Below are 55,514 nucleotides of genomic sequence, written 5' to 3'. Positions count from 1 at the left end.
ACGATGTCGGCCGATCAGGCTGGCTGATCGTGGTGTTCTATGTGCTGTTCGCCGCCCTGATCATGGTGAGCGAGGAATGGATGCGTCTGCTGTCCCGACACCAGGAAACCCATTGGCAGGGCGAGATTTTGTTGGTCCTGACCGTCTTTACCGGGGTGACCTGGGTGAGGGTGATCAGCCTTCTGGCGTCGCGAGGCGGCCCGCGGCCAAACAGATATGGTCCGGCTTCCGAGTGACATCAAAAATCGTATGGCTCGCCCCGTCTGCAAGTGTCGTTTTCGATGAACTGACCAGTCACCTTGGGTGTGACAAATACCGCATTCTGAATTCAGAACGCAAAACATCGATCGACCATTATGTCAAGTGTGGTCGTTTCGATCGTACTGAGAATTCCTGGTTCAGTGCCATGGCACGACGTCGACCGGCGTCTGCGGCAATCGCCAGCACGCCCTTCGCCGGCGCATATCCAACCGACGTCGGACGGCAGTCTCTATGAGCGCCTAGATCTCTAGCCGGAGCAGGTACTTGCCCGAGGTCGCGTGTTCCATATGCGTAACGAACGACAGTTTCATGGCGATCGGCGAGCACTTGACGGACATTGTCGGCCCGTGGCCGGAGGGCGATCCGGAGCCGTGTCGATACCCACGGACTCGCAAGCCGACACCGATTGCCTATATCGTACAGAACGGGTAATTTTGGACAAAAGTGGAATTGCGAGGTTCACATGAGCAAGTCAGCCGTCATCGAGGCCAGTGCCGCTCGGAGCAGCTTCGCAAAGCTCGGGGAACAGGCCAGGCGGGCACCTGTCGAAGTGACCCGACACGGTAAGCTCGAATTCGTGGTCATCTCGCCGGACCTCTACGAGGCGGTCAAGGCGGCGGGCACGGTTCCGGTCGGCGAGTTGGCTCGCATGCAGGAATCCTTCAACCAGATGTTCCAGGATATGCAGTCGGATCGATCCGAAGCGGCGTATGAGAGGCTGGAGGCACTGACTGCGGAGGACCTGCCAAAGGCAGCGGTGGACGCCTATCGGCGGACGCGCAGAAGGGCGCCCGGTCACCGGTCGGGTTCGGGTGTTGGCCGCTAAGGTCGGCCGGATCATCGTCGCGGCAGGGACCAACGGCGCCGGCAAGAGCTCAATCGTTGGTCCGCTGATCCGGAGCCTTGGCGGCGCATACTATAATCCCGACGAACAGGCGCGGAGTTTCATGGCGATCGGGCTTGGTACCGAGCAGGCAAACGCGCGAGCATGGGGGCTCGGTTACGAGGGGCTTCAGCGAGCGATCGACCAGAATCTCAACTTCGCCTTCGAGACAACGCTTGGCGGTGCAAGCATCACGATGGAGCTGCTGCGTGCTCTCGCGCTCGAGCGTCGGGTCCTGATCTTCTATGTCGGCCTTGCCTCGGTGGATCTCCACATCCAGCGCGTGGCTGAGCGGGTGGCCCGGGGTGGGCACGACATCCCGGAGCGGAAGATCCGCGAGCGATACGACAACAGCAGGACCAATCTCCTCAAATTCATCGGGACGCGGGCTGAAATGCGGGTCTGGGACAACTCTCACCAGTCAGCGGACGGATCGCCGGCGCCACGGGAGGTTTTCCGCGTGCAAAACCGGGAGATGCTGATTCCGAAGGGCGGCGAGTTGTCGGCGACCGTCGCGTGGGCTCAGCCGCTCGTGGCCAAGGCGCTAAGTATCAGCCCGGGCTGATCCGGGGGCGACTGATCTGTGGGCGGAATTCCCCACGAACCTGGCTGACCCCAGTCTTGAGAGCCCTCAGGGCGCTCGATCCGCCTCTTCCATCGCGGCGGCTCGATGCCGGGAGATGAAGCCGACCCGGAACCCGAACGGGTGGGCGAGCTTGTTCATCGTCTCGAGCGACGGATTCGCCTTGCCGTTTTCGATCTCCCAGATCTGGCGGGTCGTGAGCCGCATGGCTTTGGCGAATTGCACCTGCGTGAAGCCGATCGCCTTGCGCATCCGTCGGACGGCCAGCGATAGGGGCAGGCCGCCGGCCTCGACGTCGTCGGCCAACTGGGTCCGCAGTCTCATCATTTCCTCGCGCGACAGGGGGCTGAGCTTTGGCATAGTCGTGGACCTCCAGATCAGATCGGCCGGCCGGGTGGGCGCGATCATATTTGACACCCAATATGATGGATACTTTGGAGCAAAAATCCAGAATAAATGCCCACTGGAATGGAGGGTTTTCTGATGGAGAGGCCCGAAACGGCAGCGTGCGCCAGGTGACCTCGCCGGCATCCCGAACTCCTGGGCAGGTTAAGGCTCATCGGTCCGCGCGGTAGAATGGAAGCAACAAGCCAACAGGAGATCCCGATGGCCGCCGAATCAGCCGCACTGACCCCCGCCGAAGCTTCCGCGTCGCTCGCCGCATTATCGCAGCAGCTTGCCGGCAAGTTCGTGGTGTCCCAGCCGTCCGAGAGGACTGCCCGCAAGGCCGTCGACACGTTGCAATCCGCCGCGCCTGGCTCGTTCTGGATCGCATTCAGCCGGCAGGAGCTGAAGCTGCTCTGGCTCGCGATCACGAACGGCGCACCGGAATACGGGAACGCACTCGGGATGACGCCGCGGGAGGTGGAGATGTTCGGACGAGCGGCGAACCGGATCGGGCGGGCGGCCGGTGAAGAGGTTCTATTCTAGGAGTTCAGCCCAACGACAGGCGCGCGGCAATGCCCAGCCGATCACGAAGGCTCGCCACAGCCCCCTGCCCCGCCCCGGCCGGAGCCGCCAGCCGACGCCGGCCGGCCTGCTTCACCTCGACGACCGGAGCCGGGGTTGCACGCCATCTCGAGCGGGCCTCCCGCTCCGTGCGGCGCCGCGCCTGCTGCCTGGCCTTCGCCAGACTGGGGCCCATTGCCTTCCGGGTCGCAGCCGCATGGTCGCGGTGGCGCGCTGACACCGGCTCGACCGGATTGCCATCCAGGTCGTGGCGCATACTGTCCGGCGCGGCCATCCGCTCCAGGTAGCCGGGCCGGCGGACGTGATGGGCAAGTGCCGCCCGGACCAGGAGCTCATCCGCATCGACCCCGGCCTCGATGAGCCGGGCGGCCAGGCCCGCCGCGGCGGCGCCGACGAGGGGTTGCAGGGATGCGAGGACGGGCGCCAGGTGCGACAGGTCGCCGGCGACCAGGCGGCGGTAAAGCCGCTTGCCTTCGTGGTATGACGGCCGGTCGACGGGGATGGCGGCTGTGGCGGTCACGGTCCTGATCCTTGATCTGGCTAGGCGAAAATCCGCCCGTGGAATGCTTATAGCATATAAATTCAAAAATAATTATCAATTATTTTCACGATCTCAGCGAGCTTACAAAATCCGAATTGTGAAAGTAATTCTTTGGTTGGATCACCGCCGCTCGATATACTGGAGCATCTGCGCGCATCCCGATGAGGCTGGCGCACCAAACCGGAAGGATGATCCAGTGCCTGAAGACAGAACCGAGGAGCAAGCGGCCGCTGCCATGGCGAGCCCGCTCGATGTCACCCTCTCCAGGAACATCAAGGTTGGCCATGCCCAGCCCGTGCAGAATGGCCGACGCGATACCGCGGAAGCTGATCGTGCTGCCGCGAAGTGGATGGATCCGGCTCGCGCGGCGGATGTTGCCTTGCCGGACCTGGCACGTGAACCGAGTGTTTCGACATCTGTCCTTCCGGAGACCCTGGAACTGAAGGCGCCCCATGTGTCGTCCCTGGTTCCGCCGGAAGCCCAGGTTGTTCCTGACGTCGAGGTGTCGGAATGTCCTGACTTCGAGACCGCGTCCCGCCGGGCCGTTTGGTCAATGAGCGACCATATCGGGCGGCTGAGCGGTGTCGAGAGCTTTCACAAGCGGCGTGGCCCACAGACGGTCAGTGCTTCCACGGTGCAGATGTACCGTGAGCGCGCTCACAGCCTTCTGAACAGATACAGCTGCCGACCCGGGGCTCTCCCAATGCCTGACGACGCGCTTGATGCACCCGATGACGAGCATATCGACCCGCTCGACTTTGTGCGGTGGCTCATCGGCCTGAGACCGACCCTCAGTTCCTCGACATGGCGTTCATACAAGGCTGCGAGCGCATTCTATCTGTATGACTCTATGCACCCTTCGGCGCGGGCAGCAGCTGCAATCCTTGACGGCGTGAGCGCCGATGACGGAGAGGTGGCAGCGTCCGAGGGCGTCAAGGGGACGAAGTTCTTCCGGCTCGAGGACTACAACAAGCTCCTGCAGTTCTGCCTCGATCGGGGGCGTGGAGAATCTGCTCGCACCATGTTCCACTTCGCGCGCGCCGCGATCCGAACCGGCATGCGGCCCTCGGAGTGGGCAACCTGCGATATGAGGACTTCGAAGAACCCAGACGCGCCGTTCGGCCGCAATGTCTGGCTCTTCGTCTGCAACGCGAAGGCGTCGAACGGGCGGGCCAACGGGCTGGTGCGGGTTCTCGACCTGTCTCCGCTATCCCGGATCGATATCGAGCCCATCCGGTACACGATGGCACTCTTCCAGCGTCAGGCGGCCAAGGAGGGGACGGAACCGACCATCAGGCGGCTGCGCCAGTCGATCAACCATATCGGGGCAGCCACAGGGATGTCGGCGAAATACTCCCCCTACTCCTTCCGCCACCAGGCGATCGCCAACTGGAAGACGATCTACAGCCCCGTCGAGGTTGCGGCGCTGGCCGGGCATTCAGTGCCTGAGACGGCGACCGAGCATTATGGCCGGAAGCGGGATGGGTGGACCGGCAAGGGGACCGGCGGAATCATGATCCGACCGTCGAGGGTCGATGTGGAACGGATCATGAGCCGTATCCGGTCGGACAATCCGGCACCCTTCATGCGACCGGACGGGAGCTTGGCAGTGGTGCCGGAGGATATGCCCACCCCTCAGTAGGCCGCATTCGTGCTGCCGAGCCGGCCCTGGATTTCCGTCCGGGGCCGGCTTTTATTTTGGGAAATGCGCGGCCGTTGGGGTGGTGTTTAGCAGCTGTCTTTTAAGGTGCATTTTAGGTGTGTATGCCGTTCGCCCGCCTCGACAGGAAACCCGATTTCCGTTTCACCCCTCCCCTTCCCCGCCCTGATTTTCCGATTAATTCGAATTTCCACTCCCCTGCTACGCTATTTTCCGCTGTTTTCCCGCTTCCGTCTGATATTCCGAATTTTGCTGGTTTCCGGTGACGCCCCGGCGCTGGTTTTCAGCTTATGGCGAGGGGTGGCTGTTTGAGGAGGAATTTCCACCCGATTTTGTTCTACCCCCCGTTACCTAATCGCACTTCGTTCCAAAATGCATGACATTAGATTGCAAAAGTCAGCATATTTAAGTGCAAGATATAGACCATTTGCCGACAAGATTTAGGATAATTCCGTGCAAAATGTATGACATTTCTGTTCAAAATCATGGGTATTTTGGTGCAAAATTCAGAATATTTTATCCCAAAATGTAGGACAAGAGGCTCGGGTTAGAGCAGGGTAATTTCGACTTATTCGCTGCGGAGAAATGTCGAGACCTGCCAAGGTGTGCAAAATTGCACATTTATCAGATCTCGACATTTCTCCGCCTTTCAAGCTTCCGCGCAATGGTGACGACGTCGCCGCCATTATGGTGCATGTCCGCCGCACCGGTTCGTGGTCGAGATCACGCTCATGATGCCCAACCGGGTGCGATAGCGGCTGGTATTTTTTATGTGGAAAATAACCGGCATAATATTGTATTCTAGCGGCAGTTCACCGACAGAAGGATCAGAGCGTGGTACGCATTCGCTCCAAGGCCGTTCTCGCCGTGCTCGCGCTGGTTGCCGGCATGCCGGCACTCGCCCACGCAGACGTCATGACCACCGAGGCCCAGGCCGTCCAGGCCGAGGCTGAAAGCAATCTCGCCCGGGCGTTCACCGAGGCGAGTCAGGCACTCTCCCAGCTCGACAATGGTCCGGTCGACCCGCAGCAGGTGGCCACCCCCAAGGGTGTCGCCATCGCCGCCCCCGCGGCGCCGGTCCAGGCGGCCCTGCCGAAGATCGATCTGGCCCGCCTCCCCGCCCAGCTTCGCCGCCCGGTGACGATCCGCTGGAACGGGCCGGTCGAGGGCGCCATCCGGAAGCTCGCGGCCCAGATCAACTACACGGTCCTCCCGCCGACCCACACGCCCGCGACCCCGCCGACGATCGTCCTGGTCAAGAACAAGGTGCCGGCGGCGATCGTGCTGCAGGACATCGGCGCGCGGATCCGCACCTACGGCAAGCTAGTGGTTTCGCCGGCGGCCCGCACCATCCAGTTCGACGTCAACCAGGCGGCCGGGACCTGACCATGGCGCGCATCCGTTTCCGATCGGCCGCCCTCCCCGCCGCGGTCATCCTCCTTGGGCTGACCGGCTGCGCGAACCTGCAGGGTGCGCCCGGCAAGGCCGCGTCGGCGAAGCCCGTCCCGCCGGACATGGTTGGCATCCATATCAATGACGGTGATTCGATGTTCCCGGTCCAGACCGGCGACGCCGCCCGGCAGGCAATTCCGAGCCTCAAGGCGATGAGCCGCATGCACCGCGATGGCTCGGGGACAAGCAAGGAAGCCGCGAAAGAGATGGTCGAGCTTCCGGTCATCCGCGACACCGCGCTGCGTTACGGCGCCGAGGGCGGCGTGGCCTGGGCGACCCGGATCATCGACGGCGAGCTTCGCGCGAACGCCGCGCGTCTCAGCCAGATTTACGACTTCTCGCGGCTGGTCACCTATCAGCCGGGCGGCGTGCAGATCCTGCCGCCGGTGATTTCCGAGAGCCGGAACCTGTACCAGTCCTCCGATTTCGGCCGGACGATCCGGGTGGCCGACACCTATTACGACATCGTCCGCCAGGCACGCTTTGTTCCGTCGGCCCCGCTCTGGTACGGCTATCTCTACCGCACCTGGCAGGCGCCGCACCGCCCCTTCGAGGCCGGACTGCCCCACAACTCGGAAGAGGAGGCGGTCTGGAAGCACTACGTGAAGGCTGGCTGGCGGGCGGGCGTGCAGGAGGGCGAGACGATATTCCGCCTCGACCTCGACCGGCTGAACCGCGACTTCACCGGCATGATCCGCTACCGCAAGCTCAACGACGAAGGAAAGGTCTCGGCTCCGGTCGTCCAGGCCAAGACGCTCGGCGTCACCGGCACCGGTCAGAACATGCGCGAAGGCGACCGGGTGGTGAAGATCATCGCCGAGCCCAGCCTGAGCGTGCCGCATCCGCGGACATCCCCGATCAAGGCGACGCCGAACTAGGGGCGGGATCGGCCCAGGGGAGCGGTCAGGTACTAAGGCCCCGCTCAGCTCAGACGTCGGTCGGCGACGAGGTCCACGACGGCAGACTTGGGATTGTCGTGCATTTCAGATGCGGGAAAATTCTTGCCCCCGGGCGTCGAGTGTGGAATTGTCACGCATCTGAGATGCGGGATAATCCAATGGCAATCCACTTGGTCGGAGAGACGATAGACGCCAAACGGGCGCATCATCGCGCCCAAAGCGGTGACTTGATCCCCCTCGTTCGTGGTGTCTACGTGGATCACGACGGCGATGCCGAGACGGCTATCCTAGCCCACGCCGTGCGGATCGCGCATTACCTCTATCCAAACGCCTACCTATCATCCGCCAGCGCTGTCCTGCTCGCGCCCACGCCGGATGGGCGCCTCTTCATCAGTGGTCGACGCAACCAGCGAACCAGGTTGCGGGCCCTGGAAATCATTCAAAATGAGGCTCCGGCCCACCCCTCGACGGCGATCGCCGTCATTGGCGATGATCTCGGAGAGCTGCGCATCGCCGCTTCGTCGCCACGACAGCGCTTCCTCGAAGCCTTTCGGTTGAGGAGCGAGCACGCCAGCGCCATCACCGCCGAGATGCGCGCCCAGATGGCCGCCCGGTTGGTGGCGGAACACGGCACGCCCCAGGCGGCGGCTGACGCCGTTTGGGCGCTTGCCCGCGAGAACGAATGGTATCGGGAGGGTGAGGGCGCAGAACGCTTCCTCCTCGCCAAACCCGGAGGCGCGGCGCCCGTGAACAAGGCCGCGCTCAATCTTTTGGTTGCCTGGCACGGGGATCTTGTCGGTCGTTTGACCCATGACGGCTTCGAGTGGCGCTGGAAACCTGAGCGGCGCACTGGTCCGGCGCTCATCCGCGGGACGACGCCCGGCAAATTGCCGGCCTTCATCGAATCGCTGCTGCCCGAGGGCTGGCTCGCCCAGGTCCTGCATGAACGCGACGAGCGCGATGCCCTGCGCCGAGGTCGACGCTACATGTCGAACATCGCCATCGTCGAAGACCGGGATCAGTTGGCGACGCTGCCGGCTGATGTGCTGTCGACCCCACTCTCCAGCTTTGCCGCTGACGGTCGCTTCACGGGGGTCTATGCCGGCCCCGGACGCGGCGAAATCGAAGACACCTTCGAGCAGAATCTGGCGCGCATCTTTGCGCGCTCTGAAACGCCGCGCTTGTCGGGCGTCCAGATCAAGGCGCCGATGAGCCTGACCAAGGACGGGTCCCTTGTCCCGGCGATCGATCAGCCCTTCACCCACATCCTGAAGCCAACAGGCGCGGCGGGCTTCGACATGCTACCGATCGTCGAGTGGCTGTGCCTCGAACTTGGGCGCGCCGCAGGGTTCGAGACGCCAGACGCCGCGTTGATTGCGATGCCGGACGGCATGCCGCCGTCCTTGGTCGTCGAACGGTTCGACATCAGACGTGGACCACACGATCTGCGTCGGCTCGCGATGGAGGATTTTTGCTCCGTCCTCGATCTCCCGACATCGGCGAAATACGACGGAACGATCGAGAGAATGGCGCGCGCCTTGCGTCCGCTTTCCACCGACCCGGCCGCAGACCTCAACATCCTGTTCCGACGCGCGGTGTTTGCCTGGTTGATCGCCGACGGCGATATGCACCTGAAGAATCTCGCCGTCCTAAAGACGGCTGATGTGGGCGCGAAGACGTTCACGACCGTCCGTTTTGCGCCACTCTACGATGCCGTGACCACACGGGTTTTCCCAAGCCTTGCCGGCGATCGAATGGCCCTGAAACTGAATGGGAAGGATGATCGGCTGACGCGCCAGGATTTTCTACGCCTCGCGCGCACAATCGGTCTGACCGTCGAGGATGCGGAAGCCGCGCTCGAAGCCCTCACAACACGGATCACAGAGCGCCTGGTGACCCTTCAGCTCCCCGCATTCGCCGTCGAATTCGCCGACGCTAAAGCAGTTCGCGATAAGGTTGAGGCCATCGCCACAGCGCGGTGTCTGGCGCTTAGGAGGCGTGGACAACCCTGAACCAGGGGCGGATTGAGGCGAGGAGGTTGAAGCCGAGGAAGCTGCTGGCGGTTTGATCGTATCTTGTGGCGATACGGACTCCCGACAGGCCGCACAAAAAAACGCCCGGGAGCTACGGCACCCGGGCGTTCTGCCGTCCGGCTATCGAATGCGCCTCACTTCATCTGCGCGCCGGCACCTGCAGATACGCTCAGCCCGATGCGACTGGCGAGGCTTGGGTTGCTCCGGGCCTCGCTCACGATCCGATCGTATTCGGACACCGACAGTCCGTGGCTCTTGATCAGCCGCGCGCGTTCGGCCCGGGCCCTGGTTTCGATGGCCCGACGACGGCTGGCCGTCTTCGCTGTCCGGATCTCACGGTGCTCACGTGCCTCGAGAACAGAGATCTGCCTGGTTGCCAATCTCGCCTTGGATATAGTGGCCGCCGAGAAATCGGCGGACGTTGCTTCGGCAGATCTTGCCATGCCATTCGCCTGTGCGCCCACCTTGCTCGTCACGCCCGCGGCGGTTGAGCCGACCGCACTGCCGACATTCCCGGCCGTCGACCTTGCGGCACCCAGCGTGCTGCCGACCAGCCCGCCAGCACCGGCGTTTGCTCCGACACCCACAGAGGCGCCGACACCGGCCTGGCCTCCGGCAGATGTCTGGGCGAGAGCACTACCAGCGGCCAGCATCATGATGAGCGCCGACGACGTGATGATGGTGCGAGAGTTCATGGATCGTAAGTCTCCTTGCTATGGCGCCGCGCGATGCGCGACTGGAGACCGGTGTGCAGAGTGTTTGTGGTTGCCGTTGGGCAAAATTTCCAACGGTTTTGTGAATTATGTGTTGGACGTCCTGCGAGACCCAGCCTCGTCGATCACCCCTTCTGCCGGCACACCGCCAGGATCTCGAGCATCACAGAGCGAGGCAACACCTCCTCGACATAGCTCATCGTCCCAAGCCGGGCGCAGTCCCGGCCGTCCGAACCCTGGCCATGGAAGACGCATCCGTCCCCCTGGTAGAGCAGGCAGACGATCGACGCGCCACGCGTCCAGAAGATCGCGACCGCTCCAGTGCTGTAGTGCACGACCTCGATCGGTGCCGGCGGCTGGACCGCACCAAGCAGGATGTCCTCCCAAGGCCGCGTCGGAAAATGCCGGCCGAGATGATCTCGCGCCTCGATCATCGCGGGCACACTCTTCGAGAGTCCGAATGTCGCGGAGAAATCGATTTTCTGGTCAGAATTACTGCTCATGGCGCGCCCAGTTGAACGCGGCCATCATCTCAGCCGCTCATCAGACATAGGAGAAACGGTGGCCCGATTCCAATGAATCCTGCTCGCGGCTTGTTGGAGGAGTCGTTGGATAATTCGAAATAAATTTGGATTTATCGACTGAAGTCCTGCTGCATCCGTCCTTAGTCCCTTTCATATCTGGCACCGATACTGCTGGGTATGAGCACGACCCAGCGCAGACGCCCGCCGACGCAATTCATCGGCGCGACAGACGATGATGTCCCCGAGGTTGCGGAGATCGTCGCGGAAAGCCGCAAGGCCGAGATCGGCACTGGCCAGCCCATCCGCGTGGCCGGGTCTCAGCATGCCGCGCCTGCCGCGCCCGCCGGGCAACCCGCCCAGGACGATGAGTCCGTTTTGACCGTCCTGCCGGCTCAACCTGCCAATCCGGCAGAGCAACCTGTCGAGCTCAGCCCGTCGCAGAAGAAGGGCCTGGCGGTGCTCGATGCGTGGATCGCCGCGGAGGTCCTGACGCCGGAGACCGTGAAGGACCTGAAGGATATCGTCTCGGGCCGCGAGCGCGACATGGCGGCGCTCGATCTCGTCTACGGAGATGCGCTGCCGTGGGAAGAAGGCTATCCGGAGACAGAGTTCCCGAACTTGCGTGCTGGCTACCTCGCCTATGATGTCATCTTCGGGTCGATCCCGGAAGCCAAGGCAGCCGTCAGGCTCGAGGAGGTCTATGGCCAGAGCTTTGGAGATGGTGGCGCCGGGTCGGGCGTTTCGATTCTCGCCACGCTCCGCGTGGCGCCGAACGGCACGCTCGATCTCAAGGACGGAGTTTCGCCCTTCTCTGTATCGGCGTACGGATGGGGACTCGTGCGCGCGCTGAACCGGGATCTGGGCGCAATGCCAGGCTGGAAGCATGCCGCCGCTGACATCAGCAAGAGTTTCCGCGATTTGTTCGACGACCGGTTTAAGGACAAGCCGATCGACAAGGCTGCCATCCTCGAGATCTACTACTGGATGCTCGACAGCCTGGGGTTCGATGAGAAGCTGGTCTCACGGCCATCACGAGAGTCCGACGTGGTCAGCAAGCCCGCGAAGGTGATCGGTTACTACCAGAGGGTAAGCCCCGACGGCACGCCGGTGCCGAAACAGCGAATGCCCGACGCCCTGATCATGAACAGCTTTTTTCTCAGCGACCTGCTCGACGCCCGCCGCGATCTGGCGAAGGGTATCGAGCAGCCTCTCCTCGATCGGTATCTCGGCGTGAAGGAACAGGTCCGTAGGATCAACATTCTCGAGGACCCAAAGGCCATCAACACGCTGCTGCGCCCCGGGCTTTTCCCGGAGGGGAAGTGGCCGCACGCGGGCCGCAATCAGCTGGTCGCCATGCAGCAGTCGATCATCAATTATGCGCTGCACCCCGCGCAGGTCCGCCGGAACAAGGTGATCGGTGTCAACGGCCCACCGGGCACCGGAAAGACCACGTTGCTGAAGGACGCGGCCGCGGCGCTGATTGTCCGTCGCGCTATCGCGATGAGCGATTTCATCCACCCCTCCCACGCCTTTCGCGTATTCGGATCTGGAGGAGCGCGTTCCTCCGGGCGCGCCGACCCATCCTTGTTCGAGCTCGATCCCAAGCTGATCGGCTTCGAGATGCTGGTTGCCTCCTCGAACAACGGCGCAGTCGAGAACGTCTCGACCGAATGGCCGGACAATGGCGCGATCGCTGATGATGCGACAACCAGATACTACCCGGGAACAGCATCCAGGCTGCATGAGCGCGAGAGCTGGGGGCTGGTCTCGGCCGCGCTCGGCAATTCGGCAAACCGGGCGAAATTTCGTGACCAATTCTGGTTTGATGAAGACTGGGGTCTCAGGAACCAGCTCGCTCTGGCAGCCGGCCGCTCGCCGGTCATCGTGGACAAGAAGACTGGAGCGAAACGGATCCCCGCCTCCTTTGAGGCACACCGGCCCGCGCGTGGCCGGCATGCGGCGCTGGAGCGCTGGAACCGGGAGCGAGATCGCTTCCTGCAGCTGCTCGACACGGTCAGGAAAAGCCTGTCTGACGTAAACAAGGCGGCGACCGGTGAACTCGACCAGAGTGACCCTTTTCACTTCCATACCTCTTCGCCGTGGCTTTCCGGTGCGGACCACAGACAGCGCGAGGATCTGTTCGAGGCGGCAATCGATCTTCACCGCGCCTTTATGGAGGGTGCGGCCACGGAAGTCGGCTCCAACCTCTCGGCGGCGATGGAACTCCTCGCCGGTCGGTTTAACGGGCGGAAGCCGAAAGTCGTCCAGTCTGTCCTCAGTACGCTCTTCATCGCGGTTCCGGTCTTGTCGACCACCTTCGCCAGCGTCCGCAGGATGCTGCGCGACGTTGAAGAGCCGATGATCGGCTGGTTGTTCATCGACGAGGCCGGACAGGCGACGCCGCAATCGGCGGTCGGCGCGATCAAGCGCAGCCGGAACGCGCTCGTTGTGGGCGACCCGATCCAGGTCGAGCCCGTCGTCACGCTGAACGAACCCATGGTCGTCGAGATCGCAAAGGCGATGGGCATCGACCATGAGGTCGATATGGCGCCCTGGGGGTCCGTGCAGACCTTCGCGGACGGGGCATCCGAAGTGTTCGCCGAATACCCCTGCGAGGGCGGCGCGCGCCGGGTCGGCATGCCGCTGCTGGCCCATCGACGGTGCGCCGAGCCGATGTTCTCGATCTCGAACCAGATCGGCTACGGCGGCCTGATGGTGAACGCCAAGCGGCCTTCGCCCTCCGCGATCCGGGATGCCTGCGGGCCGTCGCGCTGGATCGATGTCCACGACCCCGTGGACGAGAAATGGTCCGAGCAGGAAGGGATGGTCGTCTTCAACCTCCTCCGCGATATCGTCGCCCGCGGTGGCAAGCTCGACCTCTACATCATCAGCCCCTTTCGGATCATCGAGAGCCGGCTGCGCGACATGGTCATTCAGAACCATGCCGGGATCGGCATCTCCTTCGCCGAGGCCCGCGAGCTGACCCGACGGATCGGCACCGTGCACAAGGTCCAGGGCCGCGAGGCGGAAGGTGTCATCTTCGTGCTGGGCCACCAGGGCGAGGCATTCAAGCGGGCACGCGGCTGGGCGGGCGGGCGCCCGAACATCGCGAACGTCGCCGTCACGCGGGCCAAGGAAGTCCTCTACATCGTCGGCAACCGCGCCGACTGGAGCGAGGCCGGGTACTTCCACACCGTCGAACAGGTGATGGACGAGTTCACCCGTCAGCACGGCGTCGCCGCCGGCGACGCCCTCGCGGTGCCGCCTGCGCCCATCCGAGAGGAGCAAACGGAAGCGCCGGCGCCGGTTCTCGAGGATCACGAGTCCATCTTCGATCTCGATCTCGGCCTCGGCCTGGGCTGAGCAGAATTCGATTCAGGCAGGGAGTTTGCGATGCGCGCGGCACGGACAGGCAAGGAAAGCACGGGCTTCTTCCGGATCGGGGAGGCCAGCGAGGTGGGCGGTCTGGTGCTCGGCGGCGACTATTGCGCAGAGCACGAGTCCGGGATCGAGGAGCTCCGCCGGGAGTTCGGGATCTCCAGCAAGGCTCCGCCCGGCATAGAGCGGTACCGGATATCCGGACTGTCGAGCCGGTCGGCACTGGTGTTTTGCGACCGCCCGGACCTCGACCAGTCGATCCTCTGTTGCTCGCACCCGTCCAATGTCGCCCAGCTGGTCGGCAAGCCCGGCATCACCGGTGGCCTCGCAACGCGGCACGAGGGATTCGACCTCGTGGCCGCCAACCGTTTGGTCGCCTTTCTGCCGACCTGGCGGGACAAGGACGACAGGGTGCGGGTCCTGCCTGTCCATTCGAAGGCCGCCGACCGGGAAGCCTGGAAGGCGTACAACGCGGGGATCATCGGGGCCTGGAGCGAGCGGTCGTTCATGGTCCGGGCACTCGGTGAAGATGCCCGCCGGGATCTCGAGGCGGTCTACAACGCGTTACTGGGCTGCGACATCGCGCTCAGCGCAACGCGCGCCCTCACGCCTTTCGGCCGCGGTGGCCTGGCCATCGTGATTGCCTCACGGATCCAGCCGGCCGACCTTGACCGTCTGCGCGAGCAGGACGAGGATCAGGACCTCCTCGATGCGACGTTCAAGGCCACCGGCCTCCCTGCCCGCTTTGCCGAGCGCCGCGGCACCGATCCGCTGTTCGGCCCGAACGCCAAGCCTGCCTATTTCGGGATCCGGCCGACCTGGACCCGGGAATTCATCGAGCGCCGGAAGGCCGACCCAGCGGCCCGTCCGACCGAGGACGACCTGACCGTCTGGCTCAACCCGATGGAGCAGCGCCACCACAACTTCGGTTGGTTCTCGGTCGACGCCCTCCGGCGCTGGTTCGACGGCGAAGGCCCGGTCGTGAAGGCTTGGGTGGAACAGCAGCGTGTGGGATTTCCCGACCAGCCTGCCCCAGATGGCCTGGCCCCCGGCTGCGGCTGATACCCTCTGGAGGCGGTCACCTCATCCTTATATTCGCGGCGAATCTGACGCCGTGATGTATGTGCCGCGGATTTTTCAGCCGGTCGAGAAATCCCACACCCAAAGAGAGTGGCTACCTCGGCCGGCTGCGCGCACTGAATGAGGGGTGTGGGATTTCTCGACCGGCATTCATCGCCGAGTTTCAGGCTGCTGATCGCTGTGGGATTTCTCGACCGTGGATCGGCCCCAGTCATCCAGGCTGTCGACCGCCTTTGGCCGGCACTCCGGTGCTTTGGAATCCTCCTGATTTTTTTGGGGTTTTCCGGGCAGTTAGGAAATCCCACACCTGCAACTGGGGTCTCTGGCCCGCCACCCTCCCGGGCCATTGCCGGTATGTGGGATTTCTCGACCTTCGGATCGCACGCTGATGTCGCAGGCAAGATTCTCTGCTGGTCAGGAAATCCCACGCTTGGCCCGCTCGGCAGCGTATGGGAAGCTATTGAAATTACGAATTATTTTCGGCTGGCTGGATTTATGACTCCGATGGTCAAGAAATCCCACGCCCCGCTGGTGCTTCAGTTCCGGCCAGTCGGAAATTCCCACGCCATGCCAGGGCGGGTTATTTCGGTCGGAAAATCCCATAAATTCAGGAGGCGACGGAGCGCGACTCGGAATGCGCGGTCAGGAAATCCCACATTTCCCACACCAGCCAGACAAACTCTGCAACACCATGAAAGTATTTGATATTTTTGTCTGACCTCAGGCCGTTGGAGATGACTCCACCGACTAAATTCGAATTTTGGAGAGAGATCTTGTTGAGATAGCCGGGTTTTGCCGCCGCGATCTCCAGTTCAGGCTCGCCTCGGTCGGGAAATCCCATTTTGGTCAGAAAATCCCCGATTGGTCAGGAAATCCCACACCCACGGCGAAATAAGTGCCCTGCGTATCGGAGCCGCACTTCAAGCCGAGATAAATTCGAATTTTCGGCCCTGGCTGATGGTTTTGTTCCCCTCGCCCGCCCATCTGATCAGACCGTCCGGTCGGGAAATCCCATTTTGGTCAGGAAATCCCCGATTGGTCAGGAAATCCCACGGAGCTGCGCCCCTATGTCATCAGCTTGAGCACTGGCGGCCTGGAGGGCCGGAGGGTAATGCCCCGATCCTCCACATCCAGCCGGCAGTCGGGATAGGCCGCCATGGCCGCTCGCAGAGCGTCCGTGAACAGGGGCTTGAAGTACTTCAGCGGCCGACCTGTCGTGTTGAATTGCGCGTCCAGTGAGATCCAGGATATGTCCGTCGGCCCCTTGATCTCGTGGCAGCGCCAGGCAAGCCAGATGTAGACGTCAAGCGCCAGGGAGCGGTGGGCAAGAGCCCGGATTGCAGCCTCCTGCAGGGGAACAGGATGGTCCTTCAGCGCACGCCAGAACGTCTCGTCCAGCACGACGCGGTCGTCCCACAGCTTCCCCTGGTCGTCGTCATCAACCACGCTCTTGAAGCGAAGGCCGGATGAGACGATCCCGCCCCTGGTCCATCCCTCGGCGCCGTCGCCTTCCCAGAAGAACTTGAGGCTGCAGGCCGATATCCGCGCCGCCTGTTCCCTCAGGGCTCGTGTCGTCTCTCCCCCGATGGCGATCCCCATGCGCTCCATCCAGGTTCTCATGGACCGGCCGAGCTCGATCTCGCGGCTGTTCGTCCGGATCGCCTGAGTCTGGAGGTAGAGGAGGATCATCCTGGCTCGAGCCCCGAACGGGACGCCATACAGGACCGTGCGGCCCTTGGAGCGCATTACCCCGGGTTCGACGAGCAGGGTAACCTTGTGCCCCTTCCGCTGCCACACGGCGCTGTCGGAAAGCCGCTTGTGGGGCAGACTGGTCAGGCAGAACCCGGAATACGAGATGCCGATCTGCTGACGCTCGTCTGTCAGCACCTCGTTGGCGATATCCACAAGCGCGCGGTAGCGGGGACCGACGATTTCCCGGGCCCTCTCACTGCCATAATCGAGCACCAGCTGTGCGACGTTCTGGTCCAGGCGATTGATCATAGCCACCCTCCAAAGCGACTTTTCGCCTTCTCATCGAGTCGATGTCAACTGTGGGATTTTCTGACCTGCAAATTGTGGGATTTTCTGACCAAAGTATTGTGGGATTTCTTGACCGTTTTCGAGTGGGATTTCTCGACCGAGCTATTAGTATTTAGTTTGATTCTATTAGTAGTATGGTCAGGAATTCCCACGGGGCGACTCGTTTTTTGGTCGGAAAATCCCATGCTTCGGTTGAAAAATCCCCGTGGAAAACCGTGCTCATCTGTGGATTGCATCAGTTGTGCAGCGCGAAGTCAGGAAATCCCATGTGGATATTGTGGACAATTCGAGTCGGAGCGATCTCCCGACCACGCGACTCGGTAGCGGATGATGCGTGCATCACGAAGCACGCATCATCCGCTACCATCTGAGCCCTCGCCCTCGCATGTAGGCGTCCATGGCCTCGCCGAGGATCTCCTGGATGGGCCGCCTTTCCTGGACGGAAAGCAGCTTGAGCCGCTCCCACCTTTCCTCCGAAAGCCGCAACGTGACCCCCGGCAGGCTCCGTGAAGCGGAATAGGTTCGAACACGTCCAGTGGATGTGCGTACCCTCTGCCGGCCATCACCCCCCTCCCCTGTTTCGTCTACCTCGGGCCGTTCGCTCTGCGCCGGGGTCGGTTGGCGCTCCTCGGGCCAACCCGCTTCGGCCGGCCTCGAGTGTGAGGCGGGCGCCTGTGCCGGATCGGGGCGTCCCGCGGGCGCCTGGTCATGACGTCCGCCAGCCTCGGTGAGATGATCTGGCGTACGCTTCACGAAGCTCGAAAAGCTGCGCTTTGGGGGTGCCGACATTACGACCTCCTCTTCTGTGCTGTGGCGGGCTTGAGCTGGATCGCATCCAGGACCGCGATCTCCTTCCAGAGTTGTCGGATCTCCCGCGCGGCCTTGCTGGTGGGTTCGAACTCGCCGACGGCCTGCCCCTGGGTCAGGGCCCGGCGGTAGACCTTCCGCTCGACGATGCGGGTGTTCAGTAGAGGCAGTTCGAGATCTCTCAGGGCTCTGACCGTCTCGACGATTTCCTCGTCCGGTCTGGGAGAGGTTCTCGTCAGCACCGCGACCGATGGCACCCGGTTCGCGCGCAGCAGGTCAAGTGTGGCCTGGGTGGCAGCAACATCGAGGATTGATGGCTGCACCGGCACGAGGGCGAGGTCGATGTTCCGCGCGACCACCTCGAGCGCGGGCGCCGTGTGTGGCGGGGTGTCGACGAATATCAGCTGGAAGCCATCAGCCTCGGCCGCGTCCATCGCCTCCTTCAGCTCAGCAGCCAGGACCGGGGCGACCGGCGGGGTCCTATCCCCCCTCGCCTGCCCCCAGACCGCTGATGCGCTTGCCTGCGGATCGGTGTCGATGATGGCGGTCCGCGTCCCCGCCTGATCTGCTGCTACTGCGAGGTGGACGCACAGGGTCGTTTTCGCGGCCCCGCCCTTCTGCTGCACCAGGGCAATCCGCTTCATGGCCGCTCGCACTGCATCGTGATTGGTGATGCACGCATCAATGTCCCCTTCCCTCTGCTCGCGCCCGACCCGCAAAGACGCGAGCCGTGACGCGTGACTCGTGATACACGATGCGTGCACCACGCATCGGATGGCTGTCAAGAAATTCAAATCTGTTTTTGAATTAATTGGTGATGCGGGATGCGTGATGCACGATGCGCAGGCCATGCGTTATAGGCTTGGATCAGTGTGTTGGACCTGCTTGTTCATGTGATCTGATGGCATGATGCATCACGATGCGTGGTGCGTGCATCAAATTGCCGCTTGATCCGGCTCGTGGGTGGTAATCCGGTGATGCGAGATGCGTGGTGCATGAAGCGTGATTTATGCAGCGTGATGCGTGAGTCTGTCTTTTTGGGTCTATCCCATTGAATTGAAACATATTCCGAGGGGAGGCGGATCTGGCCGGATCCTGATGGGCGGGCGTGATGCGTGCCTGACGCATCACGAGTCGTGCATCGTGATGCGTGCACCGTGCGCCGTGAGGAACGATGCGTGATGCGTAGTGCGATCTTCATGGCTGTTCGCCGTGGCAGGCGAGATGGCAGGACCTGGTTAGGCGTGCTGCGTGATGGGTGATGCACGCAGCGCGATGCACGCATCCATGGGGTGGCTGGGCCTAGCAGGGGAGGGGGGCATTATCATGGTCGAAGCTGCTTAGCGGCTCCGCCCCGATTGTCTCTGCTGCCCGTCGTGCCTGCTCCAGCACCATCGCGACCGCCTGCTGTTCGCCATGCTCGATCGAGACGCGGGTGAAGGGGATGCTGAACCGGTTCAGGATCCCGATGATGCGTTCGTCGATCTGTTCGGCCTGGTCGCGCTCGTGGACGCGGCCATAGGCGCTGTATCGCTCCGAGCGGTCGACGAAGAGGTTCAGTGAGGGGTACGCGAAATGCGCCTCCAGTGCCGCGGCCTCGATGCCGGGGCTGGTCTGGTAGGCGCAAGACAGCAGGCAGGGGCTGTCGGTCACCACGATCTGGGCGCCGCCGGAGAAGGCGCGCTGGATGCGCCAGTACTGGTTGCCGAGGACGTAGATCTGGCATTTCAGCGCGTCGCGCCGGTTTTCGAAGGCGAGGTCCTTGGCGAACTCGACGGCGAGCTCCGCCTCGTAGTGCTCGCGCTTCAGACGCCCGAACAGGATCGCCGCCAGGCTCGACTTGCCGGCGCAGGGACCGCCGAACAGGTTGACGACGAGCTGCTGGTTACGGACGAGCGGGGAGGGGGATATTGAGTTCATGACGGCGCCACCGGTTGTTCCATCGCCAGCATAGCGACTGGACGTGAAAGGAACGGGCGGCCGGCCAAGAGGGTGGGTGAGGGGGCGTACCGAGATCATCGGTGTCGGGATCGGACGCCGGAGGCGTTGATGGTCCCTTCACCCGGCGGATCAGCTCATCTGTTGCGCATGGTCCGCGACGGAGATGGCGTCATGAGCATGGTGCGTCGCTTCCCGGCTCTTTGTCGTTGAGGTGCCCAGCACCGCACGGACCTGCCGGGCGTCGACTTCGGCGAACAGGGTCTTCCAGACGTCGGCGAGAGCGACGGGCCTGCCCTTCGCGGTCTGAAAGTTCCGGCGCTCCCAGCCGCTACGCCAGCGAAGAATGCCGTCGGTCAGATAGTCGCTGTTCGTCCGCAGCTCGACCCGCGCGCCTTCGGGCGTCTGGCGGAGGGCGGAAATCGCTTCGGTCAGGATCGCCCTCTGCGGGTCACCGGCGGGGAGAAGGTGGGTCGACGCAGTGTCCTCCGGCGCGGCAGATGCGGCGCGGACAGACACGTGGATCGAGAAGGAGGCGTGCCCCTGCGCAACCTCGAGTTCAGCGATGAATCGCGGCGGCTTGTTCTGGGCCAAGGCGGACTCTCCTGTCGGACGATCGTCGGGGATCGGTCCGGTCAGAATAGCCGCCGGGTCTGTAAGGAACGTGTTGGATCTCTGACTTCGTGGCGGGGATGTTGAACAAATGCGCAAATGCGCTAAATTATTGCGCAAAGGAGTATCGTCATGGTTACCACGACTGTGAGCAAAGCCGCGACCAGAACACCTTCAGGTCCGAAGGCAAACAAGCCTTCGCACAAGGCCCCCAAGACATCTCGCGCGCTTAAGGTTCCCATGACATCACCCGGATCCCCGGCGGCAAAAGGTGGGACCGATGTGTCCTACCTGGAATACTTTTATCAGGCGCCTATGCGCCAAATCGAGATGATCAGGAGGGGGATTCCCGCGCTCACCGTAAAGCGGATCGCAGGTGATCTCAGGATCGAGCAGGACACTTTGCTCCGTGCGCTCAACCTGAGTGTAGCCACCCTGAATCGAAAGGTCGCCCAGGCGAAGAATCTGCCGGCCGATGAGAGCGAGCGCATTGCCGGTATTGCGCGACTGGTGGGGCAGGTCGAGGCGATGGTGAAGGAATCCGGTGATCCAGAGGGATTTAACGCCGCAGAATGGCTCTCGCGCTGGTTGCGCGAGCCATTGCCAGCGCTCGGCGGTCAGATGCCTATCAAATTGCTTGACACGATGGCGGGGCAAGCCCTCGTCTCACAGGCATTGTCCCGCATTCAGAGCGGGGCCTATGCGTGACCGCGAGTTTCTGGAGGATCGGGACAGACACTCGGGATTATACGGCGGACGACAGGAGCGGAAAGGGGGCGGAGATCACGGGCGGACGCTGGAATGACGTTGGCACCCCAATGGTTTACGCAGCATCCTCGCGCGCGCTGGCTTGCCTCGAAACTGTGGTGCATCTGAACGGGAGCGGTTTGCCGCTGAACCGATATCTGGTCGAGATCATCATCCCGGATGATCTGGTCAGATCGGCAGAGACATATGATGAGGCATCGCTGCCTGTGGGGTGGGATGCGGAGCCTCCCGGGAAGGTGAGTATCGACTTGGGAACCACTTGGGTCCGGGACAAAAGATCGGCGGCATTATTCGTCCCATCCGTTATCGTTCCCGAGGAGCTGAACGTCCTCATCAACCCGACCCATCCAGGTGCCCGCAAAATAGAGTTTCACAAGCGCCGGAAATGGCTGTACGACCCGCGCATACTTGCGCCGCGGCATTGAGCTAGGAGACGGATTTAGAGCACCCCATCCAGCGGGTGCCCGTCAAACAGGTCGCCGAACTCCAGGTACTCCCCGAGCACGTCATAGCTCTTGTGGCGGCCGAGCCGCTTCAGGCGCGCCGGATGGACGCCGCGCTCCATCCCGGTGGTCAGCGCCCCGCGCTTGAGGCTGTGCCCGCCCAGGTCGCGCCGGCCGAACCCGGCCGCCATGGCCCGGCGCTGGATGATCAGGGCCACGCTTTGCGGGGTGAGGGCCCGCTCGCCGATGACCGGCCCAGGCGGCGCGGTCCGCTCGCGCCCCTTGCGGCCGGATGGCGGAGACCAGATCCGACGGAACAACGGGCCCCGCTGCAGCCCCGCGGCGACCCGCCAGCGCTCAAGGGCATGCACCGGACAGAGTTCGGTATCGCCGTAGGGCAGGGCGACGGTGACCGCCTCGGCCTGGCTCCCTTTTGTCTGCGGCAGGGTCAGGCGGAGTCCCCGCTCTGACGGTGTCAGGTGCTCGATCCTGATGCCGGCGAGTTCCGAGCGCCGCAGCGCGCCGGCGAAGCCGACCAGGATCAGCGCGCGGTCGCGCAGGTCAGTCAGCTCGGTATCGCCGATCGGTGCCAGCAGCCGGCGGATCACCGTCGCCGTCGCCGCCACCTTCTTGCGGCGGATCTCGCCACGGGAGGCGGCGTCACGCTGGATGCCCGCCATGGTCTCGGCGACGCAGGCATCATCGGTGGGCACCGGGCAGCCGGCGAGGCGATGCAGGTAGCGGATGGCGGCGCGCCGGAGCTTGAGCGTTTCGGTCGAGACGCCGCGGCCGCGCTCATCGGCGAGGAAGGCGGCGACATCCGCGCCGGAGGCGGGGAGGGGCGTCAGCCCGTGGCGGTCGCACCAGAGGCACCAGACGCGCACCGCCGCGCGGTAGGCCCGCCTGGTGTTGTCCGCCTTGGCCCGACGGGCATAGGCGCTGGCGGCGCTGCGGGCGCCGGCGAGCGTGCCATCGGCCACCGGGACCGGTTCGTCCTCGATCTCGCTGAACCAGCGCCGGACCGCGTGCCCGTCGCCGGCGAGCGGGGGCGGGGAGGGCACCAGGCTGCCGGCCGATGGCGCGTCGGGGCGGTCTTGCGGTGCGAATTCGGTGTCATCGGGCACGAGTGGCCTCTCCTGAGCGCGAATCGGTCGGTTTTGCGCTCGGAACCCTATGAAATTTCCGTAGTATCGACAACCGGAGTTATCAGGAAATCGATTAAAAAAGCTTGATAGGCCCCTAAAAAAGACGGTTATTTTGTGCTATACTGAATATGGAGAAAAAATACGGACTAAAATATTGATTTTCCGTTCGGGGATTTTCGCAGCTTTCCGCTCAGCCCGGGCCCGGCTCTTGATCCGCATCAGGGTCCGGCGCCGGCGCGGCGCGCCCGAGGCGGTTCGGGGTTTCGAGCGCCGGCCGCGCCTCGGGCCGACCGGTCGAGAAGATCTGCACCCGGTGGCCGGCGAGCAGCGCCTGGCAGGTCGGGTCGGTGACGGAGAGGCCGCTCATGAACGGCACGCGGTCGACCGTATCCGCGAATTCCTCACGAAAGCACGCCATCAGCCCGGTCTGGACAGCGAGTCCAGGATAGGGGCGTGGATCCTCGATCTTGCGGTAGCCGAGGCGGCGGTAGAACGGCATGTGATGATGCTTGACCGCGTTGAACACGACATTCGTGTCATGCGCGTGGACGAGATAGCGAACCGTCCGGAAGAGGGCCTGCAGCACCGCGATATCCCGCTCCGCATGGCTCGCCAGGGCCAGCTTGGTGGCCTCGATTGCGGTGGCCGGGCGCGCCGCGGTCCCGCGGACGGCGAGAAGCTCGCGGATCTCCGGCCCGAACATGTCGAGCGCCGGGATGTAGTGGAAGTCGGGGTTGTCGGAGCCCGGGTCGAGGAGGAGGGTGCGCACCGTGCCGGACGGAATACCGTCGCGAAATACCACGGCGGTCTGGGCGTTCGCGCGCGTGTCCTCCTTATCGCTGAACAACCCATCGGCGCGCTCGCCGATATAGCCGCTCGCGCGATACGCCTCGTAGCGGATCTCGTAGGCCAGATCGGCGAGGTCACGGCTGGTCGCGAGCTGGACCTCGATCGCGTCGCGGCTGGGGGAGAAACTGGGCATTTGGGCCTCGGGGGGATGGGAGCGGTCCCCCGGAGGCTACGGACGAGATGTGTAAGTGACGTCCTTGCAGGTGGTGGTGCGTCTCATGGATCACCCTGAGATGTCCGCCCAGCAGCGGCTGATGATCGCACTTGAGCGGGCGGCCGGCGCCTTTGCCCGGCTCGACCAGGCCCTCTCGATGCACCCGCTCCGCGGCGCCTTCCTCTACCGGTTTCGCCTCGATGCGGTGCGCCGCCAGGCGATGGTGGACGGGCAGTTGATCGAGCCGTGGCATCTCGCGGCCCTGCTCGAGGGCGTCCGGCTCCGCATGGACCCGTGGCTGAGCCTCGCCGAGCGGGGCGACATCTTCGATGCGGCCCGACACGCGCTCTCGATGCACCAGTGGATCGTCGAGCCCGATTTTGATCAGGAAGGCGAGATCCAGGTGGCGATGAAGGCAATCGAGCGCGATGTCGAGCGCGCCTCCCCGCTGCTCGGCGCGGCGCACGCGGCCCATGCCTGGCTGGCCGGGGGCGGGAGACGAGCTCCATTGCGGGGCGCACTCATCCGCTTCTGGCAGCAGAGCGGACTGCTGCACCTTCCGGTGCCGATCACCGGGCCGCAGGCGCTCGCCGGCGACCTTCCCTTCGACCGGGAGAGCTGGATCCCGCTTCTGCTCCACGCACTGGCGAACGAGGCCGCGGCCGCCCAGGACCTCCTCCGCGATCTCGATCGGGCATGGCAGGTCGCGCGCGCTTCGATCGGCAAGCGGCGCAAGAACAGCCGGGCCGCCAAGGCGATCGATATCCTGGCGGCAACCCCGATTATCTCCGCGAAATCGCTCGCCGATCGGCTCGGCATGAACGTGGCGAACGCCCACGCCCTGCTCGGCGAACTGCTCGAGGCCGGGCTGGTCGTCGAGTTGACCCACCGCAGCAAGCGCCGGCTCTTCGGCCTGTCGGGCATGGGCCGGATGCGCGACTACGTGGCGCCGCCACGCCGGCCGCAGCCGGGGCGGGGGAGGGGGCGTCCCCGGATCGAGCGCGAAATGCCGCAGCCCGCGCCGCCCGCCGAGCTTCCGCCGGCGCCATCCGGTGGCGTCCTGCCCCGGCTCGCGTTCGACTTCAGCGATCTGGAAGAGGCCATGGCGGCAGCCGATGCCGCGATCCGCGAGACCAGGATCAGCCTCGATCGGATCCGTCAGGCAGGCAGGCCGGAGGCCGATCATCAACGACTAGGGGTCGGAGAAACCCGATGACGGCCAGCGCCGCCACCTCTGCGAGAGCGTAGACGACCGCCATCAACGCCAATCCACTCTGATCACCAGCCAGATGCCCGTCGACCGCCGGTACGGCATCAACGCTACCAGGTCTGGGACGCCGTGCGCGCCGGGCATCTCACGCTCATTCCGCACGAGTTCACGCCGCCGCCCCTGACGGTCAGTGTGACCTACAAGGGGCGGCGCATTGCGTCTGCCAACGTCGCTGTTTTCGTCAAAGTCATACAGGAACATTTTAAGGCCAACCCACTTGTTCAGTTCGACGCCAAACAAATACGTACGGAGGAAATTCCGATAATAAATAGGGATTTTGCTTAATCAGCATGAATGGGGCGTGTGTGGACGGCTCTTGCCTTGGCCCGGTTACACCATCGGCGCGATCGTTTGCTCAAAACGTGCGAAATGACCCCGTGTCTCGCAGCAAGGCCGCACGATAGTTCGGTGGGACCAAGGCTCGCAGGAGCCGCGTCCCCTGCACCTGCTGGCGAAATCCCCCCTAGTAAGCCACAACGAGACACGATGACGGAGGCTAATCGGGGGCCGATTCCGGAATGGACGGTTGCGGATCGGCATCACCCGCGCCTGCGTGGTCGCCGACCGCGGCATGATCAGCTCCGATACCATCGCGGCACTGGAAGCGCTGGGGATGGAATACATCCCCAGCGTGCGCGAGCGCACGAGCCGAGTGATCCGCGACGTTGTCCTGAACGACATGGCCTCGATCGTCCCGCTGGCGCTCGATCGCCAGCATGGCGATACCCAGCTCTGGGTAAAAGAGGTCTGGATTGGCAAGGGCAAGGCGGCCCAGCGCTACATCGTCCCGGTCAATGAGGCCGAGGCGGAAAAGGACAGGGATGACCGGCAGGCCATCGTCGACGGGCTGCAGGCCCAGCTGAAGAAGGGCGCCGGAGTGAGATGGGAGTTTTCGCCAGGAAACGGCCCGCCTGCGTCCTTGGCATTTCCAGCGCAATGCGCTCGCCCACACAGGCAAGAGCAACCGTAGGGTGGTCTCCGCCTTCATCGCCACGGCCTTTGCCAAACCCGACCAGGCCGAGGCACAGTAGGTGGCGTTTTCAGCGAGTCGCCGGATCGCGTAAGGAACCAACGGGTCTCCAGCGCCTGCCTGATAAAGACCAGGCACGACCCTGCTGAACGCGTGACGAAGATGCGGCGCGGTCGGCCAGCTACGCGAAGTCCTCGATCCGCCTCAGATCCTCCAGCAGGCCGGGGCCGGTGGGCTGCCATCCCAGCACCTCGCGCGTCCAGTCGCTGGACGCGAGGATATTGAAACGGGAGAAATGCGTCAGCGGGCCGAAGTAGCCCTCGACCTCGGCGTCATCGAGGGCGCGCACCGGCAGGCCCATGCCCTTCGCCAGCGCCTCGGATACCTCGATCGCGGGCACGCCCGCCTCGGCCGCGGCGTGATAGACGGCCCCCGGCGCGGCCCGTTCCAGAGCAAGGCGGTAGACCCGCGCCGCGTCGCTGACATGAGTGGCGGGCCAGAGATTCGATCCGTCCCCAGCGTAGCCGACGAACCCCTTCTGCCGCGCGACCTGCGCGAAAAAGGTGATCAGCCCGAAATGCGCCGTGTCATGAACCTGCGGCAAACGGATGATGCCCATGTTGGCGCCGGCAGCCAATGCCTCGTGCGCCGCTTCCTCGCTGGCCGCGCGGGGCATCACATCGCTGCCCGGATGGCTGTCCGTCTCGACCGAGGCTCGCCCCGGCGCGGCGGGAATGCCGCTGGTGACGACCATAGGCTTGCCCGTGCCTACCAGCGTCTGACCCATGGCGTGGATCACCTTGCGGTCGTCCTCGCAGTTTTCCTTGAAGCGGGTGAAATCGTGGTTGAAGGCCAGGTGTGCGACGGCATCGATCTTGCCGCAGGTCCGGGCCAGGAGGTCGAGGTCGTTCACGTTGCCCATCAGCACCTCGGCGCCGGTTTCGGCCAGGGCCTTTGCCTTCTCGGCCGAGCGGGCAAGGCCGGTCACGCTGTGGCCCGCGGCCAGCAGATCGGCGGCGACGGCCGCCCCGATGAACCCAGTGGCGCCCGTTACGAAGACATGCATGGATCTTCTCCCCCTTGCGATATGGACCCTACCTGCGCGCGGATGCTATCGTGTTAAAGTAGTGATTTTATCCTACTATATAACTTAACAGGCCGAACGCATGATCGCTTTCGAACCGTCATCAAAGCTTGCAATGCCTACTTGAACTCAATGGGCCGTCCACGCATGATTCGAGGTTTGGCGAACGCAAGGTGTTTGCCATGAAGAAGCCGATTACGCTGCGTTTGGACTTTTAGGCGGCAGCCCTTTTGCAATCACCTCCCCATATCCGCTGCCCCGGTCACGGGCAACAATCGATATCGAAGGGCGTTTGGCAAGCCAGGCTCGAGACGTCTCCAGCGCTCGGTCCGGCAATAGGGTAACAGGCTTCCGGCGCTCCAGATCGCAAATGATCGTCCCATAGCTCTGGCCCCGCCGGTAAGCGAAATCGTCAATGCCTATGACATGAAGCTTATCAGTCTGATCAACGGCACGCCGACGCACCGCAAGATTCGATACGGTCGCCTTGAGGGCGCTCATCGAAGAGCCCTCAAACCTGATCTCAGTCGTGCCGCGAGGAAGTCGATGAACGCCCGCGTTCGGGTCGGTAGCAAAGACGCTTGCGGCCAGACAACGTGGACAGGCGTCGGTGGTGGCTCGTATTCGGTCAGGATTAGCTCCACGCGTCCGGTTTCCAGCATGCCAGCGATTTGCCAGAGCGGCGCAATGCCGATACCGACGGCTTCTGCGACCGCCTCATTGCAGGCGCCAGCGTTGTCGGAGCTGAAGCACGCGGCTACCGGGATGGTCTCTGGCTTGCCAGCGCTCTCGAAGGTCCAGCGCTGAGGAGACTTTGTGAGCGTCCTGATGACGCAGCAATGTGCTCTGAGATCTCCAGGGACCTTGGGGCGGCCGTGTTTCAGCAGGTATTCGGGGGCCGCAAAGGCAACACGACGTAACGCGCCAACACGCGTCGCCATCGCGCGGCTGTCGGAAAGCTCTCCAATCCGGATGGCGAGATCGAGTTCGGCCTTGAGTAGGTCTTGGAAGCTATCCTCAAGCACCAGTTGAATTGCGACTGCCGGATGGCGACGCATGAAGGCGGCAATGGTAGGGACAACATAGGTTGGCCCAAAGAGGGTGGACGATCCGATGCGAAGGGTACCGGCGATCTCGCGCGTGAGTTCCGCAGCCTCAGTGTGGGCGGCCGCGATATCGGACAACGCTTCCTTGATACGCCCATAGAAAACCAGACCTGCATCTGTCGGTTGCATGCTCCTGGTTGTGCGCCGCACGAGATTTGCGCCCGTATCCCTTTCGATGTTCGCAAGTGCCCGGCTCACAGACTGAAGCGACCGGTTCATCCGACGCGATGCTGCTGTCAGGCTGCCGGCCTCCACGATGGCGACGAAGGTTTCGTAGTCGGACAAGGAGGGCACTCGATTATTCCAATAATTGGGATAGTCATTCATGTTTTTATCATATTATCCCACTCAATGGGATCCACTAGCCTTCACTCTCATCGACAGAGATGGGAGAATTGACATGCTCGACGTAATCAGCGTGCCTGTGACCGGGCAGGAAAATCCGATCGATCCTTCGACGCCGCTTGGTGCCCTGGCCGAGTTCTACCGGGCCTTCAACGCGCGCGATGTCGACATGATGGTCCGCAACTGGCTGCAGACAGAAGAAGCGTCGATGGATAATCCGCTGGGAGGCATTCGGCGCGGGTGGCAGGAGATCGGCCCGGTCTACGAACGCATCTTCACCGGGCGGGCGGCCGTGACAGTGGAGTTCTTCGACTATTCCCTGCACGAGCTAAGCGATGCCTTCCTCGCCGTCGGCCGCGAGCGAGGCCGCCTCGTCGCTGGAGATACCACGCTCGATCTGAAGATTCGCACGAGCCGGTGGTATGTGCGCGTTGATGGCCGGTGGCGGCAGCTCCATCACCACGGCTCGATGGAAGATGCCGAATTGTTTGCGCGCTATCAGGCTGCGGTCCGATGACTGGTGACGCTTGCGCGGTCCTTGAGCAGCCACGAAATCCGTCTTTGTCGTTGCAGGCAGCATTTGGAGCGACTGTTCGTCTGATCGTTCAGCCTCTCTTTGCCGGCCAAATGATTGTGGCCACGGTTGCCCGGGATTTCTCGCTGGGAGGAGCAGAGACCGGCCTCACGGCGGCCGCGAGTCTGCATGGCTATGCTGTCGGACTGGTGTGCTTGGTTCCCCTTGCCGATATTATCGAGACCCGGCGGTTTATGATTAGGCTCCTTGCTGCAGAGGCGGTTGCGCTTCTGATTTGTGCCACCGCACAGAGCTTTGTGGTGCTTCTTGCAGCGGCCTTCGCCGCAGGTACCGCCTCGTGTGCGATCCAGGTTTTGATACCGCTGATCGCGACCGTGACGCCCGACGCGCGGCGGGGATGGGTCGTTGGAAATGTCGTGAGCGGATTGATGTTGGGGATCTTGTTGTCGCGTCTTTTGCCCGCATTCATCTCCGGCTCCTGGGGCTGGCGCCCGTTCTACGCCTTTGCCGCCTGCGCGACCGCGGTGGCTATTGGCATAATCAATACCACGGCGCCCGAACATCGACCGCGCTCCCGGGAGAGTTGGCTCCGGTTTATGATCCGGGACCGCCTGCCCTTGATTCGCTTCCTGCGCTTTGATCTCGGCGGGCCGACGCCGGACGAGAACACGATCTGGTTGTTCGGAACAAACTGACCGAGACCGGTACGTTGAAGCAGGTGATGAAGGCGTTCGACTGGCAGTTGCAGAAGAACGGCTACATCCCGATGTCGGGCCAGATCGTCGATGCGTCCCTGGTGTCGGCGCCGAAGCAGCGGAACACGGAGGTGGAGAAGGAAGCGATCAAGGCCGGTAAGACAGGGCGTGAGATCTGGCCGAATGAGCCGAACAAGGCGGCCCAGAAAGACATGGATGCACGGTGGACACTGAAGATGGGCGGCAAGATCCGATATCGGTCGGACGGCACGTCACTGCCTCAGATCGCACTGCCGGTGTTCGGCTACAAATCCCACATCGCCGTCGACCGACGCTTCGGCTTCATCCGGGAGAGTGCTTTGACCTCGGCCGTGCAGGCGGATGGGCGGATGCTGCCGCGGTTGGTGACGACGGGCAACACCTCCTCGGGGGTCTGGGCGGACAGCGCCTATCGCTCGCAGAAGAATGAGACAGGGCTGGCTTTAAGGATGCTGGTCAGCCGCATCCACAGGCGCAAGCCGGCGGGCAAGCCGATGCCGCACAATATCGTGCGGGCCAATGCCGCGAAATCGGCGATCCGTGCCCATGTCGAACACGTCTTCGCCCACCAGAAGAACAGGTTCGGCCTGTTCATCCGCACCATCGGCATCGCGCGGGCAATGGCGAAACTCATCCTGGCCAATATCGCCTATAATTTCGACCGGCTTGTCTTCCATCAACGTGCCTGAGCCATGGGATAAATCCGTCGAGGCAACGGAATTGCGGCGCCATCGCGGCCTCCGAGACCCACTTCGAGGTGAAATCACGCCCCACAATGCGCCGTCAAACCCGCATGAGTTCCCGAAGCCGCACGGGTATTTGCTGGTGTCCAGCTCAAACAGGTGCAGGAGAGCGAGGCTAAGCGCAGGTCGGTCAAAACCGCCGCGTGACATTAGGACTGGTGTCGTTTCACTACAGATAACAGGTTGAGGCAGATCAATGCGCTCGTCCTCAATCCAGCGCGACTATCTGTCCGATTTCCATATCTGGTCGAAACCGAGAACAAATCGATGTCATCAGACAAGGTGAAGCCGACGATACGAGTGTGGGATCCCTTCATTCGGTTCGGGCATTGGGCGATTGTCCTAGCCTTCGCCATTTCCTACGTTACGGCTGAGGACGAAGGTGATAATGTTAGCGCCCTCCATGTCTGGGGAGGTTATGTTATCGGCGCCATCCTCGCGATCCGGATCATCTGGGGTTTCGCCGGTCCACGATACGCCCGATTTGCCGACTTCATCTACAACCCGATCACCGTGGTACGGTATCTCGTATGTTTGATACGTGGCAATGCGAAGCGCTATATCGGGCACAGTCCGGCCGGCGGTGTGATGGTGATCGCATTGATGCTGAGCCTTTTGGGAACCATCGGTACCGGACTCGTCGTATACGGTGCAGAAGGCAAAGGGCCGCTAGCCCAGTCGCCAATCGTCCTGATACAGCGGGCTTATGCCAATGGCGACACGGAGTATGCCCGTCCCGGACAGAGAGGCACAGTAGTGGGCGAAAATGGGAATGAAGAACTCTTTGAGAATCTGCACAATTTTCTTGCCAATCTGACTCTCACCCTGATCGGCCTGCATGTGCTCGGCGTTGGCGCTGCAAGTGTCGTTCACCGGGAAAATCTCGTTCAGTCGATGTTGACCGGACGCAAGAGACTTGAGTGAGCCACTTGACGCGTCGCTTTGTCACTGAACCAGGTGCGATATCCACTCTTCACCATCGGCATTCTCGGCAGGACGAGTTTATCTATGTTCTTGAGGGCGAGCCGACCATGTTTACAGATACTGGTGAGATGAAGCTCCTGCCAGGGATGGTTGCGGGCTTTCCCGCCTCGAGCTCTGCGCACCATCTGGAAAACCAGACGTCACAGGTTTGCGCGATCCTGGAGGTAGGCGACCGGTCATCTGACGATGCTGTAAGCTATCCGTCGGATGACATAGAGGCTGCCATGGGAGACGATGGAAAAGGGCAGTTTACTCACAAGGACGGTGTACCGTACTGATCCCTTGAACTTGCGACTCCCGGATCGTGTCCCGTGTTGTGGTGTCGGAGCAGGTCTCCTGAGTAGGGTTGTCTGCTCTGTCAGGCTGCGATTGTGGGCACCCTCCCTTCGATCCGGTGTCCTCCACCGCCGAACGCCCTGTCTCAATCAGCGGCGAAGCCAGCGCGTTCGACTTCCTGTGCTTTGTGGCGGAGATGGGTTTTCAGAATCATCGCCAGCATTGGGCCATCACGTCGGGTGAGGGCATTCAGCATGGCCTCATGCTCGAGGAACGCTTCGCGCCAGTGCGCCTCCGTCATCGGGGCAATGTAGCGCGCGCGGCGGATCCGGGCGCTGACACTTTCATAGACATTAATCATCGCCGCATTTCCCGAGGCTGCCATGATCGCCTCATGGATGGCTCGATTGCACGCATAATAAGCTTGCATATCTCCTCTCGCGAAATAACTCGCCATGGTTGCGTGCTGTTCCGCGATCGTCGCGATCTCTCGATCGGTGATGCGCTGGCAGGCGAGTTCTCCGCCGGCCGATTCCAGTGCCGCGGACAGTTGGAACAGATCCCGCACGTCCTGGACCGTCAACTTCGCAGCGCGTGCACCGCGATTAGGTAGCAAGACAACATAGCCCTCCGCCGCCAGAACTTTCAGCGCCTCGCGCAGCGGCGTGCGGGACACGTTCAGTGCCGCACAAAGGTCTCGTTCGGGAATACGAGCGCCGGGCGCGATCTCACCCTCGATCAGGCGTTCACGGATAAAGGTGACGACATCTTCATGAACCATCGTCCTCATTTAGCCGATCTTGTGTGAGCAGGCGATGCAGAGCAAATGAATGCAAAATGGCCTCTTATCGACATTAATAGCTTGCAAGTACCCGTGGAATGCATTTTATTGCATGCAAAACGGAGGATGGCCACCGATGACGAACGGCAAAGCCGCGAATGCCACCGGACCACTTGCGGGCCTCAGGGTGCTTGATCTGTCGCATGTAATGGCTGGTCCGGTCTGCGGCATGATGTTGGCGGACATGGGCGCCGAGGTAATCAAGGTCGAAAAAGTCCCGGGTGGCGACGATACCAGGCGGGCAGTTCCGCCCTCAGTCGCCGGCGAGTCTGCGGCGTTCATGATGATGAATCGCAACAAGAGGGGTATAGCGCTCAATCTTAAATCGCCGCTGGGGCGAGACGCTCTGCTCCGCCTGATCGATTCGAGCGATATTCTGATCGAGAACTATCGCAAAGGCGCGCTCGATCGCATGGGATTCGGTTATGAAGCGATGCATGCGCGCAATCGCGGGTTGATCTATTGCAGCATCTCTGGCTTTGGCCGCACCGGGCCATATGCTGAACGTGGTGGGTTCGACCTGATCGCCCAGGGAATGAGTGGCGTGATGAGCGTTACCGGCGAAGGGCCGGGGCGAGCGCCAGTGAAGGTTGGGCCGCCGATTGCCGACATCGGCGCCGGGATGCTCGCGGCGATGGGAATTCTTGCGGCACTCAATTACCGGAACCAGACCGGCGAGGGGCAGATGGTGGACACCTCGCTGCTCGAGGCAGGGATCACCTATCTCTACTGGCATGCAGCGATCAGCTTCGCCACCGGTTCCTCGCCCGGTCCACTTGGTTCCGGTCATCCGCTTATGGCGCCCTACCAGGCTTTTCGTACCAGCGACGATCCGATCACCGTCGGTGCAGCCAATGAAGGCAACTGGAGGAGGCTGTTGGCGGTGTTGCAGGCCGACGATCTCGCAGCCGATCCGCGCTTCACGACGAATGCCGGACGAATGGAGAATCTGTCGGAGTTAGAGGCGAGACTGGAGGCAATCTTCCGGCAGAAGACATCCGCCGAATGGCTGGTGGCGCTCGACAAGGCGGGGGTTCCAGCCGGCCCGGTACTGACCGTCCAGCAGATGGCCGAGGACCCGCAGGTGAAGGCACGCAGCATGATCGTCGAAACGGAGCACGCGGTGGCCGGCCGCACGCGCGCCCTCGGGCTGCCGGTTAAGTTCTCGACGACGCCGGCCAATGTGCGCCGTCCGGCACCGGCTTACGGTCAGCATACGCGCGAGGTCCTGCGCGAGGCAGGATTCTCCGAAGTCGAAATCGACGGAATGATCGATTCGGGCGCCGCGCAGGCGGCAATGCCCGAGCGCAAGGAGGCCGCCGAATGAGTGCCTTCACTCAGGAATCCGAGGATCTTGTCTACGAGGTACGCGGTCAGATCGGCTACATTACTTTTAACCGACCGGCCTCGCGCAACGCTCTTACGTTCGCAATGTATGAGCGATTGGCGGCAATCTGCGGCGACACCGGTGATTTACGGGCGCTGGTACTGACCGGTGGCGGCGAAAAGGCTTTTGCCGCCGGCACCGACATCAACCAGTTCCGAGCCTTCCGAACCCCCGAGGACGCACTTGCTTACGAACGGCGCATTGATGCCGTTCTCCAGGCACTCGAGACCTGTCCCACTCCTACGATCGCCGCGATTAGCGGTGCATGCACCGGCGGAGGCGCTGCGATAGCTGCCGTCTGCGATCTCCGGATTGCTAGCGAGAGCGCGAAGTTCGGCTTTCCGATCGCCCGTACTCTCGGTAACTGCCTGTCAGCCGAAAATTACGCACGGCTGGCTGCCCTCATCGGCGCGGCACGTGTGAAAGACCTGATCTTCACGGCGCGGCTGATCGGTGCCGGTGAGGCGGAGCGCATCGGCCTCGTCTCGGAGGTTCTGCCGGATCATGAGACCTTGCTCGCAAGGGCGTCGGCCTTGGCTGAAACGATGACGCGGCACGCGCCGCTCACGCTGCGGGTAACGAAGGATGCGCTTAATCGGATTAGTCGGCTGTCGCGCATCGAGGCGAATGACCTCATCCTCACCTGTTACATGAGCGAGGATTTTCGAGAAGGCATGGACGCCTTCCTGACCAAGCGACAACCCGACTGGAAGGGACGGTAAAATTCTCTGATCCTCCATGGAAGTGCATCTTCCTGAATAATCATGGCCAGAAGTGAATCATACAGAGGATCTGGCGGCCTGATATTCACGCTTCAACAATAATAAATTCAAGGGAATGGAAACATGAAGTTAGCAAGCCTTCTGCTGAACAAGATGATGCCCGTCTGGCTGGTCGTCTGCGGGGTTCTTGGCTACCTGGCACCGCACGTCTTCGTCGCCTTCGCGCCCTACGTCATCTATTATCTGGCGGCGGTCATCCTGATGATGAGCTTGACGCTGACGATCGAGGCGACCAAACAGGTCTTTACGCGTCCGAAACCTCTGATTTCTGGCTTCGTGATCAAGTGGATTACCGTTCCGCTAGCCGCCATCATCGCGGCGCATCTGATCTACGCAAATCAGCCGCAACTCGCCGCAGGCACGATTCTCGACGGCGCAACACCGGCAGGTGTCACCTCCAACCTCTTCACCTTCCTCTCCAATGGTGCCGTCGCATTAGCGATCAGTTTGACCTTCATCCACACGCTGCTGTCACCGCTCTTGACGCCAGCCTTCACGACCGCCTTCGCCCACAAATATGTTGCGGTCAGCTTTTTCGCTTTGTTCCACCAGATGCTGGTGATGGTCCTATTGCCGCTGATCATCGGCATTGGCGCTCGCTACACGCTCGGCGCGCAGCGTATCAGGCTTGTGCAGCCGGTCCTGCCGATGATTTCGGCCTTGTTGCTCTACGCGCTAGCGCTTGGGCTGGTTGCCAAGGCACAGCCCGCGATCGCCCGGAATCTGGACTGGGTGCCGATCATCGCGATCGTCACATCCATTCTCACCATCATCAACCTTGCGGTCGGCTACCTTCTCGCTCGGCTGCTACGCCTTGATGAATCCAATTCTCGCGCCATCATGTTCGATGTCGGCATTTACAACTCCGGTCTCGGCGCGGTTCTGGCCAGCCTCAATTTTGGCGCCTTTGCGGCACTGCCGGCGCTGATGAACGCGATGCTCAACATGGTCATCGGCTCGATGCTGGCCAGCTATCTGGGCAGCAAGCCCATAGACCAGGAACAGTCAGATTCGGCGGTGAGCAGGCCCGTAACGTCACAACTCGGAGCTGAATGAAGAGAATGACTTGGGTTAATTCCATGCATACCGGCCGGCACTTCCTTCAGATCCCTGGCCCGACCAATGTTCCGGACCGGGTGCTTCGGGCGATCGACATGCCGACCATCGATCACCGAGGCCCCGAATTCGGCCGTCTTGGCCTCGAGGTCATCGAGGGGTGCAAGGCTGTGTTCCGGACCGGCAATCCTGTGATCATCTATCCCTCGTCGGGGACCGGCGCCTGGGAGGCGGCGATCCTGAACACGCTCTCTCCGGGCGACCGAGTGCTGGTGGCCGAGACGGGACACTTCGCGACGCTCTGGGGCAGGATGGCTGCAAAACTGAAGCTCGAGGTCGAAACTATACCGGGTGACTGGCGGCACGGCGCCGACCCTGGAGAGATCGGCGCCAGACTGGCGGAAGACCGTGGGCATGTGATCAAGGCAGTAATGGTGGTGCACAACGAGACCTCTACCGGCGTCACCAGCCGCATTCCGGACATCCGCCGGGCGATTGACGCGGCTCGCCATCCGGCGTTGTTCCTAGTCGACACCATCTCCTCCCTTGGTTCGATCGACTACCGGCACGACGAATGGGGTGTCGATGTTACAGTGGGAGGCTCGCAGAAGGGGCTGATGCTACCGCCGGGTCTCGGTTTCAACGCCGTCTCAGACAAGGCGCTCGCCGCAGCGCGGGGCAACTCGAGCCGGCGTTCCTACTGGGACTGGCACGAGATCATCGCTGCCAACGCTGACGGCTACTGGCCCTACACCCCAGCCACCAACCTGCTATACGGCCTGCGCGAGTCGCTGGCCATGCTGCAGGAGGAGGGAATGGACTCTGTCTTCGCGCGTCATGATAGGCATGCGGCGGCGACGCGGGCAGCGATAAGGGCCTGGGAACTGGAGATCCTTTGCGTCGATCCGTATGCGTATTCCAGCGCACTGACAGCGGTTGTCATGCCCGAAGGCCATGACGCGGACCGCTATCGTGAGGTCGTTCTCAACAAGTTCGACATGTCCCTAGGCACCGGCCTCGCCAAGCTGAAAGGCTGCGTGTTCCGGATTGGGCACCTAGGTCATTTCAACGATCTGATGTTGATGGGGACGTTGGCCGGGGTGGAGATGGGATTCGCTCTCGCAGGTGTGCCGTACCGGAAGGGCGGCGTGGGCGCGGCGATGGCGGTACTGGAACACACGGTACCGCCTGGCAAGCATCACATGAAGGACGAGGACGCCGCCTGATCGGGAACGTCCGCCATACGATGCCTTCCGGACCCGCGGCCGCAATCGCGACCAAACCCGCACCGTCTCCGTCTTCCACCCGGCTAGCGGGCTCGCCGGTGCCGAATGGCAACATCACATATTGTCGGACGGGTGGTGGTAACAGAGCCGTTTCGAGTCCGCGCCGCATGAACGGGCATGAAACTCCCACAGAGTCAGGTTCCTATTTGCTATTTGGCTTCCGGATGCCGGGCCGGCGTGCCGCACGGCCACTGGAAGGCGACGACCTTCACCGGCGCGCTACGCCTTTCCGGCATGACCGCGCCCTTCGTCTACGACGGCCCCATGAACGGCGCCGTGTTCCGCGCCTATGTCGAGCAGATGCTGGTCCCAACCCTGACGCCGGGCGATCTCGTGATCATGGACAATTTGCCGGCGCACAAGGCCGCCGGCGTGCGCAACTCGATCGAACAGGCCGGCGCGACGCTCTTGTTCCTCCCGCCATACTCGCCGGATTTCAACCCGTGTATGGATGGCTCCTGCAGGTCAAGGTGTCGGATCGGATTTGGTGAACGGGTCGGTTGCGGTCATGTATGCGGCGTCTGAATGTGCAACGAGATCGCTGCGCGCCCTGATGAATATCCGCTTGGAGAACAGGTCCCACTCAATCGAGCGCGCTCGACGCGCTTCGGATTGATCGGGGTGTCCTGGTTCTTCATCTCCGCTTGTTCGCCATCACCTCACTTTGCCCTGGCCATTCCGAGAGCCGGTCAGGCAGTCGCCTGTGGCCGATAGCGTGATCCGTCCCTGAGGACAGCGAAGATCGTTCTTGCCATGCGATGCGCCTGACCGAAACGAAGATTGCAAAGGTCCTAGCCGCCCATCGTATCCGCCGCGTCACCGCACACGATGCCCTGGCCATTTTGCGTCGGCCGGCGCTGACTGTCGCCCCGGGGACAGCCGACGCGGCCCGCGTCCACATCACGGCCGTGGCTGAGCGCCTCAACCTCGTTAATCGGCAGATCAAGACTGTCCTGCAGCGGATCGATGGCCTGGTCGAACAACTTGCCGGACCGGAGACCGAGCCGGGGCAAGATACCGAACAGCGCGACGCGGCAATCCTGCGCTCCTTGCCGGGGGTGGGACGGATTGTCCTCGCCACGCTGCTCGCGGAGGCTCATCAAGCCCTCCAGGCGCGAGATTACCAGGCTTTGCGCACCCTGACCGGTGTGGCCCCGGTCACAAAGCGGAGCGGCAGATCCTGTCGTGTGGAGATGCGTCAGGCATGTTCTGGTCGCCTGCGAACCGTCGTCTATCACTGGGCCCGCGTCGCCACCCAGCAGACGCCCGCAGTCGCAGCCGCTACGCCGCCCTCCGAGGACGTGGCCACTCTCACGGCCGCGCCCTCAGAACCGTTGCCGATCGCCTGCTGGGCATTGCATGCGTCATGCTCACCAACCGATCCATGTTCGATCCCGAGAAGATGCCCACCGATCGCCCAAAATCAGCTTGATCATTGGTGGGAAGTCCCCCCCCATAGCCGTCTGTAGCGAAGGAGATGGTTGCCCAGCCCTTGTCTGGTGCCCAGTTCTCCTTCGCTGGATCCGCAGCTGTTCGCGTTTTACAGCCTTGGCGACGGCCACACTCTCATCGCACGGGACGCAAATCACGGAACGGTGTGGATAGATATAGAGGGCGAAGCAACAACATGAGCGACGTAGACATTCACGAGTGCCAATCGGCACACACGTTCGAAGCTGACCGGCCCCCAGTGAGTGGTCCGTGTTGGAGGTTAGTGCATTGTTGTCTCCGCCGCCATGGCCGGCTGTCGGTGGAGCGAAGCGGAACCGGAGGGCGGCCGTGGCGGCGTCGCGGTTTCCGGGGCCGGCGGGCGATATCCGAGCGAGTTGTGTGGCCTGACGGTGTTGTAGTGCCGCCGCCAGGTCTCGATCAGGATCTTTGCTTCCGCCAGGGTGTAGAAGATCTCCCCGTTGAGCAGTTCATCGCGCAGCGAACCGTTGAAGGACTCGCAGTAGCCGTTTTCCCATGGCGAACCTGGCGTGATGTAGAGCGTCTTCACACCGACCTTCCCGAGCCATTGCCGCACCGCCCGGGCGATGAACTCAGGACCATTATCCGACCGTATATGCGCCGGCGGCCCTCTGGTGACGAACAGCTCGGCCAAAGCGCCCAGCACATCCTCGCTCCTGAGCCGTCGCGCGACCGGCAGGGCCAGGCACTCCCGGCTGGCCTCGTCGATGACCGACAGGATGCGGAACTTGCGGCCGTCGTGGGTCCGTCCTTCCACAAAATCGTAGGACCACACATGGCCGGGATACTCAGGCCGCAGCCGGATACATGACCCGTCATTGAGCCAGAGGCGTGAGCGCTTCGGCTGCCTTTGCGGCACCTTGAGACCCTCGCGCCGCCAGATCCGCTCGACCCGCTTGCGGTTCACATGCCATCCCGCATCTCGCAGCAAGGCCGTCACCCGCCGATAGCCGTAACGACCATATTGCCGGGCCAGGGCGATGATGTCCCCGGTCAGGGCCGCCTCGTCATCCGCCCCGCGTGGCACCTTGCGCTGCGTCGATCGATGCTGTCCGAGCACGCGGCACACCCGCCGCTCGGAGACAGACATCGTTCCTCTGATGTGATCGATACAGCGCCGGCGCCGCGCGGGGCTCAGAAGTTTCCCCGTGTCGCCTCCGTCAGGATCGCCTTGTCCAGCGACAGATCGGCCACCAGACGCTTCAGCCGGGCGTTCTCCCGCTCCAGTTCCTTCATGCGACGCGCCTGGTCCAACTTCAGGCCGCCATACTCCTTGCGCCACCGATAATAGCTCTGCTCGGTGACGCCGATCCGACGGCACGCATCCGCAACCGTCCCGCCCTGCGCCAGAACAATCTCAGCCTCGCGCAACTTGCCGATGATCTCTTCCGGCTTGTGATTCCTCGCCATTCCAGTCCTCCTTCAGACCAAACTCTAAAACAGATACCGGACCACTCAGAAGGGGGCAGATCAAAGCCACGGTCGAACGTCTGAGGGCCGCGATCGCACAAGCGGGCCTTGTCATATTCAGCCAGATCGACCATCAGGCAGGTGCGCGTGATGCCGGATTGAACATGCCACCGACAACGGTACTCGCCTACGGGCACCCGAAAGGCGGCACGCCGAGTATGCTCGCGGCCCCTTTGGTTGCACTGGATTTGCCTTTGCGTGTGCTTGTCCGGGTGCGGGACGATGGTCAAACGGTAATTGCCTTTCATCCGATCGGTGCAATGCTTCGCCGATCCGGCGTGCCGAATGCGCTCGCCGACAAGCTCGACGCGGCGCAGCAAATCCTGCTGAAGGCGGTGTCGCCGTAAACGGGTTCAGGCTCACGTGGGTATTGGCCGATCACGCTTTTGCCGCTGATCACGTGCCGGTTTTCGGCGCTTCTGTCATAGGCAAACAACCGAAGGGGGGCCGACGGCACTGCCCTTCAGCCCCCGGCACCGACATGATTTTGAAGCCCCCGCAGCCGTAGGACGTCAGCGTACTGCCGAGAATGCCGTAGGCACGAGGATCTGATTGGTGATGCTGGCCACGATCTGACCGTTCTTCTCGGTTTCGGCGCGCTTCGCCAGCCATTCTGGGTCAGCTTGGAAAGCGGTCCATTTGCTCTCGCGCTCCGCAAGGGTTTCCCATGCCAGCAGATAGGTGAGATCCATGTTGGACTCTCCGACAAGCGTCGTCCAGAAGCCTGCCTGTCGTATACCGTGCTTATCCCACAATCCGAGCGTCACGGTCTCGAACCGCTTCAGAAGGTCCGGCAGTCGACCCGGCATACAGTGATAGATGCGGAGTTCGTGGATCATGGTCTTTATTCCTGTAAATATATCGACGCGGAGGATGCTAGCTGCGGCATCCCACCCCAGCAAGCCGGAAGGATTGGATCATCCGGGGTCGTTGTCTGTCGCCACCTGCTTTGTTGGCGACGCCCCGTCTGGCGTGCAGATAATCGCCAGCGCCTATCGCGCGGATCTCTGCCTGCACGCCGGCGCGGTCATCGACGCCGGCGGCGCACCGATCCTCCCCGGTCGATCCGCCTCGAACTTCATAAAGCGGCGAGAGCCGCTTCGAGCATCGGCGCCGCAGTCGTCGCGGCATGAATGCCTATGACGCTGACAATCTCCAGCACCTCCATGATCTCGGCCGCCGTCGCGCCATAACCGATCGCGTTCTTCATGTGCAGTTTCAGCCCCGGTACGTAGAGATGCGTGGCCGAGGCATCGAAGGCGCAGTAGATCAGTTCCTTCACCTTCGGCTCCAGCACTCCGCTCCGCCAAGGCACGGATGAGAAGTCGATATAAGCCTCGAAGAAATCGGGATCGAGTTCGAGAATGCCGGCCCAGAATTCGTGCCAGTAGCCGCGCGCCTCGGTGAATTCCGCTTTCAGCCGCTCCTGCCTCGCATCGAACGGCTTCGGCCCTAGGCGCAACCCGGCCTCCTGCAGCACTTCGAGCAGGATGGGCACGCCGATATTCGCGGCATGAATGCCGAGCGTGCTGGTGAGTTCCAGAACCTCCATCACCTCCGAGCGGCTGGCGCCGTGGGCGAGCGCCGCCTTGATGTGCCGCACGATGCCCGGTGCGTAGAGATGGGTCGCCGCCGCATCTGCGGCGATGGCAACGAATTCCTTGACTTTCGGTTCCAGTGGGCCGGCCTTCCACGGCACCATCGAGAAATTCAGATAGGATTCGAGAAAGTCAGGATCGAGCCGCAGCATGCTGTCCCAGCCTGGCCCCCAGGTACCGCGTTCGGCGGTGAAGCGGGCCTTCAGGGTCGATTGACGTTCGGAAAGCGTCATGGCGCGTAGTCGCGTTCGGCGACCGGCCCCTGCCAGTCAGTGCGGCCGAGCGAGGTCGCGGTATGGATCATGTAGCTGTCGGGGGCGGCCCCATGCCAATGGCGCTCGCCGGCCGGAATCCACACGGTATCGCCAGCGCGGATCGGCTGCGGACGGCCGCCTTCGGTGCAGACTAGCCCGCGCCCAGCGAGGACGTTGAGGATCTGCCCCCGCTCGTGCATATGCCAGAACGTGCGGGCGCCGGGGCTGAAGAATACGGTATTAATGGAAAGCTCGCCCGGCATCGACAGCACCGGGTCTGCCCAGACCGTGCCGGTGAAACTGTCGCTCCGTGCCTGCGAAGGGGCTCCCGCCGCGCGGCCCTCGATGATCTTCATGCGATTGTCCTTTCCTGGTCGTGCAACCTGACGCCGCCGGAAACATCGCCGATCGCGTCGACCACGCGGTTGCTGATCTGGTCGCCATAACCGAGCGCGGTGGCGAGGCCGAAGCTCGCCAGCGGCCCAGCCGAATTGAGTGAGGCGACGCCGAGTTCCCGCGCCCGCTCGACATAGAGTACGATGTCCTTGGTCATCAGCTTTCCTGTCAGTCCGCCTTCCAGGTAGTCGCCCTCGACGATGCGAGGAAAGCGGTTGAGGGAGGCAAAATTGACGCCGCTACTGGCGTTGATGACGTCGAGCAGCACGCGCAGGTCGAGCCCGGCCTTTTTGCCGGCGACCATAGCCTCGGCCGTGGCAGCAAGACTAACTGCGTTGAGCATGTTGTTGATGAGCTTGGCGGTGTGTCCGGCGCCGCTCGATCCCATCGCGACCACCTTGGCGGCGAAGCTCGCGAAGATCGGCCGAAGCCCTTCGATCACCGTGGCGTCCCCGCCCACCATCAGCGTCAACGTGCCCTTGTCCGCAGCCGCCGCACCGCCCGATATCCCGGCATCCACAAACTGCACGCCGCGCTCAGCGAGCAGCGCGTGCAGCCGGATGGTCGAGGCCGGGGCGGAGGTGCTGAGGTCGACAACCATCTGCCCCGCGCGGCAATGGGCGAGAATGCCGTTGTCACCTTCGACCACTGCCTCCACCACGCGGCTGTCGGGCAACGAGAGCAAAATCACCGCCGCCTGTTCCATCACCGCGCCGATCGAGCCGGCCGGTTCGGCACCGAGTTCGGCGGCGAGATTCGCTGCCCTATCGTGACCGAGCACCCGGTAACCACGCCCGATCAGACGGCGCGTCATCCGTCCACCCATGTTGCCAAGGCCGATGAAGCCGATCGGCTTGCCGTCATCCATGATTGGTATCCTCCGTTCCGTCCTGTCGCCACCTGGTGAGTTCCGTCCGCCGGTCCACTGCCTCTGTATTCCAGGCGCCGGCACCACCGGCTGGCCGCACGGTGCTGACAATGGCCGAGCCACCATCGACCGAAATCACCTCGCCATGCACGTAGCTCGCCTCGTCGCTCAGCAAGAACGCGACGACGGCGGCGATCTCCTCTGGTGTGCCGGTGCGGCGCAGCGGCACGGTGGTGCCGCGCTGCGCCATATCGTTGCCGCCGCCTTGCGCGCTCTTCTGCGCGGCGAACAATTCGGTCGGCACCAGGCCGGGTGCGACAGCGTTCACGCGGATGCCGAGCGGGCCCCCATACATCGCCGCACAGCGCATGACACCGAGCGCCCCGTGTTTCGAAGCCTGGTAGGCGACGAGGTCGTGGCTGCCGCGCAGGCTGGCGATCGAGGCGGTGACGACGATGGCGCCGGCACTATCCTGCCGCGCATATTGCCGGAACGCCGCCCGCAGGCCGAGGAACGGGCCGCGCAGGTTGACGCCGACCACATCGTCGAAATCTGCCACGTCGAGGTCGGGAAAGGCGGTGAACTTGCCGATCACCCCGGCATTGAGGTGATGCAGGTCGACCCGGCCGAACCTTGCCGCCGCCGCTTCCATGTAGTGCGCCACCCCATCCTCGGTCGCGACATCCGCCGCGACCGCCATGGCAGGGGAGGGCAGGGTAGCGGCGACGCGTTCTGCCGCCGCCCCGTCGATATCTACGACAACGACATTGGCGCCCCTGGCGGCGAGCAGCCGGGCTGTCGCAGCACCGATTCCGGCTCCCGCGCCGGTGACGATGGCAACTTTGTCGCAGAAGAATGTGTTCGCCGCGCTCATCCGATCCGTACCGCAAAACCGGGATCGGCCGGGTCGACCAGCGTAAAGCGGCGCATCACCTCGGGGTCGTGCCCCGGCACCAGAACAGCCCCTGGCGTTTCCCGCATCACGCGAATGGCGTCGAGGCTGCGATACATGTCGAGCAAGCCGGACATCACCGTGAAGGGTCGGTCCTTCTCCAGTTCCTCGTAATAATGCACCGCGTCCGACGAAAGAATGACCGGCCCATCCGGCCGTGCGATCACCAGCGACATCTGCCCTGGCGAATGGCCCGGCAGCTCGATCAACTCGACCCCCGGCCGGAATTCGTGGCGCGGCCCGACCAGCTTAATCCGCCCGGCTTCGTGCAGGCGCACGATGCCTCGGTTGTCATCACTGTCCATCGCAACGGCGAGCGGCACACGATCGGCAAAGGGGCCGCTGATGAACGCATATTCGGTGCGGGACATGGTGATGAGCGCATTCGGAAACAGATCGAGATTGCCCGTATGGTCGTAATGCGCGTGCGTCAGGATAACGTCGCGCACCGACGCCGGATCAATCCCCAGCCGCGCCAGCGCGGCCGCTGGGGCGATAGTGGTGTCGCGTTTGCGTGCGGCGCCCGAGGCTGCGGAAAACCCAGTGTCGATCACGATGGTTTCGGTCCCGTCGCGGAGAATCCAGAAGTAATAATCCATCACCGCTTCGCCGTCGGCCTCGCCATAGCGTGCGTAGTCGTAATATATTTCACTTTTCTCGGTTTTGCGGGTGCCGTAGCGGACGGCGAGAATTTCCGGTTGGTTCATCGGGAACTCCTCAAAAATCCACATCCCGGGTTTCCGGCCCGAGCAGCGCGCCGACCATGCCGATCAAGCCGCCGATAACTAGCAGAACCACCGGCGTGTAGCGGAACGGCATCAGATAGCCGAGCCAGCTCATGTAGAAGGCGTAGAAGGACGGGATGATGACGGAAAGGCTGAAGCCGACACCGAATCCTGTTGCCCGCACGTCTGTAGCAAACCGCTCGTTAATATATGTGACGATAACTCCCCAGGGCGAGGTTACCAAGATCGAGAGCACGCAGACCAGCACGATGATCATCGGCAGCGAAAGGCCCGGCACGCCGACCAGAACATACATGATCGCCGCGCCAACGGTTGCGATCAGCGGCCCAGCGACTACGAAAAAGCGCCGCCGTCCAACCTTCTGCCCCAGCATGCCCGAACCGATGTAGCTGAAGAATAGCAGTGCGTAGGAAATCAGTAGTGTCGAGGTGAGCTGGAATTTCGACAGATGCAGGAAGTGGAATAGCAACGTTGCCGGAATGAAGATGGTAATGAGGTTTTGGGTGAGCCAGAAGCCGGTCATCAACAGCAGCACCTGCAGCAGGTTGCGCCCGCTCCGCCCAGCGATCAGGTCAGTGAGCGGCAGTTTCTGCGTGCCCTCGGCCGTTTCGGTAATCCAGATTTCCGATTCGGAGACCTTGAACACATAGTAAAGCACCAGCATCCCGGCGAGCGCCGCGCCGATCACAAACGGTATGCGCCAACCCCACTGGGCATAGGGCGAATCGAGACCATGCAACGGCACCAGAGCAAACACCGCCATCGCGACTAGGTTGATCGTGACATAGGCAGCCGGAAAAGCGGCGAGTATCAGCCCGCCGGCGAAGCCGCGCTCGCTCTTGCGCGAATACTCCATTGCGAGCGGCATCGCCCCGGTATAGCCACCGCCGAGGCAGATGCCGTCGAGAAAGCGTAGCAGCACCAGCAGCCAGTACGAGGCGACGCCGATGCTCTGGTAGCCTGGCAGCGCCGCGATCAGCAGCGTAATCAGCCCGAAGCCCGACACCGAATAGATCGACGCCATCCGCCGGCCGATCCGGTCGGCAACCAGCCCGAACAAGAACGCGCCGATCGGCCGGCCAAGCAGGGTGGTGATGAACACCAGCGACGCCAGCAGTGCCTCCTCGCCGGGCGGCAAGTGCGCGGGCTGAAAAAAGAACAGCACCGGCGTCAGCACCACGATCGGCACGTATATATCGAACATGTCGATGTATTCGGAAAAGAAAGCCCCGCGGATCGCGGCGCGGCGGCGCTCTTCGATCGGCACCGCGAGTGCGTCAGGCCGGGCGGTATCTGCGTATGAAGCCATGGCGTTTCCCTTGCTTATCGTTGTTTCGGCGGCGACCTTTGCCACGTCCGAAGTCTCAGCCTTCGGGCGGTTTGTCGCCCATTTCCGCGTCAGCGAGCATCCCGCCGGCGAGAAGCTCGGAGAATCGTGCCATCGCCGTATGATCTTGCCCCTTGCCCAGCGCCGCCCCGGCACTCGCCCACATCTCGCGGCATAGTGCAGCGAAGGGCGTCGCGATGCCGCCATCGCGACCGACTTCGAGCGCAATGGAAAGATCCTTCGCCATCAGGTCGAGGCTGAAGTCGCTGTTGAATTTGCGGGAGAGCACGAACTGGCGGAACTTCTTCTGCGTGCTGTTGTTCATCCCGGTCGAAGCGTTCAGCACATCCACCATCTGCGCCGGATCGAGCCCGAAGCGCTGCCCGATCAGCAGCGCCTCGACGCCGATCAAGAAGCCGCCGGCGGAAACTAGATTGTTCAGCGCCTTCATCGCCTGCCCAGCACCGATATCGCCGACATGGGTTATGGTTGTCCCCATTAGCCGCAGAAGCGTCTCGGCACGGGCACAATCGTCCGCGCTGCCGCCGGTCATGATCGAGAGATCGCCGGTCTTCGCCCGAGCAACGCCACCCGATACAGGCGCATCTATCATCGCGACCTTCGCCGCCTCCAGCCCCGCCGCGATCCGCCGCGTGACACCGGGGATTCCGGAACTCATCTCGATTAGCAGAGCGCCGGCACCGAGGGAGGGCCTCATCGCCGCGACCACGCTTTCCACCAGCGCGCTGTTCGGCAACATGGTCACGATGAATTCGGCCCCGCGCGCAGCCGCGTCGGCATCCGCCGCCGCGGTGCCGCCGACCTCGCGGGCAAAAGCCTCGGCGCGGCCTTCGACAGCATCGCACCCGGTCACCTCGCAGCCGCCGCCCACCAAGCGCGCGGCCATCGGCCAACCCATGTTGCCGAGGCCGATGAAGGCGACACGCTGTGCCATGGTCAAGCGGACTTCTTCTGGGGAAGCACGCCTTCCGCGACCAGCACCTCATGCGCCGCCTTGAACGCATCAAGCCCGGCCGGAATGCCGCAATAAGCCGTCGCGTGCAGCAGCGCGGCCTTGATCTCGTCGACGGTCAGGCCGTTGTTAAGCGCGCCCTTCACATGAAGCTTGATCTCTGGCGCTTTGCCCAGCGCGGTAAGCATCGCGAGGTTCATCAGGCTGCGAGTCTTGCGGTCCAGCGTATCGTCACCCCAGGCCCAGCCCCAGGCCCATGCGGTGGTCGCCCGCTGGAATGCCATCATGAACTCGTCGGCCCTCGCTAGGGAATTGTCGACATAGTCAGTGCCCAGCACCGCGCGGCGGATGGGCAAACCCTTGTCGAACAAAGCCTTGTCTTCTGACATTCCTACCCCTTTTCCAATTGGGCGGCCAGTTGCGCCGCTAGATTGTCCGACAATATGACAATTTATAAGGTTAATCAAGTGGCCTCGCTTCCGCGCCTCGGGCTATCTCTCTATAAAAGGTTGGTCTGACCAAGATGACCGAGGAGGAAGCCGCTTTTCGATGACGCAGCGTAAAGCCCTGAAAATCATCCCGCAGCCGATGCGCAGACAGGTCGAGGACGGCTTGCGCAAAGCTATCATCGCGGGAGTATTTCCGGCCGGCGCCCATCTGTCCGACCGGCTGCTCTGTGAGACCTTCGGTGCCAGCCGCAGCATCGTGCGCGAGGCGGTGCGGTTACTCGAAGCCGAGGGCTTGGTTGTCGTCCATCCTAATCGCGGGCCCTTCGTGGCCAGTATCTCGGCGACCGAGGCGGAAGAAATCTACGAACTGCGTGCGGCACTCGAAGGTCTGGCCGGCGAGGGTTTCGCGCGTCGGGCAACCACTGGTGAACGCGCGGCGCTGCGGCACATTTACGAGGAATTGGCTGCTTCCGGTCCCGCGACTTCCCGCGAAACCCTGCTCGACATCAAGCGCCGTTTCTACGACGTGCTGACCGCAGGTTGTCGCAACGCTTATGTTTCGCGCATCCTCGGCCAGTTGTTGAACCGGAATTCCCAGCTTCGGGCGACCTCGCTCTCGGCGCCCGGCAGGCTGCCGCACACTGTCGCCGAGCTTGGTCGCATCGTCGATGCGATCGACCGGCGCGATGCGGCCGCTGCCGGCGCCGCCTGCCGGGACCATGTCCATCGCGCGGCCGAGGCCGCGCTACGGATTATCGGCGAACGAGAGGCGACTTGCGTAGCATCATCCTTCGCGACGGCCGAAGGGATCTGACCCTCCGAGAAGGCTTTCAGTTGTGAATACAATGCGTGCCGTGAGTGACTACCACCCAGGCGAGCAAAGCGGCAGCGATCACACCATCAGTTCAAAATCGCAAGCAAGAGGAGATAATTGGCAAGCTGCGCGAGGCCGAGATTATGCTGGCACATGGCGGGACGGCTGCGGATGCGTGCTGCCGGACCGGTGTTACTGAGCAGAGCTATTATCTCTATGGGTGGATCTGCAGTTGCAAGCACTGCTTTACTTCGGTCTCCGGCGGCTGATCAATGCGTGGCGAAGGGAATATAATGAGAGCTGACCTCGTATGGCTCTTGGCCATATGGGTGGATCTGCAGTTGCAAGCACTGCTTTACTTCGGTCTCCGGCGGCTGATCAATGCGTGGCGAAGGGAATATAATGAGAGCTGACCTCGTATGGCTCTTGGCCATCTTACTCCTGCGGAATATTATGACCCTACTATGCTTTCGCCAGGCTCGATCGAGGCTAGCGAAATCGGAGACTAACTTTCGAACGGACCACCCAATCCAAGCGCTTAAAAATGCTTTAGTGTAACCGTCAACCCGGGCCATTTGAGCTAAGTTGAGAGCTTATCTATCATCGGCGCAGGTTTAGCATCTCGGATGTGCCATCACGACTGGGCCAAAGCCAACGATACGCTCCATAATTTCTGCGATGAATTCTATGTCTGACCGCATTTGTCTGACCCATGACACCGCGAGCGGGATCGAAGCCGTCCACGCACGATTCATGGCGCATGCCTATGACCTTCACCGCCACGATGACTGGTTAGTCGGCGTCACCGAGAGCGGTGTTCAGGATTTCATCTGCCGTGGCGCCCGCCGGCGCAGCACACCGGGGCGTGTCATTCTGATCGAGCCGCAGGAAGCCCATGACGGACAAGCGGGGGACGCCAGCGGGTTCGCCTACTCTATGATCTATCTGCCGCGTTCATGGTTGCGGGCCGGCCTGATGGATGCGTACGGCGGCGATCCGGGCTTCGCCGCCAGTCTCTGTGACGACCCGCTCCTCGCCCATTCCATCCGTGCCGCCTGCGGTGTGTTGTTCCATTCGAGCGAGCGCCTCATACGAGACGCGGCCCTCGACGCCGTGCTGGACCGCCTGCGTCCGCATCTCGGTCGTCCAAGGCGAGACGCCCCTGGCGGCGGTGCCGCACGTGTAGCGCGTCTAGCACGGGAGCTGCTGCACGACACAATGGCAAGGGATATCGGCGCCAATAGTCTGGCCAAGGCAGCAGGCGCGGCTAGTCGCTTCCAGCTTGCCCGGGCATTCCGAGCAGCTTACGGTACTTCACCGCATTCCTATCTCATGCAAATTCGCCTGCTGCGCGCCCGTCAGCTCCTGGCGACCGGGATGCGCCCCGCCACCGTGGCGGTGGAGTGCGGTTTCGCCGATCAGAGTCACCTGGGCCGCCGATTCCGTCGTGCGTACGGCCTTACGCCCGCGGCGTATCGCGCCCTCTGCACGAATGTTCCAGACTGCAAAGCCAAAGTCGGGTGAGATGTTCGTTTCCCAACTGGCAACGGATATCTACATGAACTTCGATACAAAAGTCGCCATTCTGATCCTAAACGATCTGGCGGTCTGGCAAAAGCTAAACGTTACGGCTTTCCTGGCCACAGGCATCGCAGCCGCGGCGCCCGAAGCGATGGGGGAGCCATATGAGGACGCGCGTGGGCGTCAGCACGCCCGGCTGCTCGGCCAGCCGATAATGATCTTCGCCGCCAATACCGAGGTGCTTCAGCGCGCATATGGGCAAGCCATCGAGCGAAACGTCATCAGGGCGGTCTACGTTCGGGCGATGTTCTCAACTGGCCATGATGCGGCAAACCGTGCAGTTTTTAAGGCTGAGCCTGCTGACGTGCCCGATCTCGTTGGTCTCGCTTTGCGTGGCTTGAAGAAGGATGTGGATAAGGCAGTTAAAGGCGCATCGCTGCACGCCTAGATCCGGTGTGCCGTCGGGCAAGCTCTGCCATTGCGGCGTCGGGAACCGCTCGGGATCCGATGGCGGGTCGAAGATGTCGGGTTGCTGGGGTGTCGGTCGGCGCGGCATGGGTGTCTCCGGGAATCGCCTTTGGGGACTCCGATGCTGCGCCCGAATGTCTCGATCCCGATGGCCCCCCACAAACCTCCGCCGCGTCGCTCAGCAATGCCGCCAAGGCTGCCAACGCCACAGCCGACGCGACTGGCACAGGCCGGAGCTGCCAGGACTGACTGATGGCCCGGTCGAATATCAACGCCGGAACCTCCAGCCGCGGTTCGGAACCAATGCCCGTCAGGCTACAGCGAAACGCCGCCCAGCCGGCCTTCTCGGTGACCTCACGAACATAGGGCTCAACCTGCGGCACCCGTTCAGTGAGCACCCTGACCCCCAAGACGGCCCTGAAGGGGCCGTATCGATCTCACGGTAATCCGTCACCGCAGTCTCTGGCGCCATGCCAGATGCGGAGGATTCGAACCAAATCAGCGTTCATGTCGGTCTCGTAGACGATCAGATACGGCCACACGGCCACCAGTTCGCGGGTGCCGGCAACCAGGCCGAGGCGGCCCCGGTTGGGAAACAGCTGCGGATTCCGGAGAATTCGCCCATGGATTCCGATTTTAATTCGCCCACGATTCCGACGTTTATTCGCCCGGGGATTCCGAGATTTATTCGCCCGGGTAGCGGTCTCTGTGGCTGTTGATTTCGTTGCTCTCCTGTTCTTGTTGGGTCAAGCGGTTTTTGGGGTTTGCTTGCGGGTCTTGCGCAGGCTTTCACCGGTGAGTTCGATGCGGTGGGCATTGTGGAGCAGACGGTCGAGAATGGCGTCGGCGTAGGTCGGATCGCCGATCAGCTCATGCCAATGCGCCGGAGGGATCTGGCTGGTGATGATGGTGGCGCGACGGCCGTAGCGATCCTCGACGATCTCGAGCAGGTCGTGACGGGCGCTGGCGTCAAGCGGTGCAAGGCCGAAGTCGTCGAGGATCAGCAGATTGACGGTGCCGAGAGTGCGGATCATCCGGCCGTGCCGCCCTTCGGCGCGGGCGAGTGCGAGTTCGGTGAAGAGTTTCGGCGCGCGCTGATAGAGCACGCTCCTGTCATCACGACATGCCTTGTGACCGAGGGCGCAGGCCAGCCAGGATTTTCCGACCCCTGTCGGCCCGCTCAGGACGAGATTGTCGTGCGCGTCGATCCACTCACCCTGGATCAGCTTCTGGAACAGAGCCCGATCGAGGCCGCGGGCACTCCGGTAATCGACATCCTCGATTGCACCGTCATGGCGCAGCTTGGCATGGCGCAGCCTTGTGCTCAACCGCTTGTCACGTCGGACGGTGATCTCGCGGTCGAGCAGAAGGCCGAGCCATTCGGCGTGACTGAGGCTGGGGGTTTCGGGATTGGCGTGCAGCTCGGTGAACGCGCGGGCCATGCCTGCAAGACCGAGCTGGTGGATCTGATCGAGGGTCGGATGGTTCAGCATGAGGCTTCTCCTTGTCATCAGTGGAAATATCCGCCGCCCCTGATGTTGGGGTGGCGGATCGGGGTGGGATCGGGACTGGCGGTGCCGGCGGCTCGCTCCAGCCGGTGATCGAGGATGGATTTGACCGAGCCGTAGGTCAGGGTGCCGATGGTGAGCGCGCGCTCGGCTGCGGCGTCGAGCCGGTCGGCGCCAACACTGCGGGCCAGGCGAAGGATGCCGATGCAGGCGCGGAACCCCTGCTCCGGATGAGGCCGGCGTTCGAGGATCAGGGTGCAGAGTGTCGCGACCGACGGGCCGAGCCGTGCGGCTTCCTGATGGATCCGCGCGATGGTCCAGTCGCCGTAACGCCGGTGGCTCGAGGGCATGTGCTCGGCGATCGTCGTGTGCTTGCCGTTGCCCGACCCGCGCGCATGCACGGCGATCCGCTCGCCACGGAGAAAGATCTCGACCGTGCGCACGGTGAACCGGGCCTCGACCTCGGCGCGGGCGTGCCGGTAGGGGACGGAGTAAAAATGCTTCTCGATCTCGACGTGATAATCGATGCCGACCCGCCGGCGCCGCCATTGCGCCAGCACATAGGGTTCGGCCGGCAGTTCCTTCAGCGCGGGACGATCGAGTGTTTCCAGCAGATGCCGTCTTGTCGCCCCCAGGCGACGGACGACCCGCTCCTCGTTCAGCCAGCGGCAGAATTCAGCGATCGCGGCATTCAGTTCGGCGAGGCTGTAAAATGCCCGGTTGCGCAGCTTGCCCAGCAGCCACCGCTCCGCCAGCAAAACCGCCACCTCGACCTTCGCCTTGTCACGCGGCCGCCGCGGCCGCGCCGGGAGAATGGCCGTGCCGTAATGGCGCGCCATATCGGTGTAGGTCCGGTTGACCTGTGGATCGTAGAGGCAGGCGCGGATGATCGCGACCCTGGCGTTGTCGGGCACCAGCAGCGCCGGCACGCCGCCAATTGCTGCCAGAGTGCGATTATGCGCCTCGATCCAGTCCGGCAGGGTCTGGGTCCAGGTCGCCTCAGCATAGGTGAAGCTCGATGCGCCGAGAACGGCGACGAAGATCTGGGCCGCACGCGTCTCGCCGGTGAGTCGGTCGATCACCACCGGCACCGTGTCGCCGGCATAATCGACGAACAGCTTCTCGCCCGATGCGTGGGTCTGGCGCATCGTCACCGGTAGCCGGGCTTCCCAGCTCCGGTAGAGCTCGCAGAACCGGCTGTAGCGATATCCGTCCGGGTGCTCGGCGATATACTCGTCCCACAGGATCGACAGCGTCACGTGCTTGCGCTGCAACTCGCGGCGGATACGCCCCCAGTCCGGCTCATCCACACGTCGATGCCCCGGCCGCTTGCCCGCCGAGCCTTCGAACAAGCGCCTTTCCAAGGCCGCTTCGGACAGCGCCAGAGCCCCTGGCCCATCGAGCCCGGCCGCCTCCAGTCGCCGCAGCGTCAAGCGCACCGTCGATGCCGCAACCCCGACCCGGATCCCTACCTGGCGGGTCGAAAGCCCCGCCATCCTCAATCTGACAATCTCGCGCACATCGCGCATCGCAATCCGCTCCACTGGCATTCATCCACTCCCTCGATCAGACAAAGGGAGGGAACCTGAACCAGCCAGCAGAGACCTCAATCCGACCCGGCCAACCCCGCCCGCCTGGGCGAATAAAAGTCGGAACAGGTGGGCGAATTAATCTCGGAATAGGTGGGCGAATAATTCCCGGAATCCCGGGCGAGTTAATATCGGAATCCCGGGCGAATTGAGCCCGGAATCAGCATGGGACGGAAGAATGCCCTGTTCGCCGGCAACGACACCGGCGCAGAGCACTGGGCGCTGATGGCGACGCTGATCGGATCCGCCAAGCTCAGCGGCGTCGAGCCGCTCGCCTGGCTCACCGAAATCCTCGAACGCATCGTCGCCGGCCATACTAAGGCCAACGAAATCGACACCCTGCTGCCTTGGGCCTGGAAAACTCAGGCCGCTCTACCAGCCGCCGCGTAGCGCTCACTCGCCAACGCAAGGCCGTCATTCAGACTGCGCTTACGATCGACCACAATAGGTCACAGGTGCAGCAGTGGTCTCGCTACCTTAGTTGACTGTTTCTAGCTGTGAGAGGCTTCGTATTTTTCGATAAGTGAGACGATGCGCTGCTTACGATGCGTCATCTGGTTGATATGCTGTTCGAGCACCTTAAGTTTTTCGTGGAGCGCCAAGAGTATCTGCTTCCCGACCGGCGGTTCGCCGCCTCCCTGGACAAGTTCCGCCCTTATCTCGTCGAGGGTGAAGCCTAGGCTCTGCGCCTGACGGATCATGTCGAGCGTCTCCAGTACACTCATGGGATAATCCCGATAGCCATTCTCGCTTCTCGCCGCGACGGGGATCAGGCCCTGACGTTCGTAAAAGCGGATACGCGACGCCGAGAGACCTGATCGCCGCGCGATATCACCGATGCGCATCGAAAGTCCTTGACCTTAAACGTTGGTTGAAGGTGTAGGGCTCTGTCTCAGGTCAGGCAAGGAGACGATATGGCACGGGTTCTGGTGACGGGCGGCACAGGGTTTCTGGGCGCGCATTGCATCATCCAACTGCTCGCGGCGGGGCACGAGGTCCGAGCCACGGTGCGGGATCTACGGCGGAAGGACGCCGTAGAGGCCATGCTGCGACAAGGCGGAGCGGAAATTACCACCGATCAGGTTGCTCTTTTCGCTGCGGACCTCACTGCCGACGCGGGCTGGAACGAAGCCATCGCTAACTGCGATTATATACTCCATGTCGCATCTCCCTATCCTCGTAGTATTCCCAAAGACGAGAATGAATTAATCAGACCTGCAAGGGACGGGACGCTCCGGGTCTTAAGGGTAGCACGCGATGCCAATGTGAAGCGGGTGGTGCTCACGTCGTCGTTCGCGGCGATCGGATATGGCAACGGGCATACGGGGATATTCACAGAAAATGACTGGACTGATCCCGACGATCCGACGATCCAGCCCTATCAGAGATCCAAAACGCTGGCCGAGCGCGCCGCGTGGGCGTTCATGAACCGCGAAGGCGGTGCGCTGGAACTCGCGGTTGTCAATCCGACCGGCATCCTTGGCCCACTACTAGGGCCTGACCTGTCGACGTCGATCCATTTGATAAAGCGGATGATGGAAGGCAGCACACCGGGATGCCCCGACCTGTGGTTCGGCGTCTTGGATGCCCGCGACGCCGCGGATCTCCATCTCCGGGCAATGACCGATCCCGCCGCAGCCGGGGAGCGATTCCTTGCGACCGCAGGACATTTCATGAGCGTTACTCAAGTGGCTCAGACCTTGAAGGACCGTCTTGGCAACGCTGCCTGCGCCGTATCCACGCGCCAATTGCCGAACTGGCTGTTGCGCGCAGCTGCATTATTCGATCCCGAAGTGCGGCCCTTGTTGCCCGAGCTTGGCAAACGCAAGAACGCGACTGCCGCCAAGGCGCAGCGCCTGCTTGGCTGGACTCCGCGATCCCCTGAGGACGCGATTATCGCCACAGCGACCAGCCTCGTGGAACTCAAACTGCTCAAATCCTGATAGACGCCCGCTTCCTTTCAGGGTGTATGCCCGATCA

The 55,514-nt window shown here is 62.6% G+C and carries 58 protein-coding genes and 4 pseudogenes (1 of these 62 only partly in view); 32 read left to right on the top strand and 30 right to left on the bottom strand.

Annotated elements, in window-relative coordinates; genetic code table 11:
* From ACRY_RS18080 to ACRY_RS01620, 3 genes are all read left to right on the top strand, one after another.
* Positions 1-236 carry the 3' end of a DUF805 domain-containing protein gene (locus tag ACRY_RS18080; RefSeq protein WP_011930595.1) on the top strand. It extends 244 nt beyond the left edge of the window, so 236 of the gene's 480 nt are visible here — the last part of the coding sequence; the start codon falls outside the window, past its left edge; it ends in the stop codon at positions 234-236.
* A gap of 488 nt (positions 237-724) precedes the next feature.
* Entirely contained in the window at positions 725-1,087 is a 363-nt protein-coding gene (locus ACRY_RS01625) for a type II toxin-antitoxin system Phd/YefM family antitoxin (protein WP_011930596.1), read from the top strand.
* Positions 1,074-1,709: a hypothetical protein gene (locus ACRY_RS01620; protein ID WP_011930597.1), complete on the top strand. Its 636-nt coding sequence runs from the start codon at positions 1,074-1,076 to the stop codon at positions 1,707-1,709. The genes ACRY_RS01625 and ACRY_RS01620 overlap by 14 nt, the downstream gene beginning before the upstream one ends.
* 66 nt (positions 1,710-1,775) lie before the next feature.
* Here the strand turns inward: ACRY_RS01620 and ACRY_RS01615 are convergent, their stop codons facing one another.
* On the bottom strand, positions 1,776-2,135 hold the full coding sequence (locus tag ACRY_RS01615) for a helix-turn-helix domain-containing protein (RefSeq protein ID WP_011930598.1): 360 nt from the start codon (positions 2,133-2,135) through the stop codon (positions 1,776-1,778).
* A 198-nt stretch (positions 2,136-2,333) separates the two neighbouring features.
* On the opposite strand from ACRY_RS01615, the gene ACRY_RS01610 reads away from it, so the two are divergent.
* Positions 2,334-2,657 carry a hypothetical protein gene (locus tag ACRY_RS01610; RefSeq protein WP_011930599.1) on the top strand — a complete coding sequence of 108 codons (324 nt, stop codon included), beginning with the start codon at positions 2,334-2,336 and terminating at the stop codon, positions 2,655-2,657.
* 4 nt (positions 2,658-2,661) lie between these two features.
* Here ACRY_RS01610 and ACRY_RS01605 read toward each other — a convergent pair whose 3' ends face one another.
* The gene (locus tag ACRY_RS01605; RefSeq protein ID WP_011930600.1) at positions 2,662-3,216 is read right to left on the bottom strand and encodes a ProQ/FINO family protein; all 555 of its coding nucleotides are present in this window, start codon (positions 3,214-3,216) and stop codon (positions 2,662-2,664) included.
* A 217-nt stretch (positions 3,217-3,433) separates the two neighbouring features.
* Between ACRY_RS01605 and ACRY_RS19475 the strand changes: the two genes are divergently transcribed.
* The 4 genes from ACRY_RS19475 to ACRY_RS01585 all read left to right on the top strand — a co-directional run bounded on the left by ACRY_RS19475 (position 3,434) and on the right by ACRY_RS01585 (position 9,260).
* Positions 3,434-4,879, top strand: coding sequence for a site-specific integrase (locus ACRY_RS19475; RefSeq protein ID WP_043508918.1), 1,446 nt, complete (start codon positions 3,434-3,436; stop codon positions 4,877-4,879).
* 852 nt (positions 4,880-5,731) lie between these two features.
* The gene (locus ACRY_RS01595; RefSeq protein WP_011930602.1) at positions 5,732-6,283 is read left to right on the top strand and encodes a DotD/TraH family lipoprotein; all 552 of its coding nucleotides are present in this window, start codon (positions 5,732-5,734) and stop codon (positions 6,281-6,283) included.
* A 2-nt stretch (positions 6,284-6,285) separates the two neighbouring features.
* Complete coding sequence (locus tag ACRY_RS01590; RefSeq protein WP_011930603.1) at positions 6,286-7,227, top strand: type IV secretory system conjugative DNA transfer family protein; 942 nt, start codon at positions 6,286-6,288, stop codon at positions 7,225-7,227.
* Between the two features lie 179 nt (positions 7,228-7,406).
* Entirely contained in the window at positions 7,407-9,260 is a 1,854-nt protein-coding gene (locus tag ACRY_RS01585; RefSeq protein WP_011930604.1) for a HipA domain-containing protein, read from the top strand.
* 155 nt (positions 9,261-9,415) lie between these two features.
* On the opposite strand, the gene ACRY_RS18075 is transcribed toward ACRY_RS01585, so the two are convergent.
* Positions 9,416-9,976 carry a DUF4168 domain-containing protein gene (locus ACRY_RS18075; protein WP_011930605.1) on the bottom strand — a complete coding sequence of 187 codons (561 nt, stop codon included), beginning with the start codon at positions 9,974-9,976 and terminating at the stop codon, positions 9,416-9,418.
* A 143-nt stretch (positions 9,977-10,119) separates the two neighbouring features.
* Positions 10,120-10,497, bottom strand: a complete 378-nt coding sequence (locus ACRY_RS01575) for a hypothetical protein (RefSeq protein ID WP_011930606.1) — start codon at positions 10,495-10,497, stop codon at positions 10,120-10,122.
* 198 nt (positions 10,498-10,695) lie between these two features.
* Between ACRY_RS01575 and ACRY_RS01570 the strand changes: the two genes are divergently transcribed.
* The gene (locus ACRY_RS01570; RefSeq protein WP_011930607.1) at positions 10,696-13,881 is read left to right on the top strand and encodes a DEAD/DEAH box helicase; all 3,186 of its coding nucleotides are present in this window, start codon (positions 10,696-10,698) and stop codon (positions 13,879-13,881) included.
* Between the two features lie 30 nt (positions 13,882-13,911).
* Positions 13,912-14,958, top strand: a complete 1,047-nt coding sequence (locus ACRY_RS01565; protein WP_011930608.1) for a hypothetical protein — start codon at positions 13,912-13,914, stop codon at positions 14,956-14,958.
* Between the two features lie 625 nt (positions 14,959-15,583).
* Here ACRY_RS01565 and ACRY_RS19470 read toward each other — a convergent pair.
* The 5 genes from ACRY_RS19470 to ACRY_RS18070 form a co-directional block, all read right to left on the bottom strand.
* Complete coding sequence (locus ACRY_RS19470; RefSeq protein WP_155856309.1) at positions 15,584-15,817, bottom strand: hypothetical protein; 234 nt, start codon at positions 15,815-15,817, stop codon at positions 15,584-15,586.
* A 224-nt stretch (positions 15,818-16,041) separates the two neighbouring features.
* Positions 16,042-16,977 (bottom strand): replication protein RepA, encoded by a 936-nt coding sequence (locus ACRY_RS01560; protein ID WP_011930610.1) that lies wholly within the window; start codon positions 16,975-16,977, stop codon positions 16,042-16,044.
* An 827-nt stretch (positions 16,978-17,804) separates the two neighbouring features.
* The gene (locus ACRY_RS01555; RefSeq protein ID WP_011930611.1) at positions 17,805-18,467 is read right to left on the bottom strand and encodes a ParA family protein; all 663 of its coding nucleotides are present in this window, start codon (positions 18,465-18,467) and stop codon (positions 17,805-17,807) included.
* Positions 18,468-19,125: 658 nt separating this feature from the next.
* A complete protein-coding gene (locus ACRY_RS01550; protein ID WP_011930612.1) occupies positions 19,126-19,743 on the bottom strand; it encodes an ATP-binding protein in 618 nt (205 codons plus the stop codon).
* A 150-nt stretch (positions 19,744-19,893) separates the two neighbouring features.
* Positions 19,894-20,355: an RNase H family protein gene (locus ACRY_RS18070; RefSeq protein WP_011930613.1), complete on the bottom strand. Its 462-nt coding sequence runs from the start codon at positions 20,353-20,355 to the stop codon at positions 19,894-19,896.
* A gap of 150 nt (positions 20,356-20,505) precedes the next feature.
* Between ACRY_RS18070 and ACRY_RS01540 the strand changes: the two genes are divergently transcribed.
* Together ACRY_RS01540 and ACRY_RS18610 are read left to right on the top strand one after the other, a co-directional pair.
* On the top strand, positions 20,506-21,081 hold the full coding sequence (locus ACRY_RS01540; RefSeq protein WP_011930614.1) for an antitoxin Xre-like helix-turn-helix domain-containing protein: 576 nt from the start codon (positions 20,506-20,508) through the stop codon (positions 21,079-21,081).
* A complete protein-coding gene (locus ACRY_RS18610; protein WP_081432835.1) occupies positions 21,078-21,566 on the top strand; it encodes an RES family NAD+ phosphorylase in 489 nt (162 codons plus the stop codon). The genes ACRY_RS01540 and ACRY_RS18610 overlap by 4 nt, the downstream gene beginning before the upstream one ends.
* Before the next feature lie 14 nt (positions 21,567-21,580).
* Here the strand turns inward: ACRY_RS18610 and ACRY_RS01535 are convergent, their stop codons facing one another.
* Together ACRY_RS01535 and ACRY_RS20050 are read right to left on the bottom strand one after the other, a co-directional pair.
* Complete coding sequence (locus ACRY_RS01535; RefSeq protein ID WP_011930615.1) at positions 21,581-22,708, bottom strand: site-specific integrase; 1,128 nt, start codon at positions 22,706-22,708, stop codon at positions 21,581-21,583.
* A 211-nt stretch (positions 22,709-22,919) separates the two neighbouring features.
* A complete protein-coding gene (locus ACRY_RS20050) occupies positions 22,920-23,711 on the bottom strand; it encodes an N-acyl amino acid synthase FeeM domain-containing protein (RefSeq protein ID WP_011930616.1) in 792 nt (263 codons plus the stop codon).
* A gap of 85 nt (positions 23,712-23,796) precedes the next feature.
* Here ACRY_RS20050 and ACRY_RS01525 point away from each other — a divergent pair, with 85 nt between their 5' ends.
* Positions 23,797-24,948, top strand: coding sequence for a hypothetical protein (locus tag ACRY_RS01525; protein ID WP_011930617.1), 1,152 nt, complete (start codon positions 23,797-23,799; stop codon positions 24,946-24,948).
* 577 nt (positions 24,949-25,525) lie between these two features.
* Positions 25,526-25,873, top strand: a pseudogene (locus tag ACRY_RS18600) (hypothetical protein); the annotation flags it as partial.
* A gap of 280 nt (positions 25,874-26,153) precedes the next feature.
* Here ACRY_RS18600 and ACRY_RS01515 read toward each other — a convergent pair.
* The 3 genes and pseudogenes from ACRY_RS01515 to ACRY_RS01510 form a co-directional block, all read right to left on the bottom strand.
* Positions 26,154-27,038, bottom strand: a complete 885-nt coding sequence (locus tag ACRY_RS01515) for an NAD-dependent epimerase/dehydratase family protein (protein WP_011930619.1) — start codon at positions 27,036-27,038, stop codon at positions 26,154-26,156.
* Positions 27,039-27,275: 237 nt separating this feature from the next.
* Positions 27,276-27,521 (bottom strand): annotated as a pseudogene (locus tag ACRY_RS18595) (transposase); the annotation flags it as partial.
* 32 nt (positions 27,522-27,553) lie between these two features.
* Entirely contained in the window at positions 27,554-28,489 is a 936-nt protein-coding gene (locus ACRY_RS01510; RefSeq protein ID WP_011930620.1) for a LysR family transcriptional regulator, read from the bottom strand.
* A gap of 73 nt (positions 28,490-28,562) precedes the next feature.
* Between ACRY_RS01510 and ACRY_RS01505 the strand changes: the two genes are divergently transcribed.
* The 5 genes from ACRY_RS01505 (at position 28,563) to ACRY_RS18590 (ending at position 31,781) form a co-directional block, all read left to right on the top strand.
* Positions 28,563-29,024, top strand: a complete 462-nt coding sequence (locus tag ACRY_RS01505) for a YybH family protein (RefSeq protein ID WP_050751073.1) — start codon at positions 28,563-28,565, stop codon at positions 29,022-29,024.
* On the top strand, positions 29,021-29,737 hold the full coding sequence (locus tag ACRY_RS01500; RefSeq protein ID WP_011930622.1) for an MFS transporter: 717 nt from the start codon (positions 29,021-29,023) through the stop codon (positions 29,735-29,737). The genes ACRY_RS01505 and ACRY_RS01500 overlap by 4 nt, the downstream gene beginning before the upstream one ends.
* A 47-nt stretch (positions 29,738-29,784) precedes the next feature.
* The gene (locus ACRY_RS01495) at positions 29,785-30,465 is read left to right on the top strand and encodes a transposase (RefSeq protein WP_231295210.1); all 681 of its coding nucleotides are present in this window, start codon (positions 29,785-29,787) and stop codon (positions 30,463-30,465) included.
* A 237-nt stretch (positions 30,466-30,702) separates the two neighbouring features.
* A complete protein-coding gene (locus ACRY_RS01490; protein WP_231295209.1) occupies positions 30,703-31,443 on the top strand; it encodes a cytochrome b/b6 domain-containing protein in 741 nt (246 codons plus the stop codon).
* Positions 31,440-31,781: a cupin domain-containing protein gene (locus ACRY_RS18590; RefSeq protein WP_081432834.1), complete on the top strand. Its 342-nt coding sequence runs from the start codon at positions 31,440-31,442 to the stop codon at positions 31,779-31,781. Before ACRY_RS01490 ends, ACRY_RS18590 begins: the two co-directional genes overlap by 4 nt.
* 143 nt (positions 31,782-31,924) lie before the next feature.
* Here the strand turns inward: ACRY_RS18590 and ACRY_RS01485 are convergent, their stop codons facing one another.
* Positions 31,925-32,569, bottom strand: a complete 645-nt coding sequence (locus ACRY_RS01485) for a GntR family transcriptional regulator (RefSeq protein WP_011930625.1) — start codon at positions 32,567-32,569, stop codon at positions 31,925-31,927.
* Positions 32,570-32,696: 127 nt separating this feature from the next.
* Here ACRY_RS01485 and ACRY_RS01480 point away from each other — a divergent pair, with 127 nt between their 5' ends.
* The 5 genes and pseudogenes from ACRY_RS01480 to ACRY_RS01460 form a co-directional block, all read left to right on the top strand.
* On the top strand, positions 32,697-33,947 hold the full coding sequence (locus ACRY_RS01480; protein ID WP_011930626.1) for a CaiB/BaiF CoA transferase family protein: 1,251 nt from the start codon (positions 32,697-32,699) through the stop codon (positions 33,945-33,947).
* Complete coding sequence (locus ACRY_RS01475; RefSeq protein ID WP_011930627.1) at positions 33,944-34,729, top strand: enoyl-CoA hydratase/isomerase family protein; 786 nt, start codon at positions 33,944-33,946, stop codon at positions 34,727-34,729. The genes ACRY_RS01480 and ACRY_RS01475 overlap by 4 nt, the downstream gene beginning before the upstream one ends.
* A 123-nt stretch (positions 34,730-34,852) precedes the next feature.
* Positions 34,853-35,845 (top strand): bile acid:sodium symporter family protein, encoded by a 993-nt coding sequence (locus ACRY_RS01470; RefSeq protein WP_011930628.1) that lies wholly within the window; start codon positions 34,853-34,855, stop codon positions 35,843-35,845.
* Between the two features lie 23 nt (positions 35,846-35,868).
* On the top strand, positions 35,869-37,071 hold the full coding sequence (locus ACRY_RS01465) for a pyridoxal-phosphate-dependent aminotransferase family protein (protein WP_011930629.1): 1,203 nt from the start codon (positions 35,869-35,871) through the stop codon (positions 37,069-37,071).
* A gap of 225 nt (positions 37,072-37,296) precedes the next feature.
* Positions 37,297-37,575, top strand: a pseudogene (locus tag ACRY_RS01460) (transposase); the annotation flags it as partial.
* A 347-nt stretch (positions 37,576-37,922) separates the two neighbouring features.
* Here ACRY_RS01460 and ACRY_RS20045 read toward each other — a convergent pair.
* Positions 37,923-38,231 (bottom strand): hypothetical protein, encoded by a 309-nt coding sequence (locus ACRY_RS20045; RefSeq protein ID WP_043508914.1) that lies wholly within the window; start codon positions 38,229-38,231, stop codon positions 37,923-37,925.
* Between ACRY_RS20045 and ACRY_RS20040 the strand changes: the two genes are divergently transcribed.
* Positions 38,190-38,600 (top strand): IS110 family transposase, encoded by a 411-nt coding sequence (locus ACRY_RS20040; RefSeq protein ID WP_231295217.1) that lies wholly within the window; start codon positions 38,190-38,192, stop codon positions 38,598-38,600. The genes ACRY_RS20045 and ACRY_RS20040 overlap by 42 nt on opposite strands.
* Before the next feature lie 242 nt (positions 38,601-38,842).
* Here the strand turns inward: ACRY_RS20040 and ACRY_RS01450 are convergent.
* Positions 38,843-40,011 (bottom strand): IS3 family transposase gene (locus tag ACRY_RS01450; RefSeq protein WP_155856306.1). Its coding sequence is split into 2 segments (ribosomal slippage): positions 38,843-39,750 and positions 39,750-40,011, totalling 1,170 coding nucleotides; the frame shifts between segments, so codons are not numbered across the junction.
* Between the two features lie 59 nt (positions 40,012-40,070).
* On the opposite strand from ACRY_RS01450, the gene ACRY_RS18580 reads away from it, so the two are divergent.
* Positions 40,071-40,418, top strand: coding sequence for a DUF302 domain-containing protein (locus tag ACRY_RS18580; RefSeq protein WP_081432833.1), 348 nt, complete (start codon positions 40,071-40,073; stop codon positions 40,416-40,418).
* A gap of 165 nt (positions 40,419-40,583) precedes the next feature.
* Here the strand turns inward: ACRY_RS18580 and ACRY_RS01440 are convergent, their stop codons facing one another.
* The 9 genes from ACRY_RS01440 to ACRY_RS01400 form a co-directional block, all read right to left on the bottom strand.
* Positions 40,584-40,910 (bottom strand): NIPSNAP family protein, encoded by a 327-nt coding sequence (locus ACRY_RS01440; RefSeq protein ID WP_011930635.1) that lies wholly within the window; start codon positions 40,908-40,910, stop codon positions 40,584-40,586.
* Between the two features lie 239 nt (positions 40,911-41,149).
* Positions 41,150-41,902, bottom strand: a complete 753-nt coding sequence (locus ACRY_RS01435) for a carboxymuconolactone decarboxylase family protein (RefSeq protein WP_011930636.1) — start codon at positions 41,900-41,902, stop codon at positions 41,150-41,152.
* Positions 41,899-42,279, bottom strand: coding sequence for a cupin domain-containing protein (locus ACRY_RS01430; RefSeq protein WP_011930637.1), 381 nt, complete (start codon positions 42,277-42,279; stop codon positions 41,899-41,901). Before ACRY_RS01430 ends, ACRY_RS01435 begins: the two co-directional genes overlap by 4 nt.
* Positions 42,276-43,187, bottom strand: a complete 912-nt coding sequence (locus ACRY_RS01425) for an NAD(P)-dependent oxidoreductase (protein ID WP_011930638.1) — start codon at positions 43,185-43,187, stop codon at positions 42,276-42,278. Before ACRY_RS01425 ends, ACRY_RS01430 begins: the two co-directional genes overlap by 4 nt.
* Positions 43,180-44,061 (bottom strand): SDR family NAD(P)-dependent oxidoreductase, encoded by an 882-nt coding sequence (locus tag ACRY_RS01420; protein WP_011930639.1) that lies wholly within the window; start codon positions 44,059-44,061, stop codon positions 43,180-43,182. Before ACRY_RS01420 ends, ACRY_RS01425 begins: the two co-directional genes overlap by 8 nt.
* Positions 44,058-44,846, bottom strand: coding sequence for an N-acyl homoserine lactonase family protein (locus tag ACRY_RS01415; protein WP_011930640.1), 789 nt, complete (start codon positions 44,844-44,846; stop codon positions 44,058-44,060). Before ACRY_RS01415 ends, ACRY_RS01420 begins: the two co-directional genes overlap by 4 nt.
* Positions 44,847-44,856: 10 nt before the next feature.
* Positions 44,857-46,194, bottom strand: coding sequence for an MFS transporter (locus ACRY_RS01410; RefSeq protein WP_011930641.1), 1,338 nt, complete (start codon positions 46,192-46,194; stop codon positions 44,857-44,859).
* Between the two features lie 55 nt (positions 46,195-46,249).
* Positions 46,250-47,167 (bottom strand): NAD(P)-dependent oxidoreductase, encoded by a 918-nt coding sequence (locus tag ACRY_RS01405; protein ID WP_011930642.1) that lies wholly within the window; start codon positions 47,165-47,167, stop codon positions 46,250-46,252.
* Positions 47,168-47,169: 2 nt separating this feature from the next.
* Entirely contained in the window at positions 47,170-47,574 is a 405-nt protein-coding gene (locus ACRY_RS01400) for a carboxymuconolactone decarboxylase family protein (RefSeq protein WP_011930643.1), read from the bottom strand.
* Positions 47,575-47,734: 160 nt separating this feature from the next.
* Here ACRY_RS01400 and ACRY_RS01395 point away from each other — a divergent pair, with 160 nt between their 5' ends.
* The 4 genes and pseudogenes from ACRY_RS01395 (at position 47,735) to ACRY_RS01385 (ending at position 50,417) form a co-directional block, all read left to right on the top strand.
* A complete protein-coding gene (locus ACRY_RS01395; RefSeq protein WP_011930644.1) occupies positions 47,735-48,448 on the top strand; it encodes a GntR family transcriptional regulator in 714 nt (237 codons plus the stop codon).
* A 77-nt stretch (positions 48,449-48,525) separates the two neighbouring features.
* Positions 48,526-48,660, top strand: a pseudogene (locus ACRY_RS20540) (IS3 family transposase); the annotation flags it as partial.
* A 466-nt stretch (positions 48,661-49,126) separates the two neighbouring features.
* The gene (locus tag ACRY_RS01390) at positions 49,127-49,972 is read left to right on the top strand and encodes an AraC family transcriptional regulator (RefSeq protein ID WP_011930645.1); all 846 of its coding nucleotides are present in this window, start codon (positions 49,127-49,129) and stop codon (positions 49,970-49,972) included.
* Between the two features lie 34 nt (positions 49,973-50,006).
* Positions 50,007-50,417: a DUF2000 domain-containing protein gene (locus tag ACRY_RS01385; RefSeq protein ID WP_011930646.1), complete on the top strand. Its 411-nt coding sequence runs from the start codon at positions 50,007-50,009 to the stop codon at positions 50,415-50,417.
* A 457-nt stretch (positions 50,418-50,874) separates the two neighbouring features.
* Here ACRY_RS01385 and ACRY_RS18575 read toward each other — a convergent pair whose 3' ends face one another.
* The 3 genes from ACRY_RS18575 to istA all read right to left on the bottom strand — a co-directional run bounded on the left by ACRY_RS18575 (position 50,875) and on the right by istA (position 53,474).
* Positions 50,875-51,054, bottom strand: a complete 180-nt coding sequence (locus ACRY_RS18575) for a type II toxin-antitoxin system RelE/ParE family toxin (RefSeq protein WP_269214163.1) — start codon at positions 51,052-51,054, stop codon at positions 50,875-50,877.
* Between the two features lie 129 nt (positions 51,055-51,183).
* Complete coding sequence (gene istB, locus ACRY_RS01380; protein WP_011930647.1) at positions 51,184-51,930, bottom strand: IS21-like element helper ATPase IstB; 747 nt, start codon at positions 51,928-51,930, stop codon at positions 51,184-51,186.
* Between the two features lie 17 nt (positions 51,931-51,947).
* Positions 51,948-53,474 (bottom strand): IS21 family transposase, encoded by a 1,527-nt coding sequence (gene istA, locus ACRY_RS01375; RefSeq protein WP_081432832.1) that lies wholly within the window; start codon positions 53,472-53,474, stop codon positions 51,948-51,950.
* Positions 53,475-53,699: 225 nt separating this feature from the next.
* On the opposite strand from istA, the gene ACRY_RS01370 reads away from it, so the two are divergent.
* Positions 53,700-53,924: a transposase domain-containing protein gene (locus ACRY_RS01370; RefSeq protein ID WP_011930649.1), complete on the top strand. Its 225-nt coding sequence runs from the start codon at positions 53,700-53,702 to the stop codon at positions 53,922-53,924.
* A gap of 101 nt (positions 53,925-54,025) precedes the next feature.
* On the opposite strand, the gene ACRY_RS01365 is transcribed toward ACRY_RS01370, so the two are convergent.
* Positions 54,026-54,379, bottom strand: coding sequence for a MerR family transcriptional regulator (locus ACRY_RS01365; protein WP_011930650.1), 354 nt, complete (start codon positions 54,377-54,379; stop codon positions 54,026-54,028).
* A 69-nt stretch (positions 54,380-54,448) separates the two neighbouring features.
* On the opposite strand from ACRY_RS01365, the gene ACRY_RS01360 reads away from it, so the two are divergent.
* On the top strand, positions 54,449-55,477 hold the full coding sequence (locus ACRY_RS01360; protein WP_011930651.1) for an SDR family oxidoreductase: 1,029 nt from the start codon (positions 54,449-54,451) through the stop codon (positions 55,475-55,477).
* The last annotated feature ends 37 nt before the right edge of the window (positions 55,478-55,514 follow it).

Origin of the sequence: Acidiphilium cryptum JF-5 (assembly GCF_000016725.1) — a bacterium.
GTDB lineage: Bacteria > Pseudomonadota > Alphaproteobacteria > Acetobacterales > Acetobacteraceae > Acidiphilium > Acidiphilium multivorum.
This window is presented reverse-complemented; position numbering and strand designations above follow the sequence as displayed.

Coding starts and splice junctions, on each gene's coding strand:
- ACRY_RS19470 (WP_155856309.1), bottom strand. CDS start 15,817: ATGGGATTTCCCGACCGAGGCGAGCCTGAACTGGAGATCGCGGCGGCA.
- ACRY_RS01395 (WP_011930644.1), top strand. CDS start 47,735: ATGACGCAGCGTAAAGCCCTGAAAATCATCCCGCAGCCGATGCGCAGA.
- ACRY_RS01480 (WP_011930626.1), top strand. CDS start 32,697: ATGACGAACGGCAAAGCCGCGAATGCCACCGGACCACTTGCGGGCCTC.
- ACRY_RS01610 (WP_011930599.1), top strand. CDS start 2,334: ATGGCCGCCGAATCAGCCGCACTGACCCCCGCCGAAGCTTCCGCGTCG.
- ACRY_RS20050 (WP_011930616.1), bottom strand. CDS start 23,711: ATGCCCAGTTTCTCCCCCAGCCGCGACGCGATCGAGGTCCAGCTCGCG.
- ACRY_RS01500 (WP_011930622.1), top strand. CDS start 29,021: ATGACTGGTGACGCTTGCGCGGTCCTTGAGCAGCCACGAAATCCGTCT.
- ACRY_RS01435 (WP_011930636.1), bottom strand. CDS start 41,902: ATGACGCTTTCCGAACGTCAATCGACCCTGAAGGCCCGCTTCACCGCC.
- ACRY_RS01565 (WP_011930608.1), top strand. CDS start 13,912: ATGCGCGCGGCACGGACAGGCAAGGAAAGCACGGGCTTCTTCCGGATC.
- ACRY_RS01625 (WP_011930596.1), top strand. CDS start 725: ATGAGCAAGTCAGCCGTCATCGAGGCCAGTGCCGCTCGGAGCAGCTTC.
- ACRY_RS01515 (WP_011930619.1), bottom strand. CDS start 27,038: ATGCATGTCTTCGTAACGGGCGCCACTGGGTTCATCGGGGCGGCCGTC.
- ACRY_RS01590 (WP_011930603.1), top strand. CDS start 6,286: ATGGCGCGCATCCGTTTCCGATCGGCCGCCCTCCCCGCCGCGGTCATC.
- ACRY_RS01440 (WP_011930635.1), bottom strand. CDS start 40,910: ATGATCCACGAACTCCGCATCTATCACTGTATGCCGGGTCGACTGCCG.
- ACRY_RS01510 (WP_011930620.1), bottom strand. CDS start 28,489: ATGAATGACTATCCCAATTATTGGAATAATCGAGTGCCCTCCTTGTCC.
- ACRY_RS01465 (WP_011930629.1), top strand. CDS start 35,869: ATGCATACCGGCCGGCACTTCCTTCAGATCCCTGGCCCGACCAATGTT.
- ACRY_RS01385 (WP_011930646.1), top strand. CDS start 50,007: ATGAACTTCGATACAAAAGTCGCCATTCTGATCCTAAACGATCTGGCG.
- ACRY_RS01475 (WP_011930627.1), top strand. CDS start 33,944: ATGAGTGCCTTCACTCAGGAATCCGAGGATCTTGTCTACGAGGTACGC.
- ACRY_RS18075 (WP_011930605.1), bottom strand. CDS start 9,976: ATGAACTCTCGCACCATCATCACGTCGTCGGCGCTCATCATGATGCTG.
- ACRY_RS01420 (WP_011930639.1), bottom strand. CDS start 44,061: ATGAGCGCGGCGAACACATTCTTCTGCGACAAAGTTGCCATCGTCACC.
- ACRY_RS01430 (WP_011930637.1), bottom strand. CDS start 42,279: ATGAAGATCATCGAGGGCCGCGCGGCGGGAGCCCCTTCGCAGGCACGG.
- ACRY_RS01575 (WP_011930606.1), bottom strand. CDS start 10,497: ATGAGCAGTAATTCTGACCAGAAAATCGATTTCTCCGCGACATTCGGA.
- ACRY_RS01365 (WP_011930650.1), bottom strand. CDS start 54,379: ATGCGCATCGGTGATATCGCGCGGCGATCAGGTCTCTCGGCGTCGCGT.
- ACRY_RS20045 (WP_043508914.1), bottom strand. CDS start 38,231: ATGAGCCTCCGCGAGCAGCGTGGCGAGGACAATCCGTCCCACCCCCGG.
- ACRY_RS01415 (WP_011930640.1), bottom strand. CDS start 44,846: ATGAACCAACCGGAAATTCTCGCCGTCCGCTACGGCACCCGCAAAACC.
- ACRY_RS01525 (WP_011930617.1), top strand. CDS start 23,797: ATGGATCACCCTGAGATGTCCGCCCAGCAGCGGCTGATGATCGCACTT.
- ACRY_RS01360 (WP_011930651.1), top strand. CDS start 54,449: ATGGCACGGGTTCTGGTGACGGGCGGCACAGGGTTTCTGGGCGCGCAT.
- istA (WP_081432832.1), bottom strand. CDS start 53,474: ATGCGCGATGTGCGCGAGATTGTCAGATTGAGGATGGCGGGGCTTTCG.
- ACRY_RS01585 (WP_011930604.1), top strand. CDS start 7,407: ATGGCAATCCACTTGGTCGGAGAGACGATAGACGCCAAACGGGCGCAT.
- istB (WP_011930647.1), bottom strand. CDS start 51,930: ATGCTGAACCATCCGACCCTCGATCAGATCCACCAGCTCGGTCTTGCA.
- ACRY_RS01550 (WP_011930612.1), bottom strand. CDS start 19,743: ATGAACTCAATATCCCCCTCCCCGCTCGTCCGTAACCAGCAGCTCGTC.
- ACRY_RS01425 (WP_011930638.1), bottom strand. CDS start 43,187: ATGGATGACGGCAAGCCGATCGGCTTCATCGGCCTTGGCAACATGGGT.
- ACRY_RS01370 (WP_011930649.1), top strand. CDS start 53,700: ATGGGACGGAAGAATGCCCTGTTCGCCGGCAACGACACCGGCGCAGAG.
- ACRY_RS01570 (WP_011930607.1), top strand. CDS start 10,696: ATGAGCACGACCCAGCGCAGACGCCCGCCGACGCAATTCATCGGCGCG.
- ACRY_RS01470 (WP_011930628.1), top strand. CDS start 34,853: ATGAAGTTAGCAAGCCTTCTGCTGAACAAGATGATGCCCGTCTGGCTG.
- ACRY_RS01390 (WP_011930645.1), top strand. CDS start 49,127: ATGAATTCTATGTCTGACCGCATTTGTCTGACCCATGACACCGCGAGC.
- ACRY_RS01615 (WP_011930598.1), bottom strand. CDS start 2,135: ATGATCGCGCCCACCCGGCCGGCCGATCTGATCTGGAGGTCCACGACT.
- ACRY_RS01540 (WP_011930614.1), top strand. CDS start 20,506: ATGGTTACCACGACTGTGAGCAAAGCCGCGACCAGAACACCTTCAGGT.
- ACRY_RS01485 (WP_011930625.1), bottom strand. CDS start 32,569: ATGAGGACGATGGTTCATGAAGATGTCGTCACCTTTATCCGTGAACGC.
- ACRY_RS01505 (WP_050751073.1), top strand. CDS start 28,563: ATGCTCGACGTAATCAGCGTGCCTGTGACCGGGCAGGAAAATCCGATC.
- ACRY_RS01555 (WP_011930611.1), bottom strand. CDS start 18,467: ATGAAGCGGATTGCCCTGGTGCAGCAGAAGGGCGGGGCCGCGAAAACG.
- ACRY_RS01560 (WP_011930610.1), bottom strand. CDS start 16,977: ATGATCAATCGCCTGGACCAGAACGTCGCACAGCTGGTGCTCGATTAT.
- ACRY_RS01400 (WP_011930643.1), bottom strand. CDS start 47,574: ATGTCAGAAGACAAGGCTTTGTTCGACAAGGGTTTGCCCATCCGCCGC.
- ACRY_RS01410 (WP_011930641.1), bottom strand. CDS start 46,194: ATGGCTTCATACGCAGATACCGCCCGGCCTGACGCACTCGCGGTGCCG.
- ACRY_RS01405 (WP_011930642.1), bottom strand. CDS start 47,167: ATGGCACAGCGTGTCGCCTTCATCGGCCTCGGCAACATGGGTTGGCCG.